The 57671-nt window shown below is 50.1% G+C and carries 49 protein-coding genes and 1 riboswitch (2 of these 50 running past the window's edge); of the genes, 23 read left to right on the top strand and 26 right to left on the bottom strand.

Going from position 1 to position 57671, the window contains the following annotated elements; all coding sequences use genetic code 11:
• The 3 genes in view from LPA26_RS09725 to LPA26_RS09735 are tightly spaced (at most 46 nt apart) and all read right to left on the bottom strand, a layout consistent with a single transcriptional unit that may run on beyond the window.
• On the bottom strand, nt 1-1971 hold the 5' portion of the coding sequence (locus tag LPA26_RS09725) for an efflux RND transporter permease subunit (RefSeq protein WP_229008152.1). Its footprint begins 1116 nt before the window's first position; 1971 of the gene's 3087 nt are visible here — the first part of the coding sequence; its start codon is at nt 1969-1971; the stop codon falls past the left edge of the window.
• A 46-nt stretch (nt 1972-2017) separates the two neighbouring features.
• On the bottom strand, nt 2018-3184 hold the full coding sequence (locus LPA26_RS09730; protein WP_229008153.1) for an efflux RND transporter periplasmic adaptor subunit: 1167 nt from the start codon (nt 3182-3184) through the stop codon (nt 2018-2020).
• 2 nt (nt 3185-3186) lie between these two features.
• Nucleotides 3187-4515: a TolC family protein gene (locus tag LPA26_RS09735; protein ID WP_229008154.1), complete on the bottom strand. Its 1329-nt coding sequence runs from the start codon at nt 4513-4515 to the stop codon at nt 3187-3189.
• Between the two features lie 148 nt (nt 4516-4663).
• Here LPA26_RS09735 and nudB point away from each other — a divergent pair, with 148 nt between their 5' ends.
• The 3 genes from nudB (at nt 4664) to LPA26_RS09750 (ending at nt 6761) form a co-directional block, all read left to right on the top strand.
• Nucleotides 4664-5119: a dihydroneopterin triphosphate diphosphatase gene (gene nudB, locus LPA26_RS09740; RefSeq protein ID WP_229008349.1), complete on the top strand. Its 456-nt coding sequence runs from the start codon at nt 4664-4666 to the stop codon at nt 5117-5119.
• Between the two features lie 116 nt (nt 5120-5235).
• Nucleotides 5236-6333: a quinolinate synthase NadA gene (gene nadA / locus LPA26_RS09745; RefSeq protein WP_229008155.1), complete on the top strand. Its 1098-nt coding sequence runs from the start codon at nt 5236-5238 to the stop codon at nt 6331-6333.
• Nucleotides 6333-6761 carry an HIT family protein gene (locus tag LPA26_RS09750; protein WP_229008156.1) on the top strand — a complete coding sequence of 143 codons (429 nt, stop codon included), beginning with the start codon at nt 6333-6335 and terminating at the stop codon, nt 6759-6761. The genes nadA and LPA26_RS09750 overlap by 1 nt, the downstream gene beginning before the upstream one ends.
• A gap of 920 nt (nt 6762-7681) precedes the next feature.
• Here the strand turns inward: LPA26_RS09750 and LPA26_RS09755 are convergent.
• The 4 genes from LPA26_RS09755 to LPA26_RS09770 are packed head-to-tail and all read right to left on the bottom strand — an operon-like array spanning nt 7682 to nt 14009.
• On the bottom strand, nt 7682-10753 hold the full coding sequence (locus LPA26_RS09755) for an efflux RND transporter permease subunit (protein ID WP_229008157.1): 3072 nt from the start codon (nt 10751-10753) through the stop codon (nt 7682-7684).
• 2 nt (nt 10754-10755) lie between these two features.
• Nucleotides 10756-11916, bottom strand: a complete 1161-nt coding sequence (locus LPA26_RS09760) for an efflux RND transporter periplasmic adaptor subunit (RefSeq protein WP_229008158.1) — start codon at nt 11914-11916, stop codon at nt 10756-10758.
• A 1-nt stretch (nt 11917) separates the two neighbouring features.
• The gene (locus tag LPA26_RS09765) at nt 11918-13360 is read right to left on the bottom strand and encodes an efflux transporter outer membrane subunit (RefSeq protein ID WP_229008159.1); all 1443 of its coding nucleotides are present in this window, start codon (nt 13358-13360) and stop codon (nt 11918-11920) included.
• On the bottom strand, nt 13347-14009 hold the full coding sequence (locus LPA26_RS09770) for a TetR/AcrR family transcriptional regulator (RefSeq protein WP_229008160.1): 663 nt from the start codon (nt 14007-14009) through the stop codon (nt 13347-13349). Before LPA26_RS09770 ends, LPA26_RS09765 begins: the two co-directional genes overlap by 14 nt.
• Before the next feature lie 194 nt (nt 14010-14203).
• On the opposite strand from LPA26_RS09770, the gene LPA26_RS09775 reads away from it, so the two are divergent.
• Entirely contained in the window at nt 14204-14743 is a 540-nt protein-coding gene (locus LPA26_RS09775; RefSeq protein WP_229008161.1) for a YaeQ family protein, read from the top strand.
• A 48-nt stretch (nt 14744-14791) separates the two neighbouring features.
• Here LPA26_RS09775 and LPA26_RS09780 read toward each other — a convergent pair whose 3' ends face one another.
• The 3 genes from LPA26_RS09780 to thiC form a co-directional block, all read right to left on the bottom strand.
• The gene (locus LPA26_RS09780; protein ID WP_055868796.1) at nt 14792-15307 is read right to left on the bottom strand and encodes a hypothetical protein; all 516 of its coding nucleotides are present in this window, start codon (nt 15305-15307) and stop codon (nt 14792-14794) included.
• A gap of 148 nt (nt 15308-15455) precedes the next feature.
• Nucleotides 15456-17108, bottom strand: coding sequence for a hypothetical protein (locus LPA26_RS09785; protein WP_229008162.1), 1653 nt, complete (start codon nt 17106-17108; stop codon nt 15456-15458).
• A 168-nt stretch (nt 17109-17276) separates the two neighbouring features.
• Nucleotides 17277-19202: a phosphomethylpyrimidine synthase ThiC gene (gene thiC / locus LPA26_RS09790; RefSeq protein WP_229008163.1), complete on the bottom strand. Its 1926-nt coding sequence runs from the start codon at nt 19200-19202 to the stop codon at nt 17277-17279.
• Nucleotides 19203-19231: 29 nt separating this feature from the next.
• A riboswitch (TPP riboswitch) is annotated at nt 19232-19346 on the bottom strand.
• A 149-nt stretch (nt 19347-19495) separates the two neighbouring features.
• Between thiC and LPA26_RS09795 the strand changes: the two genes are divergently transcribed.
• From LPA26_RS09795 to LPA26_RS09810, 4 genes are all read left to right on the top strand, one after another.
• Nucleotides 19496-19903, top strand: a complete 408-nt coding sequence (locus tag LPA26_RS09795; RefSeq protein WP_229008164.1) for a hypothetical protein — start codon at nt 19496-19498, stop codon at nt 19901-19903.
• Nucleotides 19904-20114: 211 nt separating this feature from the next.
• Nucleotides 20115-21971: an MHYT domain-containing protein gene (locus tag LPA26_RS09800; protein ID WP_229008165.1), complete on the top strand. Its 1857-nt coding sequence runs from the start codon at nt 20115-20117 to the stop codon at nt 21969-21971.
• On the top strand, nt 21866-23818 hold the full coding sequence (locus tag LPA26_RS09805) for an ATP-binding protein (RefSeq protein WP_229008350.1): 1953 nt from the start codon (nt 21866-21868) through the stop codon (nt 23816-23818). Before LPA26_RS09800 ends, LPA26_RS09805 begins: the two co-directional genes overlap by 106 nt.
• On the top strand, nt 23815-24810 hold the full coding sequence (locus LPA26_RS09810; RefSeq protein ID WP_055868784.1) for a two-component system response regulator: 996 nt from the start codon (nt 23815-23817) through the stop codon (nt 24808-24810). The genes LPA26_RS09805 and LPA26_RS09810 overlap by 4 nt, the downstream gene beginning before the upstream one ends.
• A gap of 71 nt (nt 24811-24881) precedes the next feature.
• Here the strand turns inward: LPA26_RS09810 and gatB are convergent, their stop codons facing one another.
• The 3 genes from gatB to gatC are packed head-to-tail and all read right to left on the bottom strand — an operon-like array spanning nt 24882 to nt 28165.
• The gene (gatB, locus tag LPA26_RS09815) at nt 24882-26327 is read right to left on the bottom strand and encodes an Asp-tRNA(Asn)/Glu-tRNA(Gln) amidotransferase subunit GatB (protein ID WP_229008166.1); all 1446 of its coding nucleotides are present in this window, start codon (nt 26325-26327) and stop codon (nt 24882-24884) included.
• Nucleotides 26328-27818: an Asp-tRNA(Asn)/Glu-tRNA(Gln) amidotransferase subunit GatA gene (gene gatA, locus LPA26_RS09820; protein WP_229008351.1), complete on the bottom strand. Its 1491-nt coding sequence runs from the start codon at nt 27816-27818 to the stop codon at nt 26328-26330.
• A 59-nt stretch (nt 27819-27877) separates the two neighbouring features.
• Complete coding sequence (gene gatC / locus LPA26_RS09825; RefSeq protein WP_055868779.1) at nt 27878-28165, bottom strand: Asp-tRNA(Asn)/Glu-tRNA(Gln) amidotransferase subunit GatC; 288 nt, start codon at nt 28163-28165, stop codon at nt 27878-27880.
• Between the two features lie 124 nt (nt 28166-28289).
• Here gatC and LPA26_RS09830 point away from each other — a divergent pair, with 124 nt between their 5' ends.
• From LPA26_RS09830 to LPA26_RS09890, 13 genes are all read left to right on the top strand, one after another.
• On the top strand, nt 28290-29333 hold the full coding sequence (locus LPA26_RS09830; protein ID WP_055830500.1) for a rod shape-determining protein: 1044 nt from the start codon (nt 28290-28292) through the stop codon (nt 29331-29333).
• Between the two features lie 29 nt (nt 29334-29362).
• Complete coding sequence (mreC, locus tag LPA26_RS09835) at nt 29363-30511, top strand: rod shape-determining protein MreC (protein ID WP_229008167.1); 1149 nt, start codon at nt 29363-29365, stop codon at nt 30509-30511.
• Nucleotides 30508-30984 (top strand): rod shape-determining protein MreD, encoded by a 477-nt coding sequence (mreD, locus tag LPA26_RS09840; protein ID WP_055868777.1) that lies wholly within the window; start codon nt 30508-30510, stop codon nt 30982-30984. The genes mreC and mreD overlap by 4 nt, the downstream gene beginning before the upstream one ends.
• A 4-nt stretch (nt 30985-30988) precedes the next feature.
• A complete protein-coding gene (mrdA, locus tag LPA26_RS09845) occupies nt 30989-32920 on the top strand; it encodes a penicillin-binding protein 2 (RefSeq protein WP_055830506.1) in 1932 nt (643 codons plus the stop codon).
• Nucleotides 32913-34010: a rod shape-determining protein RodA gene (gene rodA / locus LPA26_RS09850; protein WP_055868775.1), complete on the top strand. Its 1098-nt coding sequence runs from the start codon at nt 32913-32915 to the stop codon at nt 34008-34010. The genes mrdA and rodA overlap by 8 nt, the downstream gene beginning before the upstream one ends.
• 19 nt (nt 34011-34029) lie before the next feature.
• On the top strand, nt 34030-35082 hold the full coding sequence (locus tag LPA26_RS09855; protein ID WP_229008168.1) for a septal ring lytic transglycosylase RlpA family protein: 1053 nt from the start codon (nt 34030-34032) through the stop codon (nt 35080-35082).
• Nucleotides 35083-35214: 132 nt separating this feature from the next.
• A complete protein-coding gene (locus LPA26_RS09860) occupies nt 35215-36312 on the top strand; it encodes a D-alanyl-D-alanine carboxypeptidase family protein (protein WP_055830907.1) in 1098 nt (365 codons plus the stop codon).
• Nucleotides 36313-36333: 21 nt separating this feature from the next.
• The gene (locus LPA26_RS09865) at nt 36334-36636 is read left to right on the top strand and encodes a YbeD family protein (RefSeq protein WP_055830512.1); all 303 of its coding nucleotides are present in this window, start codon (nt 36334-36336) and stop codon (nt 36634-36636) included.
• A gap of 18 nt (nt 36637-36654) precedes the next feature.
• Nucleotides 36655-37269 (top strand): lipoyl(octanoyl) transferase LipB, encoded by a 615-nt coding sequence (lipB, locus tag LPA26_RS09870; protein ID WP_229008169.1) that lies wholly within the window; start codon nt 36655-36657, stop codon nt 37267-37269.
• Nucleotides 37259-38236 (top strand): lipoyl synthase, encoded by a 978-nt coding sequence (gene lipA, locus LPA26_RS09875; RefSeq protein ID WP_055830515.1) that lies wholly within the window; start codon nt 37259-37261, stop codon nt 38234-38236. Before lipB ends, lipA begins: the two co-directional genes overlap by 11 nt.
• A gap of 66 nt (nt 38237-38302) precedes the next feature.
• The gene (gene gshA, locus LPA26_RS09880) at nt 38303-39604 is read left to right on the top strand and encodes a glutamate--cysteine ligase (protein WP_229008170.1); all 1302 of its coding nucleotides are present in this window, start codon (nt 38303-38305) and stop codon (nt 39602-39604) included.
• A gap of 26 nt (nt 39605-39630) precedes the next feature.
• Nucleotides 39631-40581 (top strand): glutathione synthase, encoded by a 951-nt coding sequence (gene gshB / locus LPA26_RS09885; RefSeq protein ID WP_229008352.1) that lies wholly within the window; start codon nt 39631-39633, stop codon nt 40579-40581.
• A 288-nt stretch (nt 40582-40869) separates the two neighbouring features.
• Entirely contained in the window at nt 40870-42144 is a 1275-nt protein-coding gene (locus LPA26_RS09890; RefSeq protein ID WP_229008171.1) for a D-amino acid dehydrogenase, read from the top strand.
• Nucleotides 42145-42187: 43 nt separating this feature from the next.
• Here the strand turns inward: LPA26_RS09890 and LPA26_RS09895 are convergent, their stop codons facing one another.
• Nucleotides 42188-43111 carry a bestrophin family protein gene (locus tag LPA26_RS09895; protein ID WP_229008172.1) on the bottom strand — a complete coding sequence of 308 codons (924 nt, stop codon included), beginning with the start codon at nt 43109-43111 and terminating at the stop codon, nt 42188-42190.
• 159 nt (nt 43112-43270) lie between these two features.
• Between LPA26_RS09895 and msrB the strand changes: the two genes are divergently transcribed.
• Nucleotides 43271-43723: a peptide-methionine (R)-S-oxide reductase MsrB gene (gene msrB / locus LPA26_RS09900; protein WP_229008173.1), complete on the top strand. Its 453-nt coding sequence runs from the start codon at nt 43271-43273 to the stop codon at nt 43721-43723.
• Between the two features lie 58 nt (nt 43724-43781).
• Here the strand turns inward: msrB and LPA26_RS09905 are convergent, their stop codons facing one another.
• From LPA26_RS09905 to LPA26_RS09925, 5 genes are all read right to left on the bottom strand, one after another.
• Nucleotides 43782-44774: a catalase family peroxidase gene (locus LPA26_RS09905; protein ID WP_229008174.1), complete on the bottom strand. Its 993-nt coding sequence runs from the start codon at nt 44772-44774 to the stop codon at nt 43782-43784.
• A gap of 128 nt (nt 44775-44902) precedes the next feature.
• A complete protein-coding gene (locus tag LPA26_RS09910) occupies nt 44903-45355 on the bottom strand; it encodes a MarR family winged helix-turn-helix transcriptional regulator (protein WP_055868757.1) in 453 nt (150 codons plus the stop codon).
• Between the two features lie 222 nt (nt 45356-45577).
• Nucleotides 45578-48010, bottom strand: a complete 2433-nt coding sequence (locus LPA26_RS09915) for an EAL domain-containing protein (RefSeq protein ID WP_055830531.1) — start codon at nt 48008-48010, stop codon at nt 45578-45580.
• A gap of 11 nt (nt 48011-48021) precedes the next feature.
• Nucleotides 48022-48603: a methylamine utilization protein gene (locus tag LPA26_RS09920; RefSeq protein WP_229008175.1), complete on the bottom strand. Its 582-nt coding sequence runs from the start codon at nt 48601-48603 to the stop codon at nt 48022-48024.
• A gap of 35 nt (nt 48604-48638) precedes the next feature.
• Nucleotides 48639-49061 (bottom strand): group 1 truncated hemoglobin, encoded by a 423-nt coding sequence (locus tag LPA26_RS09925; RefSeq protein WP_229008176.1) that lies wholly within the window; start codon nt 49059-49061, stop codon nt 48639-48641.
• A 158-nt stretch (nt 49062-49219) separates the two neighbouring features.
• Here LPA26_RS09925 and LPA26_RS09930 point away from each other — a divergent pair, with 158 nt between their 5' ends.
• Nucleotides 49220-50092, top strand: coding sequence for a DUF3034 family protein (locus LPA26_RS09930; RefSeq protein ID WP_229008177.1), 873 nt, complete (start codon nt 49220-49222; stop codon nt 50090-50092).
• Between the two features lie 15 nt (nt 50093-50107).
• Here LPA26_RS09930 and LPA26_RS09935 read toward each other — a convergent pair whose 3' ends face one another.
• The 7 genes from LPA26_RS09935 to LPA26_RS09965 form a co-directional block, all read right to left on the bottom strand.
• Nucleotides 50108-50764, bottom strand: coding sequence for a hypothetical protein (locus LPA26_RS09935; RefSeq protein WP_229008178.1), 657 nt, complete (start codon nt 50762-50764; stop codon nt 50108-50110).
• A gap of 221 nt (nt 50765-50985) precedes the next feature.
• Complete coding sequence (pqqA, locus tag LPA26_RS14295) at nt 50986-51057, bottom strand: pyrroloquinoline quinone precursor peptide PqqA (RefSeq protein WP_081624291.1); 72 nt, start codon at nt 51055-51057, stop codon at nt 50986-50988.
• A gap of 125 nt (nt 51058-51182) precedes the next feature.
• Nucleotides 51183-53474: a lipopolysaccharide kinase InaA family protein gene (locus LPA26_RS09945; RefSeq protein WP_370634360.1), complete on the bottom strand. Its 2292-nt coding sequence runs from the start codon at nt 53472-53474 to the stop codon at nt 51183-51185.
• Between the two features lie 9 nt (nt 53475-53483).
• The gene (locus LPA26_RS09950; RefSeq protein ID WP_229008179.1) at nt 53484-55472 is read right to left on the bottom strand and encodes an LTA synthase family protein; all 1989 of its coding nucleotides are present in this window, start codon (nt 55470-55472) and stop codon (nt 53484-53486) included.
• A 102-nt stretch (nt 55473-55574) separates the two neighbouring features.
• The gene (locus LPA26_RS09955; protein WP_055868745.1) at nt 55575-55958 is read right to left on the bottom strand and encodes a hypothetical protein; all 384 of its coding nucleotides are present in this window, start codon (nt 55956-55958) and stop codon (nt 55575-55577) included.
• A 145-nt stretch (nt 55959-56103) separates the two neighbouring features.
• Complete coding sequence (locus LPA26_RS09960; RefSeq protein ID WP_229008180.1) at nt 56104-56610, bottom strand: hypothetical protein; 507 nt, start codon at nt 56608-56610, stop codon at nt 56104-56106.
• Nucleotides 56611-56681: 71 nt separating this feature from the next.
• Nucleotides 56682-57671 carry the 3' portion of a hypothetical protein gene (locus LPA26_RS09965; RefSeq protein ID WP_229008181.1) on the bottom strand. Its footprint extends 630 nt past the window's final position, so the window shows 990 of its 1620 coding nt (coding positions 631-1620); its start codon lies off the right edge, out of view; the stop codon is at nt 56682-56684.

The raw sequence follows: 57671 nt of genomic DNA on the forward strand, positions 1-57671 counted from the left end.
GGAAAAATTGGTCGGCACTCCGGGAATTTCATGGATACGCCGCGAAATATCCTTGATCAGGCTCTCTTTATCGGAGAAATGCCATTCACTATGCAGCTTCAGATCAGCCAGGATTTCCATATGATAGGGTCCTTTGGGATCGGTTCCATCATCCGGCCGCCCGACATGGGCGACCACCAGCCTGACTTCCTGATAACTATTCAGAATCTTCCTGATATGGCGTTCAATTTCCTTGGTTTTCTCGAGACTGGCAGATGGCGGCAAATCAACTGTCAGCCAGATGTTGCCTTCATCAAGTTTGGGTAAAAACTCAGAACCCAGCATCGGCGCACACAACATCGCCAATACTAATACCGCTACTGAAACAAGCACCACCAGCTTTCTGGCTTGGGCACTTTTGAGAAGTACTTTGCGATAAGCATCCTGGATACTTTGCATCCAGGCGCTGTGTTTTTCCGCCATATCCTCACGCTTCATGGTGTATGAAAGCAAGGCCGGCACCAGCGTCAGTGTGAGCAGAATCGCCCCCAGTAACGCAAAACTCAGGGTAAAGGCCATGGGTGAAAAGATCTTGCCCTCTACACGCTGGAAAGTAAAAATCGGCAGGAACGCGGTGATGATGATGGCTTTGGAAAACAATATCGGATGGCCCATGTCAATCGCGGTATTTTTCAATGTTTGCATACGCCAGGCAATGCCGGCATGGGCCGGATTTTTGTCGGTTTCCGCCATCGCCAGCCGCACCATCAACGCTTCGACCAACACCACCGCACTATCGATGATAATCCCGAAATCCACTGCGCCCAGCGAGATCAGATTGGCAGATACGCCACGTAAATCCATGACGATAAAGGCAAACAATAATGATAACGGGATCACCGAAGCGACGATCAAAGCCGCGCGCCAGTTGCGCAGGAAAATAATCAGGATGGCGACCACCAGCAAAGCGCCAACAATCAGGTTTTCAGAAACGGTATGTACGGTGTGGTCTACCAGACCGGTGCGGTCATAGAATGGCACAATCTTCACACCAGGCGGCAGTGTTTGATTGACCTGCTCCACTTTCTCACGCAATGCCTGAATGACCTTGGCAGCATTCTGGCCTTTGGTCATCAGTATAATGCCTTCAATAATGTCATCCTGCTGGTTGAATGACACGATACCGGAGCGAGGGCGATCACCAATGGTCACTTCGCCCAGATCACCAATCAGGATAGGTTTGCCATCCCGCGTATCTACTACCGATTGCGCGATGTCATCCACATTGCGGTACAAACCGATGCCGCGCACCACCAGCGACTCATCGCCCCTGTGCATCAGCCCGCCACCGGCATTGCTGCTGTTATGGCTAATCGCCTGGTTGATCTGGTCAATACTGACCGCGAATTTTTTAAGTAAATGCGGGTCCAGCTTGATCTGGTACTCCTTCACCGCGCCACCGAAACTGGTGATATCCGCCACACCTGGCACCATGCGCAACTGGGGGATGATTTTCCAGTCCTGTATCGCGCGCACCTCGCGTTGCGGCATATCCTTTGGCGCCTCCACCAGGTAACGATAAATTTCACCTACTGCAGTGGTTAATGGTGCCAGCGTCGGCTGCAAATCATTGGGCAAGCTGACGCCCTGCAAGCGCTCCAGCACTTGCTGCCTGGCAAAATAATCTGCAGTATTCTCGGCAAACGTCAGCGTGACCACAGATAAACCGGTAATGGAAACAGAGCGGATCTGGGTCAACCCAGGCACGCCGCTCATGCCATGTTCAATCGGCAATGAGACCACTCGCTCAACCTCTTCCGGCGCCATGCCGGGTGACTGCGTCACGATGATGACGTGCACATCTTCTACATCCGGGAAAGATTCAATCGGCAGATTTTGTACCGCAAACCAGCCGAAAATCATCAGAACCACAGCGCCAATCAGCAAAAAAACGCGCTGTTGTAACGAGAAAGTGATTAACCCTTTTAACATGTTTGGCTTTCGATGATCCGGCGCATGGCAGACCGGTTATGTGTGATTATTTATTAACTGATAAATCTGAATTCAGCAAAATCGCACCGCCGGTGACAACACGCTCACCCGCTTTGAGTCCCTGCTTGACGGTGGCATATTCTCTGCGCTGCACATCCAGTGTGACTACCCGTTTTCTGAAATGTAGCGGCCGCTCTTCCACAAACACATAGCTATACAAACCTTCGGTAATCAGGGCGCTGTTAGGCAGGCGAATGACTTTGTGCTGGCTGTTGTCCAACGGCGTGATACGCGCATACATCTCGGGCTTGAGCTTGCCTTTGCTCTCAATCACGCAGCGAACAGGAATGCGTCGCGTGGTAGTATCCACCATCACGCCTATGGTTTTTACCTCGCCGCTAAACACTTCATCGGGATAGGCATCTACTTGCACGCTGACTTTTTGCCCCTGCGAAATGCGGCTTAAATCTCGCTCCGGCAGATCAATGCTGGCCCACAAATTAGTTGGGTCTGTGACAATAAACAAAGGGTCGGCAGCATCTGGCCTGATTTCACTGCCAGGGTTAATTTTGCGATCTACCACCGTGCCACTGATAGGCGAGCGCAAAGAGTATGTATCGTTAGCCGAGGTCGTTACACCCAAATTCTTAAGTCGGGCTGAAGCGCGGGCCGTTTCAGCACGCGCCAGCGAAAAGTCAGCTTGTGAAGTCTCCACTTCTTTTTTGGCAAGCACGCCACCTTCCATCAACATACGGTTGCGCTCCAGCACCTGCTGCTTGAGTTGCAAATCGACCTGGGCTTTACGGGCATCCGCCACCGCACCGCCTACATCAGGTGAATCCATGACCAGTAGTGCCTGGCCCGCTTTCACCTGGTCACCCACCTGCGCCTTGATTGCCATCGCCCGGCCAGCCACTGGTGAAAAAATCCGTGCTGTACGGTTTTCATCCAGCATGATTTTGCCATTGAGGGGTTCTGTCACCGGCACCGGGATTTCAGTCACCGCCTCTACTTTTAAACTGGCGACCTGTGGCGATCCGGCAGTCAGCACAATCTCGTTCGCCATGCGTGGTGCGGCGGTATTTTTCTCAGCTGCATGTAGCGGATGCATAGAGCACCACAGCCCGGCCAGTAAAATGAGCCAGCCTGATAACTTCATGGCATGCGTATTGGGGATGAAGGCTAAGCGCATTTGATCAATGGTCTTTTTCATAATTAGGGTGTATTAAAAACTTGATGGGTGGCCGCCCGCCAGGCAAAAAGAGACTTGGCGTAATCGGCTCTCACACTGGCGGACTCCAGTTGCAGCGCACGTAAAATCCGTCTGGCATCCAACAGGTCCATCACGCTCATGGCACCATGCTTGTAGGCAAATTCGGCGGCATCAGATGCTTTTTGCGCCTCCGTTAAAATACTCATGTCAAAGCGACGGTTTTTATCGATGGCCGCCTCCAGGTCAGCTTTCGCACTGCGCATTTCAGCCAGCGCAGCCGCTCTCACCTGCTCTTTGGCATCGGTAGCGGAGTTATAGTCAACCTCAGCGCGAGCAGCTTCACCTTCATAATTGTAATTAGTGAATAAAGGAATACTGACCGTTGCACCTACTGTATCAGGTCCGGAACCTGGTTCCTGACCTGGAAAATGCTGGTAAGCCAGCGACCAGGTCAGATCCCTGGTTTTCAAAGATTCCGCCAGTTTTCGCGCATCTTGTGCCTGTTGCATACGCACCTCGGCCGCCCTGATATCTGAACGCTCCGTCAACCAGGTCTCGCCTTCTTGCACTGCGGATTCTTCACCTGGCAAAGGCCAAGGGTCAGCTACAAATAGCAAAGCGGCATCCTGGTCTTTACCAATCAGGTACGCCAGCTGCGCCTGCGCTTTTTGTACGGTGGCTTGCGCCTGTCGCATATCATTTTTTGCGCGCAAGGCATCCACACGGATACGCGCCACGTCGGCTGAAGCGACATCCCCCGCTTTCAGGCGAAACTCGGCTGCCTCTAAGGTTTTGTCATATAAATCAACATTCATCTGCTGGATTTGCAAGGTTTCTTGTGCCAGCTTGAGATCATAGTAAGCAGTGACCATCGCCAAGCCCTGTCGGCGATAAGTCTCTTTTAAATCAAATTCGGAAGCTTTGACGGCACTTTCAGCAACGGAAGTCCGTAACTCGCGTTTATTGCCGCGCTCGTATAACTGGCTGACCTGAAGCGTGGAGTTGTAGGTTTTGTCCCATAAACCATTATTGCCATTTTGGTTCATATTACCTTTGCCACGGTTGAGGTTGAGGCTGGAAACACCGACTGACAAGACCGGGTTAGGACGTTGCCCGGCAATCAGGGTATCTGCCTCTGCAGATTGCACCGAACGCTTGGCAGCCAGCAGCTCGCGACTGTACCCGACAAACAACTGCTCTGCCTGCGGAAGTGTTAAATGATCGAGCGGGATATTTTGCAAATCGGGCAGTGCTGCATTCTCTGCATGCAGTGATGGCATCCAAACCGCTAACAATACACAGCAAACAAACCCTGATTGACGCCACCACATTGAAGATTCCCTTTATGCCCGCCGTTATTTTGCAATCATAATACCGCGTATGACTTACGACAATCTTTCAAAAAAGTGTTGTTTGTCATGGCAATCATGACGACAGCAACCGTAGACAATAGCGCCCTGTTTCATGGACAATGTCCGGATGACCCAGCCTTACAAAACCCCGGTTTCTGCCCTGATTTTGATACACACCCATGATCTGCAAGTATTGCTACTGGAGCGCGCGGACAAAGCCGGTTATTGGCAATCAGTCACCGGCAGTATTGAAGGCAATGAAACGCCAAGGGAAGCAGCGATCCGCGAAGTGAAAGAGGAAACCGGGCTGGATGCGCTGGCCTATGATTTCCAGGACTGGCAGGCCAGCAATATTTACGAGATTTACCCGCACTGGCGCCATCGCTATGCGCCCGGCGTGATTGAAAATACCGAACATTTATTTGGCTTGTGTTTACCCGCAGCATTGCCGGTCACGCTTGCGCCGGATGAGCATACACACTATGAATGGGTAAACTGGCGCGACGCTGCCAAAAAAGTATTTAGCTGGACCAACGTAGATGCCTTGAAAAAACTGGGTGAGCACCACCATCTAGTGTTATGAATACCTTATATGATTGGAATTTATCTGATTCGGATTTATCCGATTGGGATAAATCATGATCGGCTGTAAAATACCATTTTTATGAAAGCCGGGCCTGGCCCGATATCTGGAAAAGCATGCAAACTGCCACCATCCAATTTGAGAAATTCCAAACTGCGCAAGACGACGACTGTCAGGCGCGCATCCTGGCTGCGCGAAAAAAACTGGGCAAGCGCCTGGTGATTTTAGGGCACCATTACCAGCATGAAAGCGTATACCGCCATGCCGATTTCTCAGGTGACTCACTAAAACTCTCCAAATATTGTGACAGCCTGGACGCTGAATTTATCGTTTTCCTGGGTGTGCACTTTATGGCCGAAGTGGCGGACATTCTGAGCCGTCCTGAACAAATTGTAGTATTACCTGATCTGGCGGCCGGTTGCTCAATGGCGGATATGGCCAATTTAGCCAAAGTGGAACGCAGCTATCGCGAACTGAGCAAAGTGCTTAACTTTGATGAAACCATCACACCGGTGACCTACATTAATTCCGCCGCTGACCTGAAAGCGTTTTGTGGCGAGCATGGCGGCATTGTCTGTACCAGCACCAACGCACCCAAAATACTGAAATGGGGTTTCAGCCAACGCGAAAAAATCCTGTTCTTCCCTGACCAGCATCTGGGTCGCTGGAGTGGTTACAAAATGGGTATCCCGCTAGAGCAAATGCCGGTGTGGGATCCAGACTTGCCGATGGGCGGTTTAACTGAACAGCAAATCAAAGATGCGAAAATCCTGTTGTGGAAAGGTCACTGCTCAGTGCACCAGATGTTCCGCAAACAGAACATCGACCAGTTCCGCGCCCAGCATCCGGATGGAAAAGTGATTTCCCACCCGGAGACCGCATTTGAAGTATGTATCAACTCTGATTATGTCGGTTCCACAGAATATATCCTGCGCACCGTTAGCGACGCAGAGCCAGGCACAAAATGGCTGGTCGGCACAGAGCTGAACCTGGTCACCCGCCTGGCGGAAGAAATGAAACCCCAAAACAAGCTGGTGCAGTTTATGAGTCATGTGGTGTGTGAGTGCTCCACCATGGCCCGTATCGACCCGCAGCATCTGGCCTGGTGTCTGGAAAACCTGGCAGAAGGCAATGTCGTTAACCAGATCAAAGTACCAGAGCATGAAGCCAAACTGGCTAAGTTGTCATTGGACAGAATGCTGGCGGTCTCCTGATGGCAAACTGTGCGCTTTGCGAACCAACTTCACAAGATGTGTTATGGCAGGATGACTTTTGCCGGGTAGTGCTGCTGAATGATGCTGATTATCCGGCTTACTGCCGGGTTGAATTATTAGCACATGTCAAGGAAATGACTGATCTGCCTCCCGCAGACCGTGCTCGCACCATGAGAGTGGTGTTTGGGGTAGAAGCGGCCCTGCGGGAAATCATGCAGCCAGATAAAATCAATCTGGCCAGTTTGGGTAATAAAACACCGCATATGCATTGGCATGTGATTCCTCGGTTCGAGAGTGACAAGCACTTTCCGAATAGCCACTGGGGAGAGATAGTAAGGGACTCCCAAGTACAGCCGCTTAGCAAGGCAGTGAGGGATCAGTTGCAAAGAGTGGTGGCTGAGCGGGTGGAATGTGCGCTTGAGAGTTAAGCATTAGTTATTAGTAAATACCTTTCTTTTTCGTAGTGCTCAGGCTAGAAAGCTTTTGTCTGATGCAGTATTCTTTTTCGCCTCTAGGCGACCCTCTTTTTTATGCTTGCCCATAAGAAAGAAGGCAAAGAACAAGACACCCTAGCTTCCGCTTATTTCCTGCGTTGCTCGTCAAATAAGCGGTCGCGAAACTCGCCCTGACAAGCCACACATACCTTGGCTTGTTGCGGAGCTCAAACAGTCGCTCGCTTCCTCCTTATTTTGATTGCGCTACTCGGCGCGTCAGATAGGGGCCCGTTTAAAACCACCACGACGAGACTTCAGTTAACTGCACTGGATTGAGGGCACTCAGTAATTGAGTAACCTAAGAACAACCCGCCAACTATCTTTCTGCTTTGTTTTTGATTTGGTTTTTTTCGCTGGTCGAGCGGGATACGATGTGAGAAAGACTCACCTAAATAACCGCGTAATGCTTTTCCAGGGTCCCCTATCTGACGCGCCGAGTAGCGCAGTCAGCATGGGAGTCTTCGGCCAGCGTCTGTTCGAGTTCCGCAACAAGCCACGTCTTGTGTGGCTTGTCAGGGCGAGTTTCGTTGGACGCCCACGCTGATGAGCAACGCAGGATAAAAGCGGAAGCTAGGGTGCCCTTTCTTTTGGTTACTTATTCTTTGGGCAAGCAAAGAAAAGTAACTCGCCTAAAGGCGAAAAAGGAATGATGATTACTATAAGCAATACTTTTTAAAATCAAAGCTAGTAAGTGTGGGATTCGCTCTTCGTGAGTAACCAAGCTAAGCATATACCTTGCCTGGATTCTGGCCTACGCCAGAATGACGGAGTGTAGGAGTGGCTGAACACGTTGCGCATCAGCCAGCAGTTGGGGAACTGCTCACTTTCCTCAAGCCTCAACACAAATCCCACAACTAGCTATGTCTCCTCACCAATCTGCCCACTCCCCGCAACCACCCCAACAAATCATCCACATAGGTATACAACACCGGAATCACCAGCAGACTCAACACCGTTGAAGTAATCAACCCGCCTATCACCGTAATCGCCATTGGCGCACGGAAACTCGGATCTGCACTCCACCCAAGTGCAATCGGCATCATGCCAGCCGCCATCGCAATCGTCGTCATCACAATCGGCCGTGCCCGTTTATGGCAGCCATCTATAATGGCGTCAAAACGACTGACTTTGGATTGCTTGCGCGCCATGATGGTGTATTCGACCAGAAGAATGGAGTTTTTAGTTACTACCCCCATTAGCATCAGCAAGCCAATCACGCTAGGCATTGAGAAGCTGTTATGCGTCACCAGCAGTGCAAAGAAAGCCCCACCCAAAGACAAAGGTAATGCGCCAAGAATGGTGACCGGTTGCAGGAAATCGCCAAACAGCAATACCAGCACCACATAAATGCACATAATGCCGATAATCATCGCACCACCAAAACTGGCAAACAACTCATTCATACGCTTGGCATCGCCAGCCTCAAGCTGTTTCACACTAGGGGGCAAGTTTTGCATGGCAGATAATTGCTGTACCTCTTTCATGACTTCACCAATCTGGCGCTTATTCAACTCAATATCAAAAGTCACATTGCGCATGCGGTCCATGCGATCTATTTGCTGAGGACCACTTCCCATACGCACGGTGGCGACGGTTTCCAAACTCACGCTGCCATTTCTGGCGGGGACGCGTAACTGTGCGATTTCCTGCAGGCTGCTACGTACGCTAGGTCCCAGGCGCACGCGGATTGGCACCTGGCGTTGCGGCAAGTTAAGCTTGGGCATGCTGTTGGAGAAGTCACCAGAAGTGGCAACGCGGATTACTTGCGCAATCGCTTCTACCGTCACGCCCAGCTCAGCCGCTTTATCTACGTCGGGGATAATCTGCACTTCCGGCCGTTGCAGGCTGGCGCTGGACGTGATATTGCCCAGACCGTTAATGCTGCGCAACTGATGCGCCACTTGCTGACTGGCGCTTAATAATGCCACCGGGTCATCACTGGCCAGCGTCACCTGCAAGCGTTCGCCGGTTTCGCCGGAACCTACCGAAATGCGTGCACCTGGCAGGCTTTTCAAACGCTCACGCAAGTCGGCTTCAATTTCGGATTGCTTTTGTTTACGGTCGCTACGTTCCGTCAGGCTGATGATCAGGCTGCCTTTGCGCACATCGGTAGTATTTTCAGCCGCGTGAGGCCCGCCGCCGCCAGTACTGGCTGCACCCGCAGCACTGAATACAGCTTTCACTTCCGGATGCTGCCTCACAATGCGTTCAGCCTCATCGACCAGGCGTCGGGTTTGCGATAGCGGCGTGCCTGGTTGCAACTCTATATTGATTTTGGTCTGGCTGCTGTCCGAAGAAGGCACAAAGCCTTTGGGCAGTAAGGGCATCAGGCTCATGGAACCAATAATAAACAGCACAAAACCTAACACCACCGTTTTCCGGTGCCCGAGACACCAGGCTACCCAGCGCAGATATATGCGCATGGTGGTTGAAGTTTGCTCTTCTTTGACCGGATGTGGTTTGAGCAGGTAGGCCGACATCATGGGCGTTAGCAAGCGCGCCACAATCAGTGAGCAGGTAATGGCAATCGCGGCAGTGATGCCAAACTGCTTGAAGAACTTGCCGGGAATCCCGCTCATGAATGCCGTCGGCAGGAAGATAGCCACCAGTGTAAAGGTAGTGGCGATCACCGCAAAACCGATTTCGTCAGCAGCTTCCATCGCGGCCTGGTAAGGAGTTTTACCCATGCGCAAATGTCGCACAATATTCTCGATTTCCACGATCGCGTCATCCACCAATATCCCGACTACCAGCGCCAGCGCCAGCAAGGTCAGCAGATTGAGCGAGAAGCCGAAATATTGCATAAAGGCAAAAGTCGGGATCATGGATAACGGCAATGCCACGGAAGCGATGATGGTCGCGCGCCAGTCACGCAGGAACCACCACACCACCAGCACGGCCAGCAAGGCGCCTTCATACAATAGCTGCATGGAACCGTTGTAATTATCCTCCACCGGTTTAACCATATTAAAGGCTTCAATAATCTTGACCTGTGGATGCAGTTGCCTGAATTTATCCAGCGCTTCACGCACGTGCTTCGCCACTGTGACTTCACTGGTGCCTTTGCTGCGCGTGATTTCAAAGCGGACCACTTCCTTGCCATCGTAGCTGGCATAAGTGCTGCGCTCGGCATAAGTATCCAACACCTCTGCCACCTGTGACAGTTTGATATGACGGCCATCACTGATAGGGATATCCAGGTTGCGTACTTCATCGGCACTATGCAATGCGCCCAGCGTTCGTACCGACTGGATATTGTCACCAATATCGCCACGCCCGCCTGAAGCATCCTGCTGCACGCGCTTGAGTTGTGCCGACACATCACTGACATTCACACCCAGGCCGGACATCAGGGTCGGCTCCAGGTTGACCTGCACTTCGCGGTCTACGCCGCCGGTACGGCTGATCTTGCCGACACCGGTCACTGACAGCATGGCTTTGCTGATCTCGTTATCGACAAACCACGACAACTCGCCTTCATCCATATTATCGGCCGAAACGACATAGGTAAGTATGGCGCTACCGGTGGTGGTGAGCTTGGAAACTGTCGGGGTAGTGACTGCGGCCGGTAACTCTGAGCGCGCACTATCAACTGCATTGCGCACCAGGTTGAGCGCTTCTTCACTATTGGTATCAATGGTGAATTGCACGCTGATGCTGACACCACCGTCGGTGATGACGCTGGACATATGTTCAATGCCACCGATAGTCGCGATCTTGTCTTCAAGCTTGCGCGCGACCTCTGTTTCCAGCTGCGGTGGCGCTGCGCCTTCCAGCGTCGCGCTCACCATAATCACCGGTAGTTCAATATCAGGGAAGTTTTGTTTGCCTAACTGGTTAAGTGACCTGACACCCAAAAAGGTCAGCACTACAAACAGCAGGATTGCCGGAACCGGATTACGGATCGACCAGGCCGAAAAATTCATGCTTAAGCTCCGGCCTTGGCAATAGTCACCACTTTTACGGTGTCGCCATCATTCAGGAAAGCGCCGCCGCTGAGGACCAGTTTTTCTGCGGCATCTACACCACTTAACACTTCGATCTGCTCACCCAGCGTGCGGCCGGTTTTTACCTTGCGTTGCGTGATTCTACTCATGCCATCCGCATTCGCATTACCCAATACAAACACATAGGCAAAACCATCGCGGTATGTCACTGCACTTAAAGGGATCGCCAGGCCTTGTTGCTGGCCGATATCGATTTTTCCTTGTACGTACATCCCAGGCTTGGCGCTATTTTTAGGGATATCGACATACACCAGCGCATTACGCGTATTGTTATCCACCACCGGCGAAATCAGGCGCACCTTGCCGGCCACGGTTTTGCCACCAGCGAGGTTAAGCGTGACGGTTTGCCCGGTATGCAACGCGGCTTGCTGGTCAGCATTGACTTCCCCGCGCCATTCGATACGATTCTGGCGGATCAGCTTGAACAATTCGGTACCGGCAGAAACGACATTACCCAGATTGGCGGATCGTTCAGAAACCACGCCATCATCCGGCGCCACCACTTTAGTCTGGCGAATACGGATACGCTGGTTCTCCAGTTCTGCTTCAGATAATGCCAGATTGGCTTTGGCAGTTTGCAGAGCAATCACATACTCATTAATTTTCTGGGCAGACAATGCACCACTGTCTTTAATTTCATTGGCTCGGTCGGCATTACTTTTAGCTTCCGCCAGTGCTGCCTTATCTTTTTCTACTGTGGCGAGTTGTTTCTGCAAATCTGCTTTTACGGTTTCATCCGCAAGCAGTACCAGTGGTTGACCCTTGCTGACCTGCGCACCCACATCGACTAACACCTGTTGAATACGCAAACCGGCAATTTCGGCACTCACCAGCGCCTCTTGCCAGGGGTAAATACTGCCATTCAACACCAGCGTCATCGGCCATTGCACTGCCGCCGGGCGGGTCGCCTCTACACTTAATGTTGCTTTGCTTAATCCGTTAGCGCCATCTTTTGTAGCACGATTAGCGCGCTTTTCCGCTAGTTCAGCCTTATGTGATGGATGCTGGAAAAACCATACACTTATGCCCACCAGCAAGGCGGCGATGACCAGAAATATTCCTTTTTTTGAGCGTCTAGCCATGCTATTTACCTTTTCCTGTCGTGTCTTTTGTTGTGTCCTGCTTTGCCTGCTGCTGCACCTCATACCAATCACCACCAAAGGCTTTGTAAAGGGCAATCCACTGTAAAACTCTGTTCTTTTGCTGCGTCACTACATTCAGCTCGGCATTGATTTTCTGGCGGCGAGCATCTTCCAGTGACAGCAAGTCGATACCACCGGATTTCCAGTTCAATTCAGCTGCCTCGAAATAGCGGGCATACTGTTGCGCACTGGCCTGCTCGGACTGCGCACGCCGGTTGGCGCTATCCAGATTGACCAGCGCCTGTTCCACTTCTTTGAGTGCCTTGCGTACGTCCTGTTTGTAAGTAGCCATCAGGCTATCAAAATTGGCGCGCGCTTCTGCCAGGTCGGCACGTAAAGTACCGCCATCAAAAATCGGCAATTTAATTGAAGGCCCATATGACCAGGTGTCAGCGCGGGTGACCGTACCGCCAAAATTGGTGCGGCGATAACCTATCGAACCGCTCAATGTCAAACTTGGGTAAAGTTGTGCTTTGGCTACGCCTGCATTGGCGCTGGCCTCCGCGAGGTTACGCTCATCAATTGCCAGATCCGGGCGACGTGTCAGCAAGCTTGCCGGCAATGCATTGACTTCAAACATGGCTGGTTGCGGCACGCCTTTGCCTTTGGCGAGTAAAGCTTTAAGCTCCGGTTCCGGGTAATTGGTTAATTCAACTAACGCTTTTACCAAACCTTCACATTCTGCCTGCTGACCATCCAATGTAGATTCACTCGCATGTGTCGCTGCCTCTGCCAACGCAAGGTCAGATGGGGCAGTAAAGCCGGCCTTGGCAGAAATGCCTGTCAAACGCGCGGTTTCTTTCCGCGAGTTAAATGCGCCTTGCAATGCATTCACCGAAGCCTGGCAGGCACGATAATTCACGTAGTTGTTCGCGACTTCTGCCGCTACCGTCAGGCGTGCATCGTGCCACGCGATTTTTTTCGCTTCCAGTTGTGCTTTGGCTGCTTGTTTAGCTGCCTTGATTTTGCCAAAGAGATCGACTTCCCAGCTGGCATCCAGCGTAATCGAATCAATCTCAATCGTAGTAGCAGGGAACGCTCCGCCACCGCCACCGCCTTTACTGCGGTTCATACTACCGGTGCTGGTTAAATCAGGAATCCCCTGCGCGCGTGCGGAAAGTACGTTAGCTCGCGCGGTACGGATATTAGCCAACGCAATTTCCAGCGAAGGGCTTTCTTTTTGTGCCTGTACCAGTAACTGGTCCAGCACCGGGTCTTTGAATTGCCCCCACCAGTTGCTTAATGAACTGACGTTGCCGTTATGTGGTAACGGCGCTTGCCACTCCTGGACCGTGATCGGGTTGGGGCGGATATATTCATCAATGACCGAACATCCGGCCAGCGGCAGTATGCATAGCCAAATCCAATGTTTACTTAACTGCATTGGCCGGCTCCATTCCCTGTAATCCGTGCAAAAACAAATTCACCACAAAAGCGAGGTGCGCTTCGGCATCCCAGTCTGGACCTAGCACACCAAATAAAGCCTTCTGACGCGGTGAGGCAATCAGCAGCTCACAATAAGACTCGGCAGCGCGCTTGAAATCCAGGATCGGCAACATGTTTTTTGCGGCATAGAAACTAAAGATATCAGACAGCATTTGATGAATCCGCTCCGGCCCCACCGCTTTCATCGCGCGGGCTAATTCCGGTAAATGCGAGGCTTCGGCCACCCCAATTTTAAAGAAGGACAACATGCGCGGTTCCAATACTCGATTGAGCATAAAGCGGCCAATATCGGTCAGCACCTGCTGCAGCGTCTGGTTAGATAGATTATCGATTTGCACCATGGCAGAGACATCTTTTTCCACCATATGTTTGATCGCTGCAATTAGCAGCGCATATTTATTATCAAAGCGCTCATAAATGGTTCGCGTTGAAACCCCGCACACGTTCGCAATGCGTGCAACGCTGGTTTGTGAAACACCTTCAACCATAAACAGCTCTAATGCCTGCTCGAGCATCAACGCATGGCGTTCGTGCTCGGTGCCCGCTTTGGGGCGGCCAGCTTTAACTTTATGGGGTGAAATGTCCATCGCGGATAAAAATGTAGGATTCTGCATAAATAAAAATAAAACGTTTCATTTTTATTTTAAGCATTTTCTCTAACCACGCAAGTAGTTTGTTGTATCCGCCGTGATACTTGAGTGTGCCGATGATGATTACCGGTGCTTGTCATGCAGGTTTTGCTATACTCGCATCACTTAAATTTAAACGAGATTGCTCAGGCATGGCGCTGAAATCCACCATCTATAAAATAGACCTCAACATTGCGGATATGGATAGGCATTACTATCAACAGCACAACCTTACGCTGGCCAAACATCCCTCGGAAACGGATGAGCGATTAATGGTCCGTTTGCTGGCGTTTGTGCTGTATGCCGATGAAAACCTGGCATTTGGGAATGGACTCAGCGAAGAAGATGAGCCAGACCTTTGGCAAAAAGACTTAACAGGCGCGATTGAACGCTGGATATGCGTTGGGCTACCGGAAGAGCGCGAAATCCGCAAAGCGTGCGGCAGATCCAGACATGTGGTGCAGGTGTTATATGGCGGCAGGACTGCCGATATGTGGTGGGCACAGAACAGTAAAGCGATACTCAAGCTCGACAATGTCACTGTGATTAACCTGCCTGATACCGAGCAACTAGCTGCAGCTGCGGCGAGGAGCCTCTCGATCAGCTTTACAATCCAGGACCAGCAAATACTGGTGAGTTATGAAGGCGGTAGTTTCGAGCTGGAAGTGATACGCTTGAAAGAAGTTGAGTGAGAGAATCATTGAATTGATACTAAAAAGCCAGCACTGCTGGCTTTTTTATTATGGAAACAAATGATGTTCGGCAGGCCATATCCCAGTATAAATAGCCTCCGGATGGCGGCTGGCTAAACGGCGGCGAATCTCATTGAGCCTGCGCAATGGCACGGACACAATCATCAGGACATTACCCTGTTCCATCGCGCTTTTATACGACCTGATACGATAACTGGGCGCCGCTGTTGCCACCGCAGCTGCCCAGGCAGCACAAGCCAACGCGCCTAATATGATGCAGTAGGGGATCACGGTGAGCGAAACTTCGCCAAACCACCACGGCACCATATAAGCCAATACGCCACCAAGCAAACCAAATAAAGCGCCGAACAAAAAACCGCCCATGGCGCTATAAATAACATCGGATTTTTCCATGGCGACTGCTTTAGGCAAATTACCCAATTCCTGCTCTTTTTCGGCATGAAAATGGATGTGGTTTTCGTCAATTCTATCCAGCAGCAACTCATCCATCATGATGTGGGCAGTGTTGATATTAGGCAAAACAAAATAGAGCTTTCGTCTCATTACGTTTCTCCTCATCGATTCACATCATGTTGTGATGTTGGATAAGGTATTAGCCCAAAGATTCACTTTTTAACACATGTGAAAGTGCAACTCACTTTTCGATTCAAACCAAGGAATCACGTACTAACTGCTTAATTTATAGGTATTTTTAATCTTCTAGCCTACCCATCCACACACTCTTAAGCTTGCTCAACTTATAGCGCAGCCCTGCTCCTTCGTTAGAAAGCGCGTCCAGGAATAGCGATAACCTTCTGGATTTAATCACTGTGTAAAACGTAAGCAGGCTAACCGGGATAAACACCAGTGCAAAATAAGCCACCTTTTCCATCAAATTGCTTTGGGTAAGATCTATCAGGTTCATGCCCAGCAGTCCGCTGGTCATGGTGCCGATCAGGCCCAGAATCGTGACTACTGTGAGTCGCACCACGGTATCGGCCTGGCGTTTGATTTCTTCGCCTTCCAGGTATTCCGCCATATCCATAATGCGGCGGCGGGTTTTTTCAAACAGGCTCACAGAATCCAGCTGTTTCAGCATCAGGGTAAACAGGTCTTTGGCGACTGCCTGGTCTGACACATTCTCAAACCAGTAGCGGTGCGTAAATCTTAAAAATACTGCCGTTGCATGGCGGATGCGCGCGCGGAACGCCTTGACCGAATCTTCTCGTTGGATATCCAGCCGGCTGATGGCTTGCACCATGCGATCAGACAGCATCAGCAGGGCCGCTTTCTGGAAATGCGCAATCAGGAACAGCAGAAAATACTGGTTTTGGTAATGACGCTTGATACCTGTTTTCTCATTGGTAAAAACACGGTGCTGATGACTGCCAACCACCACAAAATTTTGCCCAGTGCACATGATGCGAGTGGTGCTCCATGGGTCTACGCGTGACTCATCCCAGTAGCGGTCATAGCAGTTGTTTTTTTCAAACTCCTGCAAAAAGTGTTCGGTAAAGGGCAAAGTTTCTGAATGCCAGGGCTGGCATACCAGGCCCAGGCGAATCATATCGCCGCGGCTGAGCTGGCTGACATCATCAAAAGACAGGTAAGCCATCAGCGGCATGCGTTGATACTCTATTTCACGGTAGCGTAGCGCGCCCTGTTGCCCGGAATAATGCGGCACCAATGGATGCAGCAACGCCAGCCAATGTAAAGACACACACGGCACGTGGTTTTCTTTCACATAGGCAAGGTAGCGCCCCTTGTCTTCATAATCCGAGCGGGCAATGACACCACCCTGTTTATCCAGCCATTCAATGCGCTCTGCGCAGTGTCCGCCTTCGCCGGTATCATCCCAATAGTTGGGATAGGTTCGGCCCAGACGGTAAAGAATCTCCATGGCAGATTTCAATGGCAAGTCGTTGCCGGTAACTTCGAAAGCCAGCATCGCGACATCGATGTCAAAAAAGAAATAAAGCTCTACATGCGAAACCCGTAGTAGCAGGCTTTCGGGTTCGTCATGCAATTTAATGCGGACATGGCTGATATCGCTGCGAGTAAAAATATGGATAGGCGACTCGCCATAGCCACCCGCTTCGCGACCGTGGCGGCCTTCGCCGTATAAAAAACGCTGCGCAAATGGCAAGAAAGTGACGAACTCCTGATAGCGTGCTTCGCTTAAGTGAGGCGAATCCTGTAAAAATTCGTCCTTTATTTCCACCCATTTCGACTCAAGGTCGGCGCTTAAGGTCTTCCACGGGCAATGCATGGCATAGGGATCGCTGTTTTCCGTCATCAGCTGTATCGGCCACAACAATGTTTGCCGGAAGTCTCTTACGATGCTGCTTTGCAGGTTATCTGCCATCATGCAACCCTATATGCGCTGTGTAGACTGTAGACTATATCGCGTAAACACTGATTTGAATGTTGAGAAAAAGACTAGCTTTGCTCATTAAATAAGCAAATTTAAAGCAATAAAAAAACCGGCGGTTAGCCGGTTTTATTTACAGGGTTTGTACAACCTTTTGGGCAATCAAACTTTCTGGTAAACCTCGCTGCCTTTTTTCACGAACTCTATGGCTTTTTCCTGCATGCCTTTTTGCAAAGCGGCCTGCTCATCCACGCCCAGTTTATCCGCATAGTCGCGTACATCCTGTGTGATCTTCATCGAGCAGAAATGCGGGCCGCACATAGAGCAAAAGTGTGCTTGCTTCGCACCCTCCTGCGGCAGGGTTTCATCGTGGAATTCCTTGGCTTTTTCAGGGTCTAGGCCAAGGTTGAACTGGTCTTCCCAGCGGAATTCAAAACGTGCTTTGGATAAAGCATTGTCACGAATCTGCGCGCCTGGGTGGCCTTTGGCCAAATCGGCAGCATGGGCTGCAATCTTGTAAGTGATAATACCAACACGCACATCTTCTTTGTCCGGCAGGCCTAAATGCTCTTTCGGTGTCACATAACAAAGCATGGCACAGCCATACCAGCCTATCATCGCCGCACCAATCCCTGAAGTGATATGGTCGTAGCCTGGGGCGATGTCGGTGGTCAAAGGTCCTAATGTATAGAAAGGGGCTTCGCCACAATGCTCCAGTTGCAGGTCCATGTTCTCCTTGATCAGGTGCATAGGCACGTGACCGGGGCCTTCGATCATGCACTGAACGTCGTGTTTCCATGCGATTTGCGTCAGCTCACCCAGGGTTTTCAGCTCGGCAAATTGCGCTTCGTCGTTGGCGTCGTAGATAGAACCAGGACGCAGGCCATCGCCCAGAGAAAACGACACATCGTACTGCTTCATGATCTGGCAGATATCTTCAAAATGCTCATACAGGAATGACTCTTTATGATGCGCCAGGCACCATTTCGCCATGATAGAACCACCGCGCGACACGATACCGGTCATACGCTTGGCCGTCATGGGGATATAAGCCAGGCGCACACCGGCATGGATCGTAAAGTAATCCACGCCCTGTTCTGCCTGCTCGATCAAGGTGTCGCGGAAGATTTCCCAGGTCAGGTCCTCAGCCTTGCCGTTCACTTTTTCCAGCGCCTGGTAGATAGGCACGGTACCGATAGGCACTGGTGAATTACGGATAATCCATTCGCGGGTTTCATGGATGTTTTTACCAGTGGACAAATCCATCACAGTGTCACCACCCCAACGCGTACCCCACACCATTTTTTCCACTTCTTCAGAGATGGAAGAACCCAGTGCGGAATTACCGATATTGGCGTTGATTTTAACGAGGAAATTACGGCCAATGATCATGGGCTCAATTTCCGGGTGGTTGATATTGGAAGGGATAATCGCACGGCCACGTGCCACTTCGTCACGCACGAATTCAGGCGTGATTACTGGTGGAATATTGGCACCGTAATTCTGGCCAGGATGCTGCGTTTGTAGCAATTCGCTCATGTTTTCACGGCGCTGGTTTTCGCGGATGGCGATAAATTCCATCTCCGGCGTGATGATGCCCTTGCGTGCATAGTGCATCTGGCTGACATTCATGCCAGCTTTGGCACGCAGCGGTTTGCGATGCAGGTTGAAACGCATTTGCGACAACTCGGGATCAATCAGACGTTGCTGACCGAACTCAGAGGTCGGGCCATCCAGCTGCTCTACATCGCCACGTTCCATAATCCATTGCGCGCGCAAAGCGGGCAAACCGTTACGGATATCAATCTCTACTGCTGGGTCGGTATAAGGGCCGGAAGTGTCATATACCACTACCGGGGGATTAACATCACCGCCAAAACTGGAAGGCGTATCACTCAGCGAGATTTCACGGAACGGCACCTGGATGTCCGGACGTGAACCTTGTATGTAGATTTTGCGTGACTTAGCGAAAGGGTTGGTAGCCCCTTCATCAACTTTGGCATCCGCGTTGACGAATTTGATATTCTTGCTTTGAGAAATCTGGGATTGCGGAGTCTGGGACTGAAGGTTTTTGTCTATGGCGTTCATTGGCATCCTTAAAAGATAAAGACGTAAGGATGCGCGGAGATATGCATTCCCTACGGCGGAATAACCCGCATCAGGTTCGAAGGGTAACTCTCACTGTAAAAACTTCGAATGAAATGAAGGATTTACAGACCCCTAGCAAGGAACGAATTGTGCGCGAAAACGCCGGAGAACGCAAGTTTTCATGCATTGAATAATGCCGCATATTGACAGACAGACAGATCTGTCTACAATCACATTTCCCGACACAATAACAATACGGGAAACCCTTTTAAATCAGAGCTCAGGAGAGAAAAATGGACGTCTTATTGATTGGCGCAGTCGCTTGTACTACCGCTTTAATTTTATCCGCATGGTTGATGACTTTTGCACGCTGGTTCCCTATTCAGGGAATCGATGGCGGCTTTCTGGTCGATTACAAAACCATGATCCGTGCCCACGTGGATTACGCCTTGATGGCACTTTTCCAACTTGGCTTTTTTGCTGCATCCAAAACCGCTGGCATTGAATTACATCATTTTGCCTGTGTCTGTATGGCTATCGGCGGCTTTACCAACCCGACCATTTTCACCATTGCAGCATTTGATACCGATTTCTGGAGCAAAATGAAATGGAAGGTATTTTCTGCCATCAGTTTTATGCTGACCACCATCGGCTTTATGACGATTTGTTACCAGCTGATTTGTCACGTGCTGTCTCATTAACCACCTGAAAATCAGCACTGCCTGCCCCAGAAAAACCCTGCATCTGCGGGGTTTTCTGCTTTTCCGACACATGCAAAATACCGATGTATTTCAATCACCTAAATGGCGAAATAGCCTTTAAAAACAGCATTGTTCTCAATATTATTTATCGTATGCACAAGATAAAATATCGCTAGCACGATTAACATTTTTTATTGAGGGCAATCACCGCATGGATTGGTACAGTATTTTCTTTTTCAGGGAAGGATCGCCCACCGCCCTGCTCTATGGAACTTATAATCCATGGCTAGTGATACTATCCGCGCTGGTAGCCATCGGCACCTCGGTGCTGGCGCTACAGCTAACCCGCATTTCACAAAAACAAACTTCGCTGGTGTCACAGAAGTTTTCCATTATCGCCAGCTCAATCTCCCTTGGAGCAGGCATTTGGGCCATGCATTTTATCGGCATGCTGGCCTACGAAATCTGCACAAAAGTCACTTACAATCCGGAAGTCACCATGATTTCGATGATGCCCGGCATCATGGCATCCTATTACGCACTCAACCTGATGACAGAGAACCAGCTTGATTACAGTAAACTGATTAAAGGTGGGCTCTCAGTCGGCACCGGCATCGGGGCCATGCATTACACCGGCATGCTGGCCATGAAAATGGAGCCTGTGCTCAAATTTGACCTGGCCTGGGTATTGATGTCTGTCGTTGTGGTGATCAGTTTGGCCACCCTTTCATTATGGACAGGTATTTTCCTCAACCAGACAGGCAAGCTGCCAGCCAAAGTCAGCATCTTGCTAGGCGGCGCGTTAATGGGCAGTGCCATCACCGCCATGCATTACACTGGCATGGCCTCTGCGCGCTTTATCGGGCAGGCACAACCCGGTTTCAATCCTGAGGATAACCAATCCATTTCACTGGCACTAGGCATTACGCTGGTCACCATCTTGATAGGCATCATTGCCGCGGCAATCAATGTGCTGATCAGTTACCGACAGGCCCTGGCGAGTGTTCAGGTCAGCGAAACCAGATTATCGACTATTTTGAATACTGCGGTGGATGGCATTGTCACTACCGACACCAGCGGTCAGATTATTTCCTGCAACGAAGCGGTGGAGCGGCTGTTTGGTTGGCAAAAATCCGACATTGAGGGCCAAAACATTTCGATGTTAATGCCCGAACCCGACTTTAAAAATCGCAGGCGTTACTTTAAAACCAATGCTGCAAGTGCGCAGGCGCTAGGCGAAGGCCACGATCTAGATGCCATCAAAAAAGATGGTACGTTATTCCCCATTCGCCTGGCAATCGGCGAGGTCAAGCTGCCGAATGAAAGATTATTTGTTGGATTTATTACCGACCTCACGCAGCGTAAAACGATTGAAAAAGTAATCCGCGAAAAAGATCAGCAGATCCGCTCCATGATGAACAACATCCCCGGCGTGACGTTCCGCTGCAATCTGGATGAGAACTGGAGTATGCGTCTGATCAGCGATGCTGCGCTGGAAATGACCGGCTGGGCAGTTGACGACTTCCTGAATGGGTCAGTTAACTTTGCGCAATTAATTCATCCCGACGATGCCCAGCGGATCCAACCAATCGTGGAAGCAGCGGTTGGCAACCGTACCAACTATGCGATTGAATACAGGATTACAGACCGCAACGGTAATGAAAAGTGGATATCGGAGTTTGCCTCCGCCATTTACAGTACCGATGGCACGGCCGAGGCGCTTGACGGGGTTATGCTAGACGTGACCGAATCCAAACACAAAAATGCGGAGTTTGAAGGGATTGCCAATGCCATTAATAATTCCACCAGCATGGCCGAGTTTAGCATTGATGGTTTCGTGCTGAACGCCAACCGCAGCTTTCTGGACTTGCTCGGTTATGAGCTGGTTGAAATCCGCGCCGCCATCATTCCATCCTTTGTCCACCGGACTTTGTCTCCACAGACCGCTATAAACAAAAGTGGATTTCGCTTAAAAAAGGTGAGTTTGTGCATGGCGAATTCTTGCGCTATGGCAAACATGGTAAGCAAATCTGGATTCATGCCTCCTACAGCCCGATACGCAATATAGATGGCAAGGTTATTAAAGTGGTGATGTTTATGATCGACATCAGTGAACGCAAACAGATGGAACAGGAAATGCTGCTGGCCAAGGATAAGGCCGAAGAGGCGGCCAATGTAAAAAGCACTTTCCTGGCCAATATGAGTCATGAAATCCGCACACCGATGAACTCGATTATCGGTTTCAGTGAATTCCTGCTCGACACCGCCATGCAGCAGGAGCAACGCAATTACTTGTCGACCATCAGCCAGTCGGCCAAGTCCCTGCTGCATTTGCTGAATGACATTCTCGATAGCGCCAAGCTGGAAAAAGGCATGCTGGAACTGGAAATACTGGATTTCTCCATGCGAGAATTGGTCGATAGCGTGATTTCATCGTTGTGGCTGCAAGCACGTAAAAAGCAGATCGAATTAAAGTTATCACTGGATCCGCAAGCCGCTGGTTATTACAAAGGTGCTGAACATCGCATCCGCCAGGTGTTAACCAATCTGCTCGGTAACGCGGTCAAGTTTACCGAATCCGGCTATGTCGAATTAAAAGTTTACCCTACACCACATGGTGAAATACAGTTTGACCTGATAGATACCGGCATTGGCATTGATGCCGATCGTCTGGAAAGCATATTCGCGCCTTTCACCCAGGCGGATGCCACCATGAGTCGCCGTTTTGGCGGCACCGGGCTAGGTACTACGATTAGTAAACAGCTGGTGGAACTGATGAATGGCCGTATCACTGCCGCCAGCACGCTGGGGCAAGGTAGTTGCTTTAGTGTCACCCTGCCTTTAGCAGCGGGCACGCGCAAAGAGAGCCCGATTGAGCTTAATCCCAGCCAGAATTTCCTGCCTTCACTGAATATTCTGGCAGCTGATGATATTGAACAAAATCGCAAACTGTTACATATCATGCTCGAGAAACAGGGCCATAGAGTCACACTGGCCACCAACGGCCAAGAAGTGATTGACGCCCTGCAAACACGGGCATTTGATATTATTTTGATGGATGTACAGATGCCGGTGGTCGATGGTTTAACCGCCAGCATCCGCATTCGCGAGATGGAACGCGAAGCAGGCTGGGATAGAACGCCGATTATCGCCTTGACAGCCAGCGTTCTGGAGCAGGACCGTTTAGCAGCCAAACAGGCCGATATGGATGGATTCAGTTCCAAACCTATTGAATTACCGCTATTGCTGGCCGAAATGGCGCGGGTGCTGCATGGCGTGACGGTCTCACCACCCGCGACTCTCATTGAGCAAACCATGACCCAGCAAGATATCGACCTCAATAAAGGCGTGATGTTGTGGGGCGACCTACAGATTTATTTGCATGAGGTCGGCCAATATTTGCTGGAAACGCCAAGGCACATAGATAACTTAACCGACGCTATACAGGCGAATGACCCTGCAACATTAAAGCTCATCGCACATGCCAATAAAGGTGTGAGCGCCAATCTTGCGCTACCGAAAATGCAGTCTATTTATCATGCACTGGAACATATCACAGAAGAAACCTGGCAAGAATCTGGGGCATTGATTGAGAAGTTGCAGACATTTGCCCAAGCATTGCAGCAGGCGTTTACTTCATTGCAAGACTTGCAACCAGCAATTGTTGAAAACCCGGCTGCCAGTGAAGAAACGGATATAGACCAGATCATCAGCTGGTTGAAAGCACTACGCACATTGGCTGCCATGGCAGAGCTGGATGATGCGCTGGCAAACAAACTGATGCGGCATGCCCCTGCCGACTGGCGCGAAGCAAGCAATGCCATTGTGCAATCTCTGAACGAGTTTGATTTTGAACAAGCAGTGATGCAGATCGACCAACTACTGGAGACCCAGACACAAGGAACACCTTCATGACGGATTACATTACCCAGCAACCGCGGATTCTGATTGTCGACGACGAACCGCTCAACCTGAAAGTACTCAAGCAAGTTTTGCAGGACGACTATCGCTTAAGCTTTGCCAAGAATGGTATGGATGCACTGGAGCTGGTGAAAAAAGAAAAGCCGCGGCTGATTTTGCTCGACGTTATGATGCCTGGCATGACCGGTTTTGAAGTCTGCAAACAGTTGAAAGATGACCCTGACACCCAGACCATCCCGGTGATTTTTGTCACCGCGCTGGCGGATGAAGCCGATGAGTCACAAGGATTTAAAGCCGGGGGCGTTGATTATATTAACAAGCCGATTTCACCTGCTATTGTGCGGGCGCGCGTCAAAACCCATTTGTCACTTATTCATATTGACGAGTTGAAAAGCACGCACCTGGAACTGATCCAACGCCTGGGACGTGCTGCAGAATTCAAGGACAATGAAACCGGTATGCATGTGATACGCATGAGCCATGTCTCAGGCAGGATAGCGCTAGAAATGGGCATGGATGCAGGCTTTGCCGAACAACTGGTACATGCAGCGCCTATGCATGACATCGGCAAAATTGGTATCCCCGACCAGGTACTACTTAAACCCGGCAAACTGGATGAGGAGGAACTGGCCACCATGCGTACCCATCCTCAACTGGGGGCAGATATCCTGGATAAATCCACTTCACCGCTGATCAAACTGGCCTATACCGTCGCCTTGTATCACCATGAAAAATGGGATGGCACCGGCTACCCATATGGTTTAAAAGGGGAAGAGATTCCGATTGAAGCCCGCATTGTGGCCATCGCCGATGTGTTTGATGCGCTCCTGAGCAAACGCCCTTACAAAGAGGCCTGGCCAATTGATAAGGTAGTAGAAGAAATCAAATCACAAAGCAACCGCCACTTTGACCCGGCGGTGGTAGAAGCCCTGCTGAACTGTTTACCAGATTTGATCGCCATTAACGCAAAATGGCGCGAAGAGTAATCTTCACGCCATCTTTTTCCTGTTAAACCTCAACCCTCTCGCCAATCAGATGGCGTTAGGAAAGATGGTTATTAACCCAGTTTGTTTTTCAGCAACTCATTGACCTGTGCCGGGTTAGCCTTGCCTTTAGATGCTTTCATGCACTGACCCACCAGCGCATTAAAGGCTTTTTCTTTACCGGCTTTGTATTCTTCGACCATGGCCTGGTTTGCCGCCAGCACGTCATTAATAATCGCTTCAATCGCGCCGGTGTCAGAAACTTGTTTGAGGCCTTTGGCTTCGATAATGGCATCCACATCGCCTTCACCTGCCCATAATCCCTCAAACACCTGTTTCGCAGCATTGTTAGAAATAGTGTTATCAGCAATCCGCTTGAGTAATGCTGCGAGCTGGCCAGCGGAAACCGGACTCTCGGCAACCGTTTTTTCTTCCGCATTGAGTTTGGCCGATAGTGCGCCCATCACCCAGTTTGCAGCCTGTTTGGCGTCGCCACCCGCATTCACCACAGCAACGAAATAATCCGCCACTGCACGGGAACTGGTCAGATTACTGGCATCATAACCGGAGAGTTGGTACTCACTGGTAAAACGCGCTTGTAACGCTTGCGGCAATTCCGGCATATCTGCTCTGACGCGTGTTTTATCAGCTTCAGTCACTTCCAGCGGCAGCAAATCGGGGTCCGGGAAATAACGGTAATCGTTGGCTTCTTCCTTGGAACGCATGGCGCGGGTTTCGCCGGTGTCCGGGTTAAACAGGATAGTGGCTTGTTGAATGGTACCGCCATCTTCCAGTGTTTCGATCTGCCACTGGGTTTCGTACTCAATCGCCTGCAACATGAATTTGAACGAGTTGAGGTTCTTGATTTCGCGGCGGGTGCCCAGTTTTTCTGTACCTTTTGGACGCACTGACACGTTAACGTCGCAACGGAACGAACCTTCCTGCATATTGCCATCACAAATGCCTATCCATTGCACCAGTTCGTGCAGTTTTTTGGCATAGGCAACCGCTTCCGCCGCACTGCGCATATCCGGTTCCGTCACGATTTCGAGCAATGGTGTTCCTGCACGGTTTAAATCGATACCGGACATACCTTCAACCGCATCGTGCACGGATTTACCGGCATCTTCTTCCAGATGCGCACGGGTGATGTTGATGACTTTTTCGTAAGCTTCAGTATTTTTACCGGCAGGCACCTGGATAGTGATTTTGCCTTTGCCAACCACCGGCAATTCGAACTGGCTGATCTGGTAGCCTTTAGGCAAATCAGGGTAAAAGTAATTCTTGCGAGCGAAAATGCTGCGGGGCGCGATGTCGGCATCGATAGCCAGGCCAAACTTGATCGCGCATTCCACGGACTGTTTATTGAGGACCGGCAACACACCCGGCAACGCAATGCTCACTTCACAAGCTTGCGTGTTTGGCTCAGCACCATAGGTGGTCGAAGCGCCACTAAATTGTTTGGACTTGGTTTGTAACTGCACATGGGTTTCCAACCCGATTACGACTTCCCACTGCATTTAGATGTTCTCCAATGCTACTGGCATTTGGGTATGCCAGTCTGTTACTTGTTGATAGGCGTGGCCGACATCCAGCATGCGCGCTTCATCAAAATAATTACCGATAATCTGCAAGCCGACTGGCAGCGGTTTACCATTACCATTTTGGGCAAAGCCGGCAGGAATACTCATACCAGGCAAACCGGCCAGGTTGACGGCAATGGTATACAAATCTTCGAGGTACATGGCGACCGGGTCGCTGGTCTTCTCACCGGCCTTAAAGGCTGTCGAAGGGGCAGCGGGGCCCATGATCACATCACAGTGCTTGAATGCTTCCACAAAATCTTGCGCAATCAGGCGGCGGATTTGCTGGGCTTTGAGGTAGTAGGCATCGTAGTAACCGGCGCTTAACACATAGGTACCAATCAGGATACGGCGCTTAACCTCAGCACCAAAGCCTTCGGCGCGCGACTTCATATACATTTCCTGCAGGTCATTGTATTCGGCAGCGCGGTGACCGTAACGCACACCGTCATAGCGAGACAAATTACTGGAAGCTTCTGCGGGAGCCAGCACGTAGTAAACGGGGATAGACAGGTTGTTATTCGGCAGGCTGATATCCACGATTTCAGCGCCCAGTTTTTTGTATTCGGCAATCGCCGTTTCAATCACTTTGGCAACATCAGCACTCAGGCCTTCGGCAAAGTACTCTTTTGGCAGGCCGATACGAAGGTCTTTTAACGGTTGCTCGCCTTGCATGTGGGCGAGGCCACGCGTGTAATCTTCTTTTTCGCGGTTGACGCTGGTGGAATCGCGCTCGTCGAAACCAGCCATTACGTTCAGCATCAGCGCACAGTCTTCAGCCGACTTCGCCATCGGACCTGCCTGGTCCAGAGAAGAAGCAAACGCAATCATGCCGTAACGCGATACCAGGCCATAGGTTGGTTTCAGGCCAGTGAAGCCACACAGGGAGGCGGGTTGACGGATGGAACCACCAGTGTCAGTACCAGTCGCTGCTGCGCACAAGCGCGCCGCGACAGCAGCTGCGGAACCGCCCGAGCTACCACCGGGTACGCGGTCAAAGTCCCAGGGATTTTTTACGCCACCAAAGTAACTGGTCTCGTTGGAGGAGCCCATGGCGAATTCGTCCATATTGGTTTTGCCAAGGTTCACGGCGCCAGCGGCATCAAACTGGCTGATCACATGCGCGTCATAAGGCGCAATAAAGGTTTCCAGCATTTTCGAGCTGCAAGTGGTGCGCCAGCCTTTGGCACAAAAAATGTCTTTTTGGGCGAGCGGAATACCCGTCAGCGGCCCGAAGTCACCCGCAGCAATACGCGCATCAGCGGCCTTTGCCTGGGCCAGGGTTTTTTCTTCATCCAGCGTGATAAAAGCATTGATGGTCGGATTGAGTTGCGTCACGCGCTGCAAGTAGGCTTGCGTGAGCTCGACACTGGAAATTTGCTTGCTGGCCAACTGTTGGCCCAGCTGTTTAAGGCTACTGTTAATCATCATTAAAACCGTATAGGAGGTGGCGACTTAATTATTTGATCACTGCGTTTGATCAATGTTTATTCAATGACCTTGGGCACGAGATATAACCCATCTTGCGTGGCAGGGGCAATTGACTGGAACAGTTCGCGCTGATTGGTTTGGGTGACCACGTCTTCACGCAAGCGCTGCGTGACATCCTGGGAGTGCGACATAGGCGCAATTCCGGTGGTATCTACTGCTTGCATTTGCTCGATCAGCCCTAAAATGCCGGAAAGTTTATTTAAAGTTTCTTGCGCTTCAGTGTCACTGACTTCGATGCGAGCCAGATGCGCTATACGTTTGATGTCTTCAAGATTGAGTGCCATAGAGGATAAGTCTTCAAGAATTCGAAATCACATCTTAATTTCATGTGCGTTTTGCGCTATTATACCTTGATTTCAAGCCACACTCGGCTGGCGCTTCAAAAGTCGGAATTTTACAGGATAAAACATGTTCGGTGCACTTAACAGCTACTTCTCCAATGATCTCGCAATCGACCTTGGCACAGCCAACACCCTGATTTACGTGCGCGGCAAGGGTGTGGTGCTGGACGAGCCGTCTGTCGTTGCCATTCGTACCGAGGGCGGGCCCAACGGTAAAAAAGTGTTGCTGGCAGTGGGTTCCGATGCGAAAAGCATGCTGGGACGTGCGCCAGCCAACATCCAGGCGATCCGCCCGATGAAGGATGGTGTGATTGCCGACTTCACCATCACCGAACAAATGCTCAAGTTTTTTATCCGTAAAGTACATGAATCCCGCTGGTTCTCACCCAGCCCACGCATCATTATCTGTGTACCGGTAGGTTCCACCCAGGTGGAACGCCGTGCGATTAAAGAGTCTGCCGAGCGCGCCGGCGCCAAACAGGTGTTCCTGATTGAAGAACCAATGGCCGCTGCTATTGGTGCTGACATGCCGGTGGCTGAAGCGACTGGTTCCATGGTGGTCGATATTGGCGGCGGCACCACGGAAGTTGGCGTGATCTCACTGGGTGGTATTGTGTACGCCAAATCAGAACGCGTCGGTGGCGACAAGTTTGACCAGGCGATCATTGACTACATCCGCCGTAACTACGGCATGCAGATTTCCGAACCTACCGCCGAAGCAATCAAGAAAAGAATCGGCTCCGCTTTCCCGGGTTCTGAAGTGCTGGAAATGGAAGTCACAGGTCGCAACCTGGCGGAAGGCCTGCCACGTAAATTCACGATTTCAAGCAACGAAATCCTGGAAGCGCTTACCGAGCCGCTGAACTCTATCGTCGGTGCAGTGAAATCCGCACTGGAACAAACGCCGCCAGAACTGGGTGCCGATATTGCTGAAAAAGGCATGGTACTGACCGGTGGTGGCGCGTTACTGCGTGACCTGGATCGTTTGCTGGTGGAAGAAACCGGCTTGCCCGTCATCGTTGCTGAAGACCCATTGACTTGTGTGGCCCGTGGTTGTGGCCGTGCATTGGAAGAAATGGATAAATTGGGCAATGTGTTTGCCAGTGAGTAATGTAAGGCCCGGCTGGCGATACCCTCATTATGCTCAAAGGCATACACCAACAGCTTGATCCGCACGAATCCCCGGCCTTTTTTATCCAGGGGCCGCGGCCTTTTTCACGCCTGATGTTTTTTTGCGCATTGTCACTGGTCATGATGGCCATCGATGCACGTTTTGACTATCTGAGCCAGGTACGGCAATGGTTTAGCGCCGCCCTGCATCCGCTGGAAATTGTTGCTAGCGCCCCGAATGAGTGGGGTCGCAACATTAATACCTACTTTACCTCGCATAACCAATTGATCCAGGAAAACTTCAAGCTCAAGCAACAAGGTTTGATTGATAGCGCAGCGCTACAGCGCCTGGCAACTGTGGATGCAGAAAATGTGCACTTACGCACACTGCTGTCAGGTGATGCGCCTATCATCCCTAAAGCGACACTGGGTGAAGTGATGCATATGGGACGCGACCCGTTCAGCAATATCATCACACTCAACCGCGGCAGCCGTCACGACATCACGCCTGGACAAGCAGTGGTGGATGAGCAAGGCGTGGTTGGCCAGATCACCCGGGTTTACCCGTTCACCAGTGAAGTCACGCTGATTACCGATAAAAAACTGTCCATCCCTATTCAGATTGAACGCAATCAATTGCGCGCGATTGCTTTCGGCGAAGGCAAGCGCAACACGCTGGATATCCCTTACCTGCCAACCAGCGTGGATATTAAAGTCGGCGATAAACTGGTCACCTCGGGCATTGATGGTGTATATCCAGCCGGCCTGGCCGTGGCGGTAGTAACGCAGATTAAACAAAGCCAGGATTCACCGTTTGCCAAAATCGTCAGCCGCCCGATTGCCGGCGTCAACAACCACAAACATGTGCTGATTCTGAAAATCCCTGAGTCACCGGCGATTAATCCGGTGACAGACAACAAACCGGTATTGCCGCGCAATAATGCGCAACATCTCGATCAATCGGTGGTCGATGTACTGCAAAAAAATAATGCGGCGGTAGATCCGCATCCAGTCACCGAACTGCCTAGTTTGGATTCCACAGACACCGACCCCGCTGCCGTGAATGCGATAACGCCGCCAGCCAGCGCGCAGACAAATAATGGCAGCCCTAATACTGCCACGCCTAACGGTACATCACCACCTAACAGCCAAGCGCCAGCTGCACCGGAGCGTCCATGAAACCGGTAAAATTCAGTACCTTCTTTTTTACCTTGCTGGTCGGCCTGGTGTTCCAGTTATATCCATGGTCAAACTCCGGCGTGATTATCCGCCCTGACTTCCTGCTGGTGATTGCGCTTTACTGGCTGCTGCAGGCGCCCTATCACTGCAATATCGGCTGGGTATGGTTTGCAGGGTTACTGGTAGACCTGGCGACCGGCAGCCTGCTCGGCCAGCACGCACTGACATTCTCGATTACTGCTTTTCTTGGTTTGATTTACCAACGCCGCCTGGTGCTGTTCAACCGCTGGCAGTTGTATCTCTACCTGATCTTCCTTTTCGGCATGCAACGCATATTGATTATGCTGCTGAAGCTTTTTGCCGGTAGCGAGATGCCTGACTGGACCTATGGCTTGCCGATCATTTCTGACCTTATCCTCTGGCAAATCATGATTGTGTGGTTTGGCGAATTATCGCGCCCGAAAAAGTTATAAGCGCATGGGGTACAGCACCGAACTCAAGAACCACCAGAACGAACAGCACAAGTTCAGGGTTCGCCTGGTCTTCCTGGTATTAGCGGTCATTGCCGCTTTTTCGGCGTTAGCAGGCCGTTTTTATTTTTTACAGGTCTACCGCTACGACTACTACCAGACGCTGGCAGAAAACAACCGCATCTCGATTGTGCCAATCACGCCTAACCGCGGCCTGATTTCTGACCGTAACGGCATTATCCTGGCGCATAACTTTTTTGTGTATACGCTGGAAATAACGCCCTCCAAAACCGACGACTTGCAGGACACCATTGAAGAGTTAGGCCAGCTGGTAGAAGTCTCGCCAATTGACCTCAAGCGCTTTAAGAAATTGCGCAGCCAAAGCCATACCTTTGAGAGCATCCCGATTCGTACCCACCTGAACGAGTATGAAGCGGCCAAGTTTGCGGTAAACCGCTTCCGTTTTCCGGGCGTAGAATTAAAATCACGACTGTTCAGACACTATCCTTATGGGACGCTGGGTACGCATGCGATTGGCTATATTAGCCGCATCAACGAGAATGACCTCAAGCAACTCAAAGAAAATAACCAGCTTTCCAATTACAAAGGCACCGAGCATATCGGCAAGGCCGGTGTTGAGCAGGCTTATGAGGAGCAATTGCATGGTATCACCGGTTTCCAGCAAGTAGAGATTGACGCGGATGGGCGCGCAGTTCGTGTGCTTTCCAGCGCATCGCCAACGTCTGGTAACAATATTGTGCTATCAATGGACGCCAAATTGCAGGAAATCGCCGAGCATGAATTTGCCGGCAGGCGTGGCGCATTGGTTGCCATTCAACCTAAAACCGGCGAAGTGCTGGCGATGGCAAGTATGCCGTCATTTGATGCCAACCTGTTTGTGGATGGCATTGATTACGACAACTGGAACCTGCTGAATAATTCACTGGATAAACCATTGATCAACCGCAGCCTGAAAGGCATTTACCCGCCAGGCTCGACCTTTAAACCATTTGTGGCGCTGGCGGGGTTAGAGTCCGGCAAGCGCCAGCCGCCTTTTGCCATCAGCGACCCCGGCTATTTCATGCTGCCAAATAGCCGTCACCGTTACCGCGACTGGAAGCCTTCCGGTCATGGCGCGGTCGATATGCGCCGGGCAATTACCGTTTCCTGTGATACCTTTTTCTACGGGTTGGCGATGGAACTGGGCATAGACCGCCTGACCGATTTTGTACGCCATTTTGGGTTTGGCGAAAAAACCAATATCGATATCCAGGGTGAATTGTCAGGATTACTGCCCACACCGGCCTGGAAGAAGAAACGCTTTAAACAACCGTGGTATATGGGTGAAACCGTGATTGTTGGTATCGGGCAAGGCTATACCCTGGTGACACCTATGCAACTCGCGCATGCCACTGCCATGCTGGCCAACAGTGGCAAATCTATCAGGCCGCATCTGGTAAATGCCATCGTCAACTCGAAAACCAACCAGGTCAGCTTATTGCCGCATGCAATTGCCGACCAGTTGAATTTGAGCGCCAATAATCTGGAAATCGTCAAGCTGGGCATGATGGATGTCACCCAGCCAGGCGGCACTGCCGCTGCGATTGGTACCAATGCAGGTTATTTAATCGCGGCCAAAACCGGTACCGCACAAGTGGTCGGTATCAAACAAAACGAGAAATATAACGAAAAACTGATTAACGAACGGCACCGCGACCACGCCTGGTTTATTTCGTATGCGCCTGCCGAAGATCCGAAAATCGCAGTCGCCGTGATTGTAGAAAACGGTAGCCATGGTGGCTCAACAGCCGGCCCGATTGCGCGCAAGGTGATGGATTATTATTTACTTGGCAAAGTACCGGTTGACCCGGCCGCTGCAGCAGTGCCGGAAGTCACCATTACCAATGCGCCAGAAGTAGAAGAGGAGCCACATGATTAGGCAATTGATCGTCCGCTTTATACGGCATGTAGACTCTGTCCTGCTCGCCACTGTTCTGATGGTGCTGGTGGTGGCATTGATGGTGCTGTATAGCGCATCTGGCCAGGCGCTGACCAAAGTGAACGCGCAAATCGTGAATATCATGATCATGATGGGCGTCATGCTGCTGGTAGCCAATACGCAACCGCAATTGATTGAGCGCATTGCGCTGCCGGTGTATTTGTTTGGTCTGACACTGCTGCTGGCTGTCGCCTTGATAGGTGACATCAGCCATGGTGCGCGGCGCTGGTTAAACCTGGGTGTGACCAAAATCCAGCCTTCAGAACTGATGAAGCTGGCCGTACCTATCATGTTGTCCTGGTATTTTTCCAAACGCGAAAGTATGTTGCGCACCGGCGATTACTTAGTCGCCGGGGTGATTCTGCTGGTGCCGGTACTATTGATTGCCAAGCAGCCTGATCTGGGTACCGCCACCCTGGTATTTGCTTCCGGATTTTTTGTAATTTTCCTGGCTGGCCTGAGCTGGAAATTTATCTTCGGTAGCGCGATTGCCTTTGGTGCTGCCTTGCCGATTTTGTGGTCTATGCTGCACGACTATCAACGGCGCAGGGTTGAAATCCTGGTCGACCCGAGCCAGGATCCATTGGGTGCGGGCTACCATATTATCCAGGCCACCATTGCGATTGGTTCCGGTGGGATGACCGGCAAAGGTTGGCTGAATGGCACCCAATCACAACTGGACTTTGTACCTGAACGCACCACCGACTTTATTTTTGCCGTATTCGCTGAAGAATTTGGCCTGGTCGGCTGCTGCCTGTTGTTACTGCTGTTCACCATTATCATTGGCCGGGCTTTTATTATTGCCTCGCAAGCCAAAAATACTTTTTCACGCCTGCTGGCAGGCAGTATTGCCGCCACCTTCTTCACTTATTGTTTTGTGAATATGGGCATGGTCAGCGGCATTTTACCGGTGGTAGGTATTCCACTGCCATTGGTCAGTTATGGCGGTACTTCTCTGTTGACCCTGGGCCTGAGCCTGGGGTTGCTAATGAGTGTGCAATCGCATAAACGACTAGTTGCCACTGACTAGTGTACTTTGTGAGGACAAGATGTCTTTTAATTCAAAACTGATAGCGATTGCGTTGCTAAGCAGCCTGCTGGCTGCCTGTAACAGCAGTATGCCACCACGCCAGACATCTCCGTCTCAGCCACCAACCAGCAAATCGACACCCGCAGAAAGACCACGCGCAACACCTCCTATGGCGTCTTCACCTTCTGCCCCGCCTGTCATGGGTCCGCGCATCATCAACATTGACCCAAAACCGGAATTTGAAGGCAATGCTACCGATGGCATAGACCCGAACACGCCCTTGGAAACGTCAGTGACGCCCAGGCTGGATCCTATCGTCAAATCTACGACCAAGCCTTATATCGTCAATGGCGAGACCATTACACCGATGTCAGCTATCGCCACGCCTTTTACCCAGACCGGCCACGCTTCATGGTATGGCAAAAAATTTCATGGCCGCAAAACCGCCAGCGGTGAAGTCTATGATATGTTCAAACTCTCTGCCGCACATAAAACCCTGCCTATTCCTAGCTATGTGCGCGTAACCAACCTCAGTAACCGCAAGTCGGTCATTGTCCGGGTCAATGACCGCGGGCCGTTCGGGCGTCCGCGGGTAATTGATCTGTCTTATGCCGCAGCCAAACAGCTGGATATTATCCAGCATGGTTCCAGCCAGGTAGAAGTGACCCTGATAGATACGACACAGCAGACACCCGAACCCTTGCAGCCATCTACTGAAACCGTTCAAGTGACCAGGCAGATCATCCAGCCGGCGTCAGCAGGCGCGTCACCGGCAGGCGTGCCTTCGCCGGCAAGCACACCTTCTACAGCAAATACCTCCGCTGCAAACGGACTGGAAGCCAATGGTATTTACATCCAGGTTGGCGCTTTTGGCCAGGAAGAAAATGCCGACCGCTTGCAGAAGCGCATCTTCACCGCCATCCCCGAGACACAAACCCTGCTCAACAAAGTGTATAATGGCAAGCTGTTCCAGGTCGTACTGGGACCGTATCCAGATCACGCATTGGCAGCACAGGCGGCCAGTCAGATGCGTGACCAATTGCAGTTACCCGCACTGATTTTTTCCCGGTAATTGTTTTTTCACGAGAAGTTTTTCTGCGTGAAGTTTGTATCCCGTAAGGGGTTTTTCTCATTGACTGTTTATCTCGTTAAGTGACTAACCATGTGGCGCTCTTGTATTGCTGTTCTATTTTCACTCCCATTCATTACGCTGGCCGCTGAAGCCATTACCCTCAATGTGCCGTCGCCGACACTGGCTGCCAAAGCCTTTGTATTGCGCGATGCCAATACAGGTGGGTTGTTGGCGGCCAATAACCCGGATATGCCGGTAGAACCAGCATCGCTGACCAAAGTAATGACAGCCTACCTTGCTTTTGAAGCAGTCAAGCAAAAGCGCTTGTCACTGACACAAACATTGCCGGTAAGCCATAAAGCCTGGAAGGTCGAAGGCTCCAAAATGTTTATCGACACCACCATGACAGTGACAGTCGATGAGCTGCTGCATGGCCTGATTATCCAATCCGGTAACGATGCCGCCATTACGCTGGCTGAAGGCATTGCCGGTAGTGAAGAGTTATTTGCCACACTAATGAACAAAAAAGCCGTGGCTTTGGGCATGAAAAACAGCCATTTCATTAACTCAACCGGCTTGCCTGACCCTACCCACACCACCACAGCGCGTGATTTGTCGATCCTGGCCAATGCCTTGATCCGCGATTTTCCTCAAGATTACGCGCGCTTATACTCACAAAAATCTTACACCTATAACAAGATTACCCAGCCTAACCGTAACCGCTTGCTGTTCCTAGACCCGACTGTCGATGGCATGAAAACCGGCCACACCGAATCTGCGGGTTACTGCCTGATTTCTTCTGCCAAACGCGATGATTTCCGCCTGATTTCTGTCGTTTTGGGCACGACTTCAGACAATGTACGTGCCGCCGAAAGCCAGAAGCTGCTGAACTTCGGCTTCCGTTTCTTTGAATCCAAACTGATCTACCCGGCCGCTAAAGCCATCACCCGTCAAAAAGTCTGGAAAGGTACTGAAAGCGAAGTCGATTTGACAGTTGCCAAGCCTGTTTACCTGACTTTGCCACAAGGCGAATATGCCAATATGAAAGCCAACGTACGGATTGCCAAGCCGCTGGAAGCGCCACTGAAAGCCCAGCAAGCAGTAGGTAAAATCGAGTTTACCTTAAACGGCAAAGTCGTCCACAGTGTGCCATTGGTGACCATGCAGGCGGTAGAAGCCAGCAATATCTTTTCACGCATGATTGACCAAGTGCGTTTGTATTTGCAATAACATGTTTCAACAGGTGACCGTATGAGCGAACCAGATAAACCATCTTCTGAACAAACGCCTGTAGCAGAAGAGACTCTGATTGAGTTTCCCTGTGACTTTCCGATCAAAGTCATGGGTGAAACACATGATGACTTCACCAGTGAAGTGACCAAAACCATACAGCGGCACCTGCCTGAGTTTGGTGCCCATTTAATCGAGATGCGCGGCAGCAGCGCGGGCAAATACCTGAGCCTGACTTGCATGGTGTACGTCACCTCCAAACCGCAACTGGATGATATCTATCGCAGCCTGACCTCGCACCCGATGGTCAAGGTCGTGCTTTAGTCACTCTTTCAAAATCACATGCCTGCTCTGGAAATTCGCCAGCTGGGCCTGACTGACTATGCAGTCACCCTGGCCGAAATGCAGGCTTACACCGCGCAACGCAATAGCAGCTCTGCTGACCAGTTGTGGGTGACTGAACACCCGCCGGTTTATACGCTGGGCCTTAATCGGCGCGGGGTTAGATTGCCTGATAACGATATCCCCGTCGTAAATGTAGACCGTGGTGGCAAAATCACTTATCACGGCCCAGGCCAGTTAATTATTTATTGCCTGATAGACCTGGCGCGTAGCCACTTGAATGTGCGGCAACTTGTCTCCATCTTGGAAAACAGCCTGATAGAATTTCTGGCCGGCCATGGCGTGACTGCTGAAGCACGTCCTGATGCGCCAGGGGTTTATGTGTCCGGTAAAAAAATAGCGTCGTTAGGGCTACGCCTTAAAAATCAGTGCTGTTATCATGGCTTAAGCTTGAATATTGATATGGATTTGCAGCCGTTTGCCGACATAGATCCTTGCGGTTATGCCGGCATGCAAATGACGCAAACCAAAGAATTACAGATTCCGTTAGCCATGGCTGAGATTGCCGCAGCGTTAACTCAAACACTGAAAGAGAAACTGGCGAATGTCAGATAAATGCCAAACTGAACGCCCGGCGAAAAAGGTGGCTGGTGTCAAAGAAATTGACGCCGCGAAAACCTCACGTATCCCGATAAAAATCGTGCCCATGCCGGTATTGCGCAAGCCGGAGTGGATACGCATGAAAGTGCCGGATTCAGCGCGCTTCCAGGAAATCAAACAGGTTTTGCGTGACAACAACCTGCACACCGTCTGTGAAGAAGCCAGTTGCCCGAACATAGGCGAATGCTTTAGTGGCGGCACCGCCACTTTTATGATCCTGGGTGATATCTGCACCCGCCGCTGCCCGTTTTGCGATGTGGCACACGGTAAACCCCTGCCGCCTGACCCCAATGAACCGGAAAACCTGGCGCGTACCATTGCACAGATGAAACTGCGTTATGTCGTGGTCACTTCGGTAGACCGCGATGATTTGCCCGATGGCGGTGCGCAGCATTTTGTCGATTGCATACGCGCGATCCGTGCCCAATCCCCACACATCAAAATTGAAATCCTGGTACCGGACTTCCGTGGCCGCCTGGACGTGTCACTGAAAATCCTGCGTGAAGCGCCGCCGGATGTGATGAATCACAATCTGGAAACGGTGCCGCGCTTATATAAACAAGCTCGCCCGGGGTCTGATTACCAGCACTCACTCAACCTGCTCAAGCAGTTCAGCGAGATGTATCCGCATGTGCCGGCCAAATCCGGCCTCATGCTGGGCCTGGGTGAAACTGATGAAGAAATCCTGGAAGTGATGCGTGACCTGCGTGCGCACAATGTCAGCATGCTAACCCTGGGGCAATATCTGCAACCAAGCGTGCATCACCTGCCCGTGCTGCGTTATGTGACACCTGATACGTTTGCCTGGTTTAAAGAGCAGGCAGACAGCATGGGGTTTGATAATGCTGCCAGCGGTCCCATGGTACGCAGCAGCTATCATGCCGACCAGCAGGCACATGCAGTCATCGCCCAGGAAGCATAAATTAAAAGCCCGCTGGCCTTCATCCTTGAAAAACCCAGCCTAAGAAGATACGTACAGGAGCAAGATATGGTTCCCCATTTAACCACCGCCTTAAGCGGTCCGTTGGACAGTCTGGAAAAACGCATTTTACAAGCCATGCCGGATATCGAGCACTGGTTTCGTACTCAGTGGCAGGAAGTCGCCGCGCCATTTTATGCCAGTGTCGATTTGCGTAATTCAGGCTTCAAACTCGCACCGGTAGATACCAATTTGTTTCCAGGCGGATTCAATAACCTGAACCCGGAATTTCTTAGTTTATCGGTGCATGCCGCTCAGGTTGCGGTGGAGAAAATCTGCCCGGATGCGCGCAGATTGTTGCTGATCCCGGAAAACCATACCCGTAACACTTACTATCTGCGCAACGTTGTTGAACTGTGTCATATTCTGAAATCGGCGGGTATGGAGGTGCGTGTTGGCAGCCTGTCACCCGAGATCACTGAAGTGACCAGGCTGGAAACCCACGATGGCCTGCCTTTAATTCTGGAACCGCTGGTACGCGAAAAAAATCGCCTCAAACTCAATGCCGCTTCTTTTGAAGGTATCGATTATCCGGCATTCGATAGCTGTGCCATCCTGCTCAATAATGATTTATCAGGTGGCGTACCGGATATGCTGCAAAACCTGGAGCAGACTTTAATTCCACCTTTACATGCCGGCTGGTTTACCCGCCGCAAATCGCAACATTTTGCCGCTTATGACAAAGTAGTAGCAAACTTTGCCAAGCTGCTGAATATCGACCCGTGGCAGCTAAACCCTTATTTTGACACCGCCAGCGGCATTGATTTCCATCAGCGCGTCGGTGAAGACCAACTGGCAGAAAAAGTCGATGCCATGCTCAAGAAAATCCAGGCTAAATATGACGAATACGGCATTACCCATGCCCCGTTTGTGATTGTAAAAGCCGATGCCGGCACTTATGGTATGGGTATCATGAGTGTGAAATCTGCCGACGAAGTGCGTGACCTCAACCGCAAAACGCGCAACAAAATGTCAGTCATCAAAGAAGGCATGGAAGTCTCTGAAGTGATGATACAGGAAGGCGTATATACCTTTGAGAACATCAATGATGCGGTGGCGGAACCCGTGGTCTATATGATGGATCACTTTGTGGTCGGCGGCTTTTACCGCGTGCACACCAGCCGCGGCGTGGATGAAAACCTAAATGCTCCCGGCATGCAGTTTGTGCCACTGGCATTTGAAAAGCCCTGTACCCTGCCCGACTGTTCCGACGCCCCAGATGCACCGCCTAACCGCTTTTATGCCTATGGCGTAGTGGCGCGCCTGGCACTGCTGGCCGCCGGAATGGAACTGCAGGAAAATGACCACTGACCGCATAAACGACTCGAAGGTGCATGATGAAACTGCTGTTTATCCTCGACCCGCTGCACAAACTAACCGTTTATAAAGACACCAGTCTCGCCATCATGCGTGCCGCGCATGCGCGTGGGCACGAGTTATGGGTATGTGAACAACAGGACTGGCACTTGCAGCGTGAAGTTTCACTGGTGGATGCGCAGCCGTTTGCATTTGAGGGCAGTGGCTGGGTAGTCGGCGAGAAAAACACGCATATGCCGACTGCTTTTGATGCCGTATTGATGCGCAAAGACCCACCGTTCGATAACGAATATTTATATAGCACCTTGTTGCTGGAACTCGCCCAGCAACAAGGTGCACGCATCATCAATGACCCCGCATCCATACGCGGCTGGAACGAGAAGCTATCCGTAGCCCGCTTTCCGCAATTTGCACCGCCTTTTATCGTCACCAGCCAGCGGGAAAAGATACTGGCTTTTCTGGCCGAGCATGACGATATCATTGTCAAACCGCTGGATGGCATGGGTGGCAGCGGTATTTTCCGTTTGCGTAAAGACGACCCGAATATTTTCGCCATCCTGGAAACACTTACCCAATTTCAAACCCAGACCATCATGGTGCAGCGTTACATCCCGGAGATAGTCAAAGGCGATAAACGTATCCTGATCATCAATGGCGAGCCTCTACCATATGCACTTGCCCGTATCCCCAAAGCCGGCGAAACCCGTGGCAACCTGGCTGCCGGCGGTAAAGGCGTCGCACAACCATTAAGGGCTCGCGACTTAGAGATCGCCGAAACTGTTGGTAAAACCCTCAAACAACACGGTCTGTTTTTAGTCGGGCTGGATGTGATTGGTGATTATTTAACGGAAGTGAATGTCACCAGCCCGACCGGTATGGTGGAAATTGCGGCACAATCCAAAGAATGGGCAGAGCCTTGTGACCCTGCGCAAGTAATGGTGGAGGCGTTAGAGAAAATGGTCGTCAGTTAAAGTCATCTAAATTCACTGGCGGTCCGTACGCTTTTTACCCTTTACCAGCAAGCCTCACCTGATCAAAATACTTATTTCAAAAATTACGTCACCATTGAAGACCAAACAAGCCTCCGTGCAGGTCGCAAGTCACCAACATCCCGCCTGCAATGCTTAAAGATTAATTTTTTAATTAATCAGTTCAATATTCCTCTTCTTAAACCAGGCTTTTCCTATCAATTTTGATAATATGGTTTAACAGTTTAAAAACGCCTTATATCATCGACTGCTGCTTCAGGAGTGTCATCAATGCGAGTGTTAGTGCTAGGTTCCGGTGTGATTGGCGTGACAAGCGCCTATTACCTGGCATTAAAAGGCTGTGATGTTACCGTTGTTGATCGGCAGCCGTCAGTCGGCCTGGAAACGAGTTTTGCGAATGCCGGACAGATTTCACCCGGTTATTCTGCGCCATGGGCTGGCCCCGGTGTGCCGCTAAAAGCATTTCAATGGTTGTTTCAGCGCTATGCGCCGCTCTCCATGCGCCCGGACTTAAGCCGGTGGCAATTGCAATGGATGTCCCAGTTTCTTAAAAACTGCTCACTTGAACGCTACACCCTGAACAAATCACGTATGGTACGACTGGCGGAATATAGCCGTGATTGCCTGCGTGAGTTGCGTGCTGACACTGGCATCCAGTATGAGCAGCGCAGCCGGGGGACCTTGCAAGTTTTTCGAACCCAAAAACAGCTTGATGTTGAATTCAAAGATATTACGGTGCTCAGTGAAATGGGTGTGCCTTTCCAGCATGTGGACCCTGATGGCTGCGCGCTTATTGAGCCTGCTTTAATTCATGTGAAAGACCAGCTATTAGGCGGCCTGCATCTACCGGATGATGAGACCGGTGATTGCCAGTTGTTTACCACCCGCTTGGCCGCCCTTGCACAGACCATGGGGGTCAAATTCAGGCAGGAAGCCACTATCAATCGCCTGATCACCCAGCAAAATCTATTGTCAGGTGTTGAAATTAAAACAACCCACGGAGTCGAGAATTTGGATGCAGATCACTACGTGGTCGCCCTCGGTAGTTACTCGCGCGAGCTGATGCTAAGCCTGGGCTTAAACTTGCCGGTCTACCCGGTGAAAGGCTATTCGCTGACCGTGCCGATTATTAATGGTGATGCCGCGCCTGTTTCCACGGTGATGGATGAAACCTACAAAGTTGCCATCACCCGCTTTGACCAACGCATACGTGTGGGCGGCATGGCCGAATTGGCAGGCTTTGACTTGACACTGAATCCGCGTCGCCGTTTAACACTGGAAAAAATGTTGCGTGGATTATTCCCTCAAGCCGGTGATGTCTCTCAAGCCAGTTTCTGGACAGGCTTGCGCCCGATGACACCGGATGGCACGCCGATTATCGGCCAGGCGAATAGCATGTATCCAAACGTTTGGTTGAACACCGGACATGGCACCTTAGGTTGGACCATGGCTTGCGGTTCTGGCCAAGTACTGGCTGACCTGATTGCCCAAGATAAACCAGCGATTGAAACTAGCGACCTACAATATTCGCGCTACAAAAGATAAGCATTGGTACAGATGTTTCTCAATCGCGCCAAGCATCCGGTGATTACATCAGCACGAATTCTTTCGGTACAGGTAACGGCGGAATCTCTTTATCGCCCAATGCTTCTTTGGTTTCAATCTCAATCACATCTGCCAGCGCACTGATCGGTAAAGCATTGGCGCCCATGCCAAATGGCTCTTCGAGTTCGTTACCCAGGGCATCCAGTCCAAAAAAGGTATAGGCAGCCAGCGCAGTGACGAAAGGTGTCGCCCAGCCCAGCGTGTTGGCAAAACAAAACGGTAACAAAAAGCAGAATGTATAGGCCGTTCTGTGCAGCAGCAAGGTGTAGCCAAACGGAATTGGCGTATTTTGAATACGCTCGCACGAAGCCTGTACCAGCGCCAGTTTTTGCACCAGCTCATCCAGCATGTTGAACTGGATGGTGTCTATGCGGTGACTATGTAATGCCTGAATCAGCACAGATTCCATCGCCCGCAGAATAGACTCTGGTGGATTCCTGCTGTTTTTGTATTCCTGGAATACCGGTTCGCTGAGGTAGGTTTGAATTTTGTACACGGAATTGGTCGGCCTGAGTTGTACCAGCAACGCTTGTGCATAGGCAATATTACCTTGCAGTAAAATTCTTCGCGGCGATTGGTCGGCTGCTTCATTCGCATTCAGTATCTGGCTCAAGCGGGCGAGGCTGCGCGAAGTCAGTACAAATTCGCCCCAGATTTTTCTCGCCTCCCACCAGCGTTCGTAACAGGCATTGTTCCTGAACGCCAGAAAAATGGACAAGGTAATGCCCAGCAAGGCAAACGGCCCGCCATCGAACTTGGGCAACCAGCCCGGCTCGTAGGTATACACAGCGACAATGAGGGTAGAAAGCGTAGCCACAAATATCAGCAGTGGCATGATACGCAGCACGATTGAACCCTTGATAATAAAAAACAGTTCAAGCAAATGGGGCCTGGGTCTGACGATCAAATGGTTTCTCCCGCGAATCGAACTATTGTTGTGATGATATACTCGATGATTAAAGTGTATCGGCAAGCTGCTTAATTACATTGCTGAAATAAGCATGGAATTACAGCGGGTTTAAGCGCTTTTTTGTTACCTGTCACCTTCATAACCGTCAGTGAGTAAATGATGATATTGAAATGGAAAGATGTACTCAAGTTTGCCAGAGAAGGCAATCCTGAGCCAAATTACAGAGTGCGTAAATCAGTGGATGAATGGCGTGCAATACTGGATGAAGATGTCTTCACCATCGCCCGCCTGAGTGCTACCGAACGCCCTTTTTCTTCAGAAATGTGTGAAGCTTTCACGCCAGGACGTTACGCCTGTGCCTGTTGCGAGCAAGAGTTATTCGATTCAGGACAAAAGTTTGAATCTTCCTCAGGTTGGCCATCGTTTGACCAGCCGCTGACACCCAATGCGATTGCTTACATCGAAGATGGCAGCCACGGCATGCACCGCATCGAAGTGAAATGTAATGTTTGCGACGCACATCTGGGACATGTGTTTCCCGATGGCAAAACGGAAAGTGGCTTACGCTACTGTATTAATGGCAAAGCGACTACGTTTGTGAGTGCTTAAATAAAAGGCCCCGGCTGATGCGATCAACCGGGGCCTTTTCATTTCTAATCAACAGGCTTTATTTACCCAGTCTCCTGCCAAAGCTTACTGCATAAGAGGTCGGACGGGCCAGCAAGATAGGATCCTGGCTAGCTTCAATTCCTTCAGTCAATTGCAGGGGATTAAACATCAGTGTTTTCTCTTTTGCCTTGCTATCCGCAACCACAGATTTCAGAGTCAAAGTGCCTAATTCAACGATCTTGCGGCTTTCGGGCCATAGAACCGTCGCATTGTTAACTTCATCCCCTTTATCCGCAATTTGCAGCAGCAGCTTGTATTGCACGGCATTTGCTTTCACACGTTCGCCGATATCGGTCATCAGGTAATCCGGCGCCGCGGCATCTGCTGCTTCCTTGGTTAAATATTGCGCGCCAGCCACCGGGATAATCTGGTAACGGCCATAAACACTTTGGCCAGCCGCATTGGTAAATTTAAATGCATTCACGCCAAAGAATGGCTGCGTTGCAAAGCTGACCGGCGCAGGCTTGGGTGTGGTCACAAATTTTAAAGCTGCCGGATGTGAGCCTAAAAACTGTTCTACCGGACTTGGTTTAGCGGTGCTGTTTTGCGAATCCCGCACGGCATTGAGCAAGCCTAAAAAGTCTTCTGGCGTCGCCGCGGGAAAATTATTCACCGAGATACTGACAATATCAGTGCTCAAGCCATCAGGCAGTTGAAAACGGATAGCGATCCCTTTGGGGAAAGCATTGCCATTGGCATCCGGGATATTAGGTACACCAGTCGCATCAGAGAAACGCACCAGCACCGGGCTATCGGCTTTCTGTAAATGCGCGGCCTTGCTGATACTAGCGGCCTGTGCAGATGGCTGGAAAGAGCCTTCCAGCATCACGCCTTTGGCATGGTTAGAGCGGAATCCGGCATGTGGTCCACCCGACAGGGTGGTTAAGGTATCGACCAATTGCTCGGTCACCGGTTTTTCCTCTGCCATGGCTGGCATTGCAGTGATAATTGAAGCTGCTGATAACACGCTGATAAGTATTTTTATTTTCATGATGATGTCCTTTCAATCTGTAGATAAGTAAAAATTAACACTGTAAAACAAGTAATGCAAAATTAAATAGTGCACTATATTTATGACAAAAAAAATGTAAAACAACCCCCACTGCGAAAAAATTTGTTCTAGCCCGCGTGCTGTATCAAATGGTTACGTAACTCCTTCATTCTGTCGCGCAATGACATGAGCTCTTCAACCGGGCAACCCATAGCGCATAGCATCTCATCCATAATGTTGGATGCCTGTTCACGCAAACTGCGTCCGCTATCAGTCAGGCAAATAATGACCTGTCGCTCATCTTTACTAGAACGCACTCTTTGTAACAATTCGGCGGATTCCAGCCGCTTTAACAAAGGCGTCAGGGTTGCCGAATCCAGAAACAGCTGTTCGCCAATGTCGCTCACTGTGCGCTGGTCACTTTCCCACAACACCAGCATCACCAGATATTGCGAATAAGTGAGCCCCAGTTTTTTCAGTAAAGGCCGGTAAGCCTTATTGATTGCCAGCGATAAGGAATACACAGCAAAGCATAACTGCTCGTTTAAAATGGGTGTTTTGCTTGCTGTTGTGCTACTCATAAAAAAGATTATAAATAGCGCGCTATTAAATGGCAATAAAAATAAAAATTATTTTCTGAAATAATCCAACAAGGTCTGGATCATAAAATTGCCTTTTTTATGCATTCTGATTTTGCTCATTTCAATCTCCTTTGTTAAGCATATGAAAGGCATGGTAAAACCAACCAGCCACTAAGGGAAGTTGAATGTTTTTATAGCAATGATTAGCAAAAGTTATCGCTGTCAGGTGGGGGAATTAAATCCGTCCAGCGGATTGATGGCAAATGACAGGTCATCACCAATATCGATATCAATCTCGTTCTGGCTTTCCCAGCGTTCGAGCCAGATTGAGAAATCTTTTTCCGGCATGGGCTTGCCGATAAAATATCCCTGGCCTTCATTACAGCCGAGTTTGGATAGCTGACCAAGCACCTCTTCGTTCTCTATGCCCTCTGCGACTACAGTGAGCCCCAGGTTATGTGCCAGGTCGATGGTTGATTTCACAATACTGGCATCACTGGCGTTTTTATCCATGAACATGACAAACGAACGGTCGATTTTAAGCTCTTGCACAGGTAATTGCCTCAGGTAGGCTAATGATGAATATCCCGTACCAAAATCATCAATCGCCAGGTGCAAGCCCATCGATGCCAGTTTCCTTACCACGGTCTCAGCACGTTCCGGGTCCTGCATCAGACTGCCCTCCGTGATCTCCAGCTTAAGGGCTTTTGCATCCAGCCTATGCGTCTTTAACAAAGCTTCAATCTGCTGAGGCAGTTCCATATTGTTGAGATCACGGGTAGATAAATTCACCGCCAGAGTCATGTACAAACCCTGGCTACGATAATCAGCTAATACTTGGCAGGCACGCTGCAGCATCCAGTTGGTAATCTCACTGATAATGCCAGTCTGTTCAGCAAACGGAATAAACTGGTCAGGGAAAATCATACCTTTTTCCGGATGCACCCAGCGGATCAGCGCTTCGCCACCCAGGGTCTTACGCGTTTTGACATCAATTTTCGGCTGGATATACAGCAATAACTGATCTTTCTGGATAGCTTCTTTCAAGTCTGAAATCAGGGTCAAGGTTTCCGATTGGTCAATCTCCAGCGCGGTGTTGTATACAATCCAGTCTGCCTTCTTGACTTTGGATTCATGCAAGGCCGTTTCCGCATGGTTGAGTAACTCTTCTTCACTGACGCCATGCTCCGGGTAAAGCGCAATCCCCATGGCGATACGCACATCGATCGCCTGACCCTGTACATTGACCGGCGTATCGAAAATACGGTTAACTTTTTCGGCATACTTGGTCGCTTTGGCCTGATCGGTGTGTTGCAGCATCACGGCAAATTCATCTGCATCCAGACGAGCGACGACATCCTCCCCGGAAAGTACATTTTGTTTCAAAACCTGACCGACATGGCGCAATAAATCATCACCAAAATCCCTGCCCAGGGTTTTATTGATAGGCTTGAAACGGTGGATATTAATCACAATCACACTCAGCGATTGCCGGGTTTCTGCATGCCGGGTAATTGACTGGCTTAGCCCCTGAGTTAACGCCAGGCGGTTCGAGAGACCGGTCAACTCATCGTTAAACGCCAGTCGCTGGATACGCAGCGTACGCTGCAACACCGCTTCGCGCATGCTATTGAGCGCTTTGCCCAGGTAACCGACTTCATCAATGCTATTCACATGGATTTCTTTTTCATAGTTACCCATGGCGATTTCGTCTGCATTTTTAACCAGCTCCGCAATCGGCTCCGTGGTCTTGCGCGAGACATACCAGATCAGGGCGGCAAAAATCAGCACGCCGACAAAGGTTAACACCACCATGTTTTGAAATAAGGTGTTCAGGTCGCGCGTGAAAGGAGCGACAGAGCCTTGCAGCACCACCAGCAACACCTCATCTTTGGTTTCGTGCAAAGAGCGGATTTTGAGTTGATAGGTTTGGCCTTGTAAATCGACTTTATGCAGTGATAATCTTTGGCGATAAATATCTGAGACGGTTTTAACCAGCACATTAGAAAGCCGGTTGGTACCGGTGCCACTCATCAGCTGCCATTCATGTTCACGGGTTTTTTGCAGGAATGACACATCCAGATGCGTCAGTTGCTTGATCTGGTCAGCCAGCCGGCCATCCACAGCAAAGCCCATCACAATCCAGCCGATCACATCTGGCGCTTTGACCGGCACGGTAATCAGCTGGTAGGGTTTACCTTCAACAATATCAAACTGCAGGGTGCCATTCTGGTTATGCAGGATTGCCTGTTTTGCATCTTCACTGGCTTGCAGGTCAAACATGGCTTTTTCGCTATTGGCCGTGCCAATCACTAGGTCTTCACTATTGCTGATGTAAAAAGCAATCTGCGCATGAATACGCCCCTGATAATTCTCCAGCGCTGACTCTATGGTTTCGGCATCGTTGCTGGCTACCGCATCGCGGAATGCATAGTCAGCGGCCAGCACTTGGGTGGCTTGTTTCAGGCTTTGGGTATTGTGTTGCAGCAGGTTAACAAACACGCGTTCGCCGACGTTAATCTGCTCTTCGGCAAGCTCATTTGCGTGCTTAACTAGTGCGTATTTGAGCGGTATCAGACCGGCAAGCTGGATAGCGACAACGACGGAAAGAAATGTAAACGCTATTCGTGAGCGAATATGTTTGAATTTAATCATTCAGATTTATTTTATGGAATGGACACTTTAACTTCTGTAGCACCCTCAATTTTAACTTTTTGCTCGGCAACCGGTTTATTCACCCCAGGCAATAATACTTGGTAAGAATATTGACCATCGCTTAATTTAATGACGGCCCTGCCCTTGTCATCTGTTTTCGCAAAGAATGGTGTATCTACAACGTAGATGTACCCTACCATAGAATCATGAATGTTGCATCCTAAGGTCACCAAACCGGCTTGGTTAAATAACACGGGATCAGCCGGTACGCCGGAATATAGTTTTAGCTCAAACTTCTTGGCTGGCGAGAACGAATATACATGGTGCCTAAAGCTGTCTTCGTTAGGAAAATTAATGCTGGTGCCAGTTTGCACAATGGTCACTTTTGGGTTAAACATTTTGTTCTTTTGCACAATTTTACCCATGGCATTCGGGTTGCTGGCGGACGTTTTACCATCATAAAAAGCCACTACTGCATCCTCTACCGGATTACCCGACGCACTCAAAACAATCACTGTGACATCGGCATGGGCCATCCCAAAAAAAGTCATTGTGCTGACCACCCACAGCTTACGCATTACTACTGTCAACATGCGTGTTTCCTTCACTTTTGAATTGATACTACATCTTAATCGGTTACTACATCATATTTCATCGGTGCCAATATTCTCAGCAACTCATTTTTTTCTCTAGTGCCTACGCCATTCGCATCCATGCGCTCACGCAAAACATCTACCATAATCTCAAATTCGGCTACCGTGTTGTGCAAATCCGCATGGGACTTCTTCATCGTCTCACCTTCATACACGCAATTGCCACCGGTTTTCACACACAGAAAATTAGTCACACTTTCTTTCAAGGTTTTCATTTGCACGCCCTCAAATGAGCGACTGGTACGCGGGTCTTTGCTGACGATATCCAGGGTTTGATTAGATAACCTGCTCAACATGGGCAAGCCGCCTATCCGCTGGAACAAGGTGGCTTCCGGCTTTGGTTGCGTCACACACCCTGCACATAACAATATTGCCATCGCGATCACATAATAACGCATTGATTTTTTCCTTATTCTTTCGATCAATTACCACATCTTACAGTGGAGCTTTCGAAAGTATTTTGAAAAAAAGCTGATATTCCACAGTTTGTTCTCACAATGATATTTATCGCAATGTCGGATAATGCATCAATCATTAAATAAACAAGACATTTATTATGACTAACACTACATCCATTTCATATGTGCTGTCGGCCTTGGTTGCCCTAGGTGCACTTTCGCCGGCTGTTCATGCAGGTGACCGATTGCTTGCGACAGGAGGTGTGACGCAGGTGGAAGGTTCTGCCGGTGGCGGTTTAATGCCGTGGGCAGTGATTAGCGGTTACGGTACTGACAAGCAAGTCGGTGGCTCGGCATTTTATACCCATGCCGAAACCAAAGCCGATTACAAATTAAATTCAGCCGGTATTTCACTGGGCTTTGTTAACCGTGTGGAAGTCAGTGCGGCTCAAACAAGATTTGGCCTGGGCAACACAATTCGCGGTGAGGAGATACGCCTGAATACATTGGGCGTTAAATTGCGCCTCATCGGTGATGCCATTTATGACCAGGATAGCTGGATGCCGCAGATTTCAGTGGGTGCACAGTACAAATATAACGAAGACTTTAATTTTGTCCCTAAACTTTTAGGTGCCAAAGATCGTAGCGGTGTCGATTACTACGTGGCTGCCAGCAAACTATTTCTCGGCGCAGCCAATGGCTATAACCTGCTCGTGAATGCCAACTTGCATGCAACAAAAGCAAACCAGTTTGGTTTGCTGGGGTTTGGTGGTGATAGACGTGACAGTTATCGTATTTACCCTGCAGTGTCTGCCGCGGTGATGTTGTCGGATAGCTTTCTGGTAGGTACGGAATTACGCTTTAAACCTGATAATCTTTCGGCTGCTGAAGAGAAAAAGGCGCAAGATATTTTCCTGACCTGGTTTCCACATAGAAACGTGTCTGTGACTGGCGCTTATATAGACCTGGGTACGATTGCCACTAAAGAGAACCAGACCGGCTGGTATTTATCTGGCCAGTTTAACTATTAATAAGGTGTAGCGAATTTAGAGGCTGAGCCCGCAGGAAGTTTGTAGCGTCTTATCCAAGCGCTTAAACTCTTCACCATTGCCTGTGGCAAACGCGTAAGGGTTGGTCAACAAATAGCGATTGTACTTCACCTGTCTTGCCGAATATTTTTCCGCTAGGCCTCGACTGTAACAATCGCAAGCGACTTCAGTACTGCTGGCGTGGAATTGTTGCTGGCAGCTTGCTTGAACAGATTGCAACTCCGCTGGTGTCCATTCTGCATGCGTTTCCTGCACATTGGTCCTTGCTTGTGTAAGCATGGCATACATCAATTCAACACTGGCCCGTAATTTACCTAATGGAGCAGTTTGCAAAACCTCTTTTCGCAAAGGCTGCAAGTTAGTTGGGTCTACAAAAAAATCTGCTTCGACATCCTCTCGCTCAGGTATCTCGTAACCCTGAGCAGCAAGCATAATCTGTTTGGCTGGTTCCGCCTGCAGCAAGGCTTGCGCTTCAGCGATATCTTTAGCGGGCAGTGTCAACTGCCAGTGTACCTGACAATCATCACCAGCTTTTAAATGCATATGACTATGAATCAATTGGTCAGATACAGCATCGCCAAAGGCCGGTGGGATACGCTGTAGCAGATATTGCATTTCCTTGTCTGCCAATGCTTGCAACGATTGTTGATCCAAACAAGCCTGTAGCGGTAAGCAACTTACTAATAACACACAACCAACGTAGCGGATAAATCCAGAGGTGATTGAAAATATGTTCATTGTAGTCAAGGGTAATGATTGTTGCGATTTTTGAGCGAGTCCCGGCTAAAAAGTTTTAAGGTCTAAAACATAAATAAACGGTACTATACAAATGACAACGGGCGCTGATAGCGCCCGTTTTTTGTAGTAAAGAACAATTATTTGTTCATTACGTACATAGTTACTTCAAAGCCGAAACGCATTTCGGTAGCAGCTGGTTTTGTCCACATGATTAATTTCCTTTAATTAGTTTCGTTTTAGCGTTTGCTATTACGTGTATCTATATTAAAACTGGCACCTAAGCTTGTCGTGCTTAAACTGCGCAACATGCCATCATGATTTTCATGAGACTACGCTAAGCACGCTTTCCGGCACGCAAGTTTTTGAGCTTGCTCAATAACTTGCGTATGCCTTTGCGGCCTATGGTGCGTTTCAAATGTACTTTAAAATCATAGAGATAGAATGGCAGCAAAGTGCCTATATTCAAACTGTGTCCGGACATGCCCAAGTAGAGCGCCAAAAATTGTTTGCGGCCATCCCAGTGCAGTTTTTGTACCGCACGGGTGAGATCGGCAATTCGTTCACTATACGGCGTCGCAGTTGGGTGAGCATGCAAGCGGGCAGTATCAATCAATGAAAACGTCAGGCCATCATCTTGTTTGCTGACCAGGATGTTACCGCCGGAAAAATCCCTGAAATAAATACCTGAAGCGTGCATATGCAAGCAGAATCGCGCAAACGACTGGTACAAGCTAAGCGCCGGCACCTCATTAAACTGTTCTGCGCCTTGACTGAAAGCAATAAACGCCTGGGCGATAGTGAAATCATGCGTCACGAACTCACAAATAAAGAAATTCTGCTTGAGTGAAGTGTCATCTGCACGCTCGAAATAAGCCAGTGGCATGGCTGTGCCTACACCGCGACGCAATAATTCCATGGCGCCATTCCAGCTACGTTTGGCTTTGCTTGGCTTGAGTCGATCAAGCAAGGTCTTGTGCCAGTGCATGCGGATTGGCTGTTTGACAGTGACTTTTCTTTCAGCCACTTTGCCTGATCTCTGACTGGCTAATTCCTTATCGCTCAACCTTGGGTCGGCAATCGGCCAGATGGCATTCCTGGCATGGCGTAACGCCTGCTCTTTGGCCGGCGCTTTCAGCGTGCCTGGATGCCAGGCATACCATAATTGCGCTGCCTGCTCTTTGCTCTCCGCCAGGATCATGCCGCGCCAGTCGCCTTCCTGCACCGGGAAATATTGCATGCCTTGAATGTGAGCGTGAATAATGGTTTGCGACAGCTTGGGATGAGTTGTATGCAACTCAACCGTTTCAGCTGCATCCCACATCAGGTATACAGGCATTTCGGTAATCAGCGCAGGTTGTGCAATGGCCTGGCCATTGCGATTGATACACTCAACCTGGCGCAAGCTGGATTCCGCATACACCTGATTTAAAACCGCACAGTGGCCATTGACGGTCCATGCGATATGAAACTGTTTTTGATGTTTGCGTAACTGATGAATTTCCAGGCCATTGCCGGTGGCTAGCGGCCCTACATATTCGGCACCATTCAGCCAGCGCGCCACGGTACGCAGTGCAGAAAAACTCGGATTGCGCTGGTATTCATGCAGGTTGCCATCGGCTGACCGATAATAGGCTACGCGCTCCAGTGCTGGATACCGCGCATCATCCAGGCCGTCGTTGATCACACCTTCACGGTGGCAAATCATCGCTCCCCAATTCGCCTGTTGCAAGGCGCCGGAAGCAGCCAGCAACGTGAAGTAGCGCGTGACGTAATCAGCCTGCTTTTGTCCGCCATCGGGCAAATGCCGCTGGATGCGGTAAATCGCCCAGAAAGCCACTGGCGAAATCAGTGTTTCTACCCCGTAATCCGCGCCGATTTTTTGTAGCAGGCGGGCTTTTTTAATCAGGTTAAACTTGAAATAACGCGTCCAGCGGAACTGGAAAATGCGGTGATCAGGTTGCTCGGGCTCAATCACACGTTCAACAAACAGGTTGTTGCTGTGGATATCCGGCAGCAAATGCTCGGCCTGCAGTTTTTTGAAAGCGCTAATGTTATACAACGGCTCAAAATCCTGGATATTCGGACCAACCACTTTCACACCATATTGGCGGGCCAGTCGATGCGCAATCTGCCAGGCCTGCATAAAGCCAGGCCAGTGATAACCGGACCAGCGCTTGCGGTTGATGGTATTGCCGATTTCCAAACTGGCAATCTGGCTGGCATATTGCTGCAAGAACTGTTCGACAAACTGCTGCCATCTGGCCTGCACTTGTCCATCCAGCATATGTTTGGCAATGGCGAACGGCTGTACCAAATGCACATCTACAATCAGGCTGGCATCCAGCAGCCGCTGCAATAACCGGATCTGGTGTACATACATATCATCATCGCCAACATCCAGCCGCACGCGGCCCAGTCCTAACGCTGCCAGTTGCGCCAGCACGTAGTCATCGGTTTCAGGTTGCGTATTGGTCGCCACGCAGATACCGACAAAATGCGCAGGCACTGCATGATTCCTATGCGGCAGGTGGCTATTTTTGAGCCAAAACCCGCCTTTAAAAATATAAGACAGCCCATCCAGCAGCACCTGGCTGGTTAGCATTGACGGCAATGGGGAACGTTTCAAACCAACCTCTTACTCTGGCAAGCGATAACGCTGCTCTTTATACAACAAGGCCGGCAACAAGGCATTTGCCAGAGCCCGCTCGGATAAAGCCGGCGCATCGGCGGGTGCAGCGGTGTTCTGCAGCTTTTTGCTGTTAGGCTCGTAATGCCCGTAAGCCGGCGCCTTGCCCTCACGTAACACCACCACTTCATTCTGCGCTATGCTGGCTCCCGTTTGCTGCATCCAGCCATAGTTATAGTTATATTGCATCATGGCGCGGCCGCGGTAATCGGCATTGATATTGGATAAATCATGACCGGTCATCGGGTGCTGTGCGGCGATGCCCATTAATGACAACACGGTCACCGGCAAATCGATCTGGCTGGCGATGGCTTCCACCGTTTTGGGCTGTACCGCACCGCCTAAAATCAGCGCCGGGATATGAAAATGCTCGATAGGCACCAGCGAATCACCGCGCACGCGAATGTCGTGATCAGCCACAATCAGGAACACCGTATCATTCCAGTATGGGCTGGCCTTGGCTTTTTTGAAAAATTCGCCTATCGCATAATCTGCGTATTTCACCGCATTGTTATCGGTCGCTTTAGGCTGTTCAAAAAGCTCGATACGGCCATCGGGGAATTCAAATGGCGCATGGTTGGATGAGCTGAATGCCAAGGTGAAAAATGGCTTTCCGCTGGCATGGTGCGCCAGCAATTGCTCATGGGTTTTATTGAGTAAATCTTCATCCGAAGCCCCCCAGCTGGCCACAAATGCCGGATTCTTGAAGTCTGGCTGGTCGGTAATCTGCTGGAAACCATTGCCCATGAAGAAACTGCGCATATTGTCAAAATGCGACTCGCCGCCGTAAATAAATTCGGTGTGGTAGCCCTGTTTGCCTAATAAGGAAGCCAGTGTAAAGAAGTTGCCCTGGCTTAAGCCAAGTTTGACTGTACTGTCTGCCGGTGTAGGCTGAAAGCCGGTGACCACCGCTTCAATGCCGCGTACAGAACGCGTACCGGTGGCATACAAATGCGTAAACCAGATACCTTCGGATTTAAGTTGTTCCAGGTTAGGCGTGACTGGTTTTCCGCCCAGCGATTCAACAAAACCTGCGCCCAGGCTTTCTTGCAACAGAATTACCAGGTTTAACGGCTTATCGCGTTTAACTGAGGGCGCCAGCGTGGTTAAAGTGGGGATATCGCCTTCTTTTGCACCGGTGATCGCAAATATTTTTTCACGCGGCAATTTGCCATACATTTCGCTCGATTTAGCCTCATGCTGCAGACTGTAAGCAGCGTAAAAAACAGAATAGGTAGAATTCAAAATCAGGCTGTTAACCATGCTGTCTTGCGTAATCGCAAACAGGGCAGGGTTAGCCGGTCTATGGGTCAAGGTCGAGCGTACTGCGAAAGCGGTCAGCACTAATATGAAAGGGAATATCAGCCATACCTGGACATTTGACCAGGTCGATTCAGCTTCACGCCAGGGTTTGAATAACTTGGCCACCAGCACTAACGCGATCAACGTCATCACCAGGCCAAAAAATAATTCAACCTTGAAGCCTTGCCACAACATGCCAAATACTTCATGCGGGTACTTGAGGTATTCCACAAAAATCCGGTTTGGGCGGATATCGTATTCGAGAATAAATCCTGGCGTGGCGGCTTCCAGAAACACCAGCAATACCAGTGAAATTAGCACCCACCAGAAGGTAAACGTACGCCAGACATGAAACAATTTGCGGGTGGCGAGGATGGGCGAAAGCAATACCGGAATAATGGCAAGCAAGCCAAGCTGAATCAAATCAACGCGCACACCTTGTAGCAATATCTGGCAAAGCTCGCCAGTCGCCAGCACACGCTCCCATTTCCAGCCTACCAGCCCTAAGCGGGTCAGGGAAAGAAAAACCAGGCCGGCCACAAACATTACAATTAGCGGCGCGTATGGCCCAAACCAATGACCAAACGCCCATAATTTTGATTGTGAACGGCGCTTACCGAAATAACTTGTTCGCATGTTGTGCTTAATCAGAATTGATTTAAGCGTGTAATTATAACGGGTTATTGCGCAATGTTATTGCAAAGTGCCAGATACCTTGCCAGCCGCCTGGCTGTCACGCTAAACGCTATCTTGCAGTGACTTGTTTTTCCTCAGATCCAGATAGACAGCCGATAGCAATATCACCGGAATCACGAAGCCTACCAACAGCGGGATTAAATCCACCAGCATATCCACAATACCGGTCTGGCTGGTAAATGCACTCCATAATTTGGCTAGTAGTGGAATCACGGTAAATAACAAAGTCGGCACCAAAAACCAGATAGTGCTGGTAGCACCACGCTTGGCTAGTCTTGCGGAGACATAAGAAACGACCGCAACGACCAATGCTGCACCCGCACCCCACACCGCTCCGGCGACTACAGTAATCCAGGTACCAACCTGGTATAACAACAAGCAAATCAGGGCAGTTAAGACAAGTTTTCGATTAATTGACACTGACATAAGAGGCCTTTTTATTATGTAAAAAATTATAGGACGACATTTAACAGATAATTAACGAAGCAATAAGTTGCGTCCAAACAGTTTTTTTAGCTATTTATAGCCTGAAATATTCAGGATTTGGGGCGGGAAACGAATGTATGGTCTCTTAATTAATCTTGGACCACACTGCCAATGCCTGCAGATCTTCATAAATCGGAATTTCAGGGTTCACATCCAGTATTCCTCTGTCGATGAGTGACACAGCACGCTGGCAGCCTTCCCGTTTGCCGCTTTTACCTACCCAGGCAGCAATGGTCGCCTCGCCTTCTTTACGCACAATGGACGAGTATTCTTTAAGCACCGCGTCCCTGGCGACAACGCCGCCTGAAGCATCCGCAGCTTCCATTTTTTTCGCTATGTATTTTGTCGAGGCGTCGTAATATTTGGCATTGCGCTCCTGCCAGATATTCACATACTCTCTTGGGGTTTCAAGCCGACCCAACATAGACAGGCATTCAATCCCTATCCTGCCAACGACAAAATTGGCCGCACCCATAAATGCCGATGCCACATTTCGTGATTCCGTCTCTAGAGGATCTGTTTCCTGTGCATTGGCATCGCATATCAAAAGACTGGTTAACAGCGCAACCAAAATCAGAGAATTCTTTTTCATAAATAGCATCTGCTTTCATCAGTTTTTAACCTGCCAGCAAAACGTAAGTGATCTAGAATGTTGATCATACCTTAGCTTTTTGTCCGGTTTATGAACAGCTTGTGCAAGCTTCTTTTTAGCAATAAAAACAAAAACCACAGCAGCCCTATCAAACTAAGCAAAAACAATATAGCCGGTAGCGGAATCAGGGCCGGGGCTTGCGGTGTCAGCGCCAGGCCATTTTTTAACTTATCCGGCAACGGATTAGGCGTGACCGGGATAATCTTCCACTGGCTACGATCCGCTGGTGCCTGCTTCAGGTATTGCTCGAAGCTATACACCGGCGCCAGGCCTGCAACCCGGCTGGAAGGGATTTGCGGGATGCGTACAAAATAAATCGCTTCGATCTGGCTTGCCATTACTTGCATTTCAGGTGAAGCCAGGGTCTGTGTGCTACCGGTATGGGCAATATTGAGCAGGTCGTTGCCTATGACATCAAACGCCACCGCAGGGAACAAGCGGGTCATTTCCGTATTCAGGTAATCGTAGATGGCACGGCCTTTGGTCAGGCTGCGTTCAGTCGCAGCCATGTACCAATAAGCAGCACTGGCTTTAAGTAAGCTTTCGCCACCGCTTTCCGGTACTTTCCAGCCCAGGTTGTGCAACACATCAACACTGATACCTGCGCAGTTATTCAAGGCATGGTCATACACAAAATCATTGCGGTAAAAATGCTGGTAAGTGCGGTTGCTTGCCGCTTGAATGGTGGCCGGCACAGTTGGCTGCGAGAACACGGCAACCAGCATGTATGACGGGCGGTAAAACGCCTGCCCGCTGTTGAGGTCAGCCATGTATTTATCAAACGGCGTCACCCCGGCAATAATGCCTTTTTCACTATTGGTGGCCAGGTTGTAATAGTTGTTCACCAGCCAGTGATGGTAACTGCCATCGGCAGAAATGATGCCGGTTGTGAGCGCGAAGTGACCGCCGTGCGCTTCATCGTCGTCACCTTGCGCACCGTTTAATAACACGCCTAATACCGCGTTACCCACTAATGACTGCGCAACGCCTGGCGCTTTTTG

This window comes from Methylophilus sp. Leaf408 (genome assembly GCF_916856905.1).
Taxonomy (GTDB): domain Bacteria; phylum Pseudomonadota; class Gammaproteobacteria; order Burkholderiales; family Methylophilaceae; genus Methylophilus.

Bases quoted from the DNA above. Each gene is read 5' to 3' on its own strand.
- rodA (WP_055868775.1), top strand. From the start codon at position 32,913: ATGATTAGGCAATTGATCGTCCGCTTTATACGGCATGTAGACTCTGTC.
- LPA26_RS09830 (WP_055830500.1), top strand. From the start codon at position 28,290: ATGTTCGGTGCACTTAACAGCTACTTCTCCAATGATCTCGCAATCGAC.
- lipB (WP_229008169.1), top strand. From the start codon at position 36,655: ATGCCTGCTCTGGAAATTCGCCAGCTGGGCCTGACTGACTATGCAGTC.
- LPA26_RS09785 (WP_229008162.1), bottom strand. From the start codon at position 17,108: ATGGCAGATAACCTGCAAAGCAGCATCGTAAGAGACTTCCGGCAAACA.
- LPA26_RS09855 (WP_229008168.1), top strand. From the start codon at position 34,030: ATGTCTTTTAATTCAAAACTGATAGCGATTGCGTTGCTAAGCAGCCTG.
- LPA26_RS09800 (WP_229008165.1), top strand. From the start codon at position 20,115: ATGGATTGGTACAGTATTTTCTTTTTCAGGGAAGGATCGCCCACCGCC.
- LPA26_RS09905 (WP_229008174.1), bottom strand. From the start codon at position 44,774: ATGAAAATAAAAATACTTATCAGCGTGTTATCAGCAGCTTCAATTATC.
- gatC (WP_055868779.1), bottom strand. From the start codon at position 28,165: ATGGCACTCAATCTTGAAGACATCAAACGTATAGCGCATCTGGCTCGC.
- LPA26_RS09950 (WP_229008179.1), bottom strand. From the start codon at position 55,472: ATGCGAACAAGTTATTTCGGTAAGCGCCGTTCACAATCAAAATTATGG.
- LPA26_RS09810 (WP_055868784.1), top strand. From the start codon at position 23,815: ATGACGGATTACATTACCCAGCAACCGCGGATTCTGATTGTCGACGAC.
- msrB (WP_229008173.1), top strand. From the start codon at position 43,271: ATGATGATATTGAAATGGAAAGATGTACTCAAGTTTGCCAGAGAAGGC.
- lipA (WP_055830515.1), top strand. From the start codon at position 37,259: ATGTCAGATAAATGCCAAACTGAACGCCCGGCGAAAAAGGTGGCTGGT.
- LPA26_RS09730 (WP_229008153.1), bottom strand. From the start codon at position 3,184: ATGAAAAAGACCATTGATCAAATGCGCTTAGCCTTCATCCCCAATACG.
- nudB (WP_229008349.1), top strand. From the start codon at position 4,664: ATGACCCAGCCTTACAAAACCCCGGTTTCTGCCCTGATTTTGATACAC.
- thiC (WP_229008163.1), bottom strand. From the start codon at position 19,202: ATGAACGCCATAGACAAAAACCTTCAGTCCCAGACTCCGCAATCCCAG.
- LPA26_RS09760 (WP_229008158.1), bottom strand. From the start codon at position 11,916: ATGGCTAGACGCTCAAAAAAAGGAATATTTCTGGTCATCGCCGCCTTG.
- gshB (WP_229008352.1), top strand. From the start codon at position 39,631: ATGAAACTGCTGTTTATCCTCGACCCGCTGCACAAACTAACCGTTTAT.
- LPA26_RS09755 (WP_229008157.1), bottom strand. From the start codon at position 10,753: ATGAATTTTTCGGCCTGGTCGATCCGTAATCCGGTTCCGGCAATCCTG.
- LPA26_RS09735 (WP_229008154.1), bottom strand. From the start codon at position 4,515: ATGTGGTGGCGTCAATCAGGGTTTGTTTGCTGTGTATTGTTAGCGGTT.
- LPA26_RS09910 (WP_055868757.1), bottom strand. From the start codon at position 45,355: ATGAGTAGCACAACAGCAAGCAAAACACCCATTTTAAACGAGCAGTTA.
- mreD (WP_055868777.1), top strand. From the start codon at position 30,508: ATGAAACCGGTAAAATTCAGTACCTTCTTTTTTACCTTGCTGGTCGGC.
- LPA26_RS09890 (WP_229008171.1), top strand. From the start codon at position 40,870: ATGCGAGTGTTAGTGCTAGGTTCCGGTGTGATTGGCGTGACAAGCGCC.
- mrdA (WP_055830506.1), top strand. From the start codon at position 30,989: ATGGGGTACAGCACCGAACTCAAGAACCACCAGAACGAACAGCACAAG.
- LPA26_RS09795 (WP_229008164.1), top strand. From the start codon at position 19,496: ATGGACGTCTTATTGATTGGCGCAGTCGCTTGTACTACCGCTTTAATT.
- LPA26_RS09750 (WP_229008156.1), top strand. From the start codon at position 6,333: ATGGCAAACTGTGCGCTTTGCGAACCAACTTCACAAGATGTGTTATGG.
- LPA26_RS09960 (WP_229008180.1), bottom strand. From the start codon at position 56,610: ATGAAAAAGAATTCTCTGATTTTGGTTGCGCTGTTAACCAGTCTTTTG.
- gshA (WP_229008170.1), top strand. From the start codon at position 38,303: ATGGTTCCCCATTTAACCACCGCCTTAAGCGGTCCGTTGGACAGTCTG.
- gatA (WP_229008351.1), bottom strand. From the start codon at position 27,818: ATGATTAACAGTAGCCTTAAACAGCTGGGCCAACAGTTGGCCAGCAAG.
- LPA26_RS09925 (WP_229008176.1), bottom strand. From the start codon at position 49,061: ATGCGTTATTATGTGATCGCGATGGCAATATTGTTATGTGCAGGGTGT.
- LPA26_RS09770 (WP_229008160.1), bottom strand. From the start codon at position 14,009: ATGGACATTTCACCCCATAAAGTTAAAGCTGGCCGCCCCAAAGCGGGC.
- gatB (WP_229008166.1), bottom strand. From the start codon at position 26,327: ATGCAGTGGGAAGTCGTAATCGGGTTGGAAACCCATGTGCAGTTACAA.
- LPA26_RS09765 (WP_229008159.1), bottom strand. From the start codon at position 13,360: ATGCAGTTAAGTAAACATTGGATTTGGCTATGCATACTGCCGCTGGCC.
- LPA26_RS09930 (WP_229008177.1), top strand. From the start codon at position 49,220: ATGACTAACACTACATCCATTTCATATGTGCTGTCGGCCTTGGTTGCC.
- mreC (WP_229008167.1), top strand. From the start codon at position 29,363: ATGCTCAAAGGCATACACCAACAGCTTGATCCGCACGAATCCCCGGCC.
- LPA26_RS09920 (WP_229008175.1), bottom strand. From the start codon at position 48,603: ATGTTGACAGTAGTAATGCGTAAGCTGTGGGTGGTCAGCACAATGACT.
- LPA26_RS09775 (WP_229008161.1), top strand. From the start codon at position 14,204: ATGGCGCTGAAATCCACCATCTATAAAATAGACCTCAACATTGCGGAT.
- LPA26_RS09780 (WP_055868796.1), bottom strand. From the start codon at position 15,307: ATGAGACGAAAGCTCTATTTTGTTTTGCCTAATATCAACACTGCCCAC.
- LPA26_RS09915 (WP_055830531.1), bottom strand. From the start codon at position 48,010: ATGATTAAATTCAAACATATTCGCTCACGAATAGCGTTTACATTTCTT.
- LPA26_RS09865 (WP_055830512.1), top strand. From the start codon at position 36,334: ATGAGCGAACCAGATAAACCATCTTCTGAACAAACGCCTGTAGCAGAA.
- nadA (WP_229008155.1), top strand. From the start codon at position 5,236: ATGCAAACTGCCACCATCCAATTTGAGAAATTCCAAACTGCGCAAGAC.
- LPA26_RS09955 (WP_055868745.1), bottom strand. From the start codon at position 55,958: ATGTCAGTGTCAATTAATCGAAAACTTGTCTTAACTGCCCTGATTTGC.